This is a genomic window from Microbacterium sp. str. 'China' (genome assembly GCF_002993305.1).
In the GTDB taxonomy this organism is placed as follows: Bacteria; Actinomycetota; Actinomycetes; order Actinomycetales; family Microbacteriaceae; genus Microbacterium; species Microbacterium paraoxydans.
Window position 1 is genome coordinate 2806677 of the sequence record NZ_CP027434.1, and the last position, 54469, is coordinate 2861145.

The window sequence follows — 54469 nt, forward strand, 5'->3', positions numbered from 1 at the left end:
CAGCTCCCGCGGCTGCCGGTAGGTCCAGACGATCGCGATCGCGGGAAGACCGGCCAGGAGCGCGAGCAGCGAGATCCAGGCGATCGGGAACAGCAACGCGAGGAACACGGCGATGCCGAACGGCACGAGCACGAAGAGCGTGAAGAGGACCTGCGTGGCGCGGCGGCCGATGAGGACCGTCAGCGTGCGCTTGCCGACCTCGCGGTCCTGATCGATGTCGCGGAGGTTGTTGGCCAGCAGCACCGCGCACGCGAACAGTCCGGCGGCGATCGCCCCCAGCCAGGCCTGCTGCGGGAGCATGAAGACCTGCACCCAGGTGGTGCCGAGAGTCGCGACGAGCCCGAAGAACACGAAGACGAAGACCTCACCGAGGCCGTAGTACCCGTAGGGCCGCTTCCCGCCGGTGTAGAACCACGCGGCGACGATGCAGGCCGCACCCACGGCGAGCATCCACCACTGCCCGGTCCGCACGACGATCGCGATACCGACCACCGCGGCGAGCGCGAAGAAGACCAGGCCGATGACGAGCACCGTGCGCGGCTTCACCCGTCCGGAGGCCGTGAGCCGCGCCGGGCCGACCCGATGGGCGTCGGTGCCGCGGATCCCGTCGCTGTAGTCGTTGGTGAAGTTCACGCCGATCTGCAGCAGGACCGCGACGGCGAGGCACGCGAGCGCGATCACCCAGTGGAACTCCGGCCCGGTGCTGCGCGCGGCTCCCGTACCGATGATGACGGGGGCGATCGCGAGGGGCAGCGTGCGCACACGCGCCGCACCGATCCAGTCGCCGATCGTCACGGGACCCGCCTCGACGACCGGCCGCTTGGCCGGGTTGCCGCTGGTGCGCGGCGGGGTGCGCCGACCGGATTTCTTCTTGCGCTGGGAGGATGCTGCCACCCACGGAATCCTAGTCGTCGCGGCGAGGCGGCGAACTCAGCGGTGCGGGTTGCTGTCCTTGCCGTCGAGCCAGAGCTCGTCGGTCTTGTCGGCGTGCGTCCCGGTCGTGCCGACGTGCTTGTCGCTGATCTTCGGCCCCTTGAGGATGACGTGGACCATCGCCTGCGCGTGGCCGTGGCCGAGGCCGTACTCCTGCTTGAGCCAGTTCAGGACGACGGTGGACTTCGTGCTCTCGTCGAACCCCTGCTCGTGCGCGAGGGCGATGAACTGCCGTGGCGTGAGGCCGGTCTGGGTCTCGACCTTGTCGAGGTATGCCTGGAAGGACATGGTGGTCTCCGCTCTCAGTCCTCGTCGAGGAACGTCTGGATGATCGTGTCGGACGCGTGGATGCAGAGGATCCGGAGGAGCCCGGTCCCCGCGTTGGTGAAGCCGTGTGGCGTGAAGGCGGGCGCGGTGGCGGTGTCTCCGGCTCTCGCGACGAGGACGTCGTCGCCGATCCGGATCCGCACCATGCCCTCGAGCACGATCCAGGTCTCAGGGTAGGGGTGCCAGTGCAGCCCCGGCCCCTCTCCTGGCTGGTTCTCGACGAAGAAGTAGGAGACGGCGGCTCCGTGGTCGGCGCCGACGAATCGGCGGCTGCTCCCTGTGCCGATGCGGATCGCACCACTGGGGACGAGGGTGGGAAGGTGGATCTCGGTCATGACCCCAGTGTCGACAGCACACGTCGCACCTCCTAGAGTTTCGATGTGGATCGAAACTCTGCGCCGGTCGAGGGCGTCGACCACCCGGATCACCGGGTCGAGTTCCACCTGAGTCCCGGCGACATCCAGGCGGTGCGGTTCGGCATCTCCCCCGGGCACGAACTGGCGCATGCGGTGCGCGTGCTCCTCCGCCCGGCGGCGCACCCCCTGCAGTGGGGGTGGCTCCGCACCGCGAGGGAGGGGCTGCCGCGCGACGCCTTCGCGCTCCTGGCGACGGTGATCGGCGACGACGGCTACCTCCCGGACTTCCTCACCAGCACGCCGCGCGGCGATCTGACCCCCGAGGACGAACTCGCCGCCCTGCGGGAGGCGGCGCTCGACCCGCTGCGCGTCGACCTCGGCAAGCGGATCCAGCGCTCGACGGGTGCACAGCGTCAGGCCCTGCGCGATCTGTCCGCCCGGCCGCAGCGCGCCCGTGCGATGATCGCGGATGCCTGGGAGGAGGTCTGGGAGGCCGCGTTGGCACCGACCTGGCCTCAGCTGGAGCGCCTCCTCCGGGCCGACATCGCCGTTCGTGCCCGAGTGATCGCGACGACCGGCATCGCCGGGATGGCCGGCGCCCTCCATCCCCAGGTCTCGTGGGGTGCGGGTGCGGTGCGGGTCTCGCTCCGCCGGCACAGCGAGGAGGTGGATTGTCGCGGCAGCGGCCTCGTGCTGGTGCCCTCCGTCCTCTCGTCCTGGGGCTGCCTGGTGCTCACCGAGCCGCCCGCACAGCCGACGCTGTTCTATCCCGCCCGTGGCGTGACCGCGGGGTGGGCACGGGACACCACCGAGACCGTGGCCGCCCTGGGCGCCCTGCTCGGACCGGCGCGCGCCGGCATCCTCCTCACCGCCGGGACACCGCGCACGACATCGGAGGTGGCCGCTGATGCGGGGCTCGCGCTGTCGACCGCATCACACCATCTCACCGTGCTGCGGGACGCCGGGCTCGTGGTGAGCGAACGGGACGGCTCCCGCATGCAGCACGTGCGCACGCCCTTGGGCGAGGCGCTCGTCGGCGCGCTGCTCTGACGCCGCCCTACCCGGCGGTCGAGACCGGGATGATCGGCCGGTGCTCGTAATAGGTCTGCAGGACCACGGTCGTGCGCGTGCTCACGTTCGCCGCGAGCCGGACGTCGCGGACGAGCTGCTCCAGGTCGCGCGGCGTCGGCACGCGGACGAAGAGCATGTAGCTCGCGTCGCCGGCGATGGAGTGGCAGGCCTCGATCGCATCGAGGTGCTCCAGGAGCTCGGGGGCGTTGTCCGGCTGGGCCGGATCGAGCGGGGTGATCTCGATGAAGGCGGACAACGGAGTGCCCGCCTGCTCCGGGTCCAGGATCGCCCGGTAGCCGGTGATGACGCCGCGGGTCTCGAGCCGCCGCAGCCGGGACTGCACCGCCGACACCGAGAGCCCGACGGCGTCGGAGAGCTGTGACAGCGTCGCCCGCCCGTCGCGGGAGATGGTCGCCAGGATCGCACGGTCGACAGAATCATCCATGGCTGTAAGATTATCGTCAGGATTCCGTTATCACCGGAATCTTTCCGTTTTTCACTGCGATCGGAGGTTCCGATGTCCCTCGTTTCCGCCAACAGTTCCGCTGTTCAGGCCGTCGTCGGCGAACCCGAGGTCGTCGAGGATGCGTCGATCGCGGAGAACTCCGCCGCCTGGGCGCAGCTCAAGCAGGCCGCGATCGCCCTCCGTGAGCTCCAGATCAAGGACGGCTCGATCCCTGGCGCTTCGACGAGTTCAGTGACCCAGGACCAGGCGACCGCGCTCGTCGGGCAGATCACCGCCGCGATCCGGGCACTCGCCCCCGCCTTCCCGCACGACGCGGACTACCTCGCGGCCTCCGTCGCCGACTTCGAGCGCTGGGCGTCCGAGGGCTTCGGCGTGCCCGACTTCCTCGACTCGCTCGTGGCGTTCCAGCCGCAGCAGCACCGCATCGACGGGATCCGCCACCTCGTGGTCTTCCCGATGTACACGCAGAACGGCTCCAGCGACCGCCTGGTCGAGGCGCTCATCGTCGAGACCATCTGGCCGGAGTTCATCGCCGCGCTCGAGGCCGGCGACTATGGCAACAAGCTCTTCGTCTCGCTGCGACTCGTCGACTTCACGCCCGGTTACGACACGAACTCCGCGGTGCTCTTCCCGGAGACCGTCGCCATGCGCGAGATCCCGACCTTCACGTGGGGCGCGATCTTCCAGGACCGTGAGGCCGCCCGTTACCGCCGCGTGGTCCGTGCAGCCTCGGAGATCACCAACCTCGACCTTCCCGAGCGCGCGGCGGCGATGCTGGAGGATCAGGAGGTCGCCGAGAAGACCTTCGTGATGTGGGACATCATCCACGACCGCACCCACATGCGCGGAGACCTGCCCTTCGACCCGTTCATGATCAAGCAGCGGATGCCGTTCTTCCTGTACTCGCTGGAGGAGATGCGCTGCGACATGACGGCGTTCCGCGAGTCGGTGAAGATCGAGCGGGCGCTGGATGCCCGGGTCGCCGCGGGTGAGGAGCTCACGGAGACCGAGCGGGAGATGCACGAGTACGCGCACCTCGTGCAGTACGCCGTGATCTTCGACCGCATCTTCCGCTTCGCCATCACCGGCACGCGCGTCCGCAACTATGACGCGGTGGGTGGCCAGCTCCTGTTCGCGTGGCTGCACCAGCGCGGCGTGCTGCACTGGACCGACACGGCGCTCGCGTTCGACTGGGAGAACGTGCCGGACGCCGTCGTGGCCCTCGGTGACGCGATCGACGACCTGTACTGGCACTCGATCGACCGCCCCAAGGTCGCGCACTGGCTCGCCGCGTACGAGCTGGTCCGCGGCACGCTGACCCCGCACCCCGCATCGCAGTGGGCGCGCGGGCTGTCCGACGAGATCCTCGCCGGAGCACCGAAGGGCTACACCGACGCGGTCCTGGACGACGAGTTCCCGCTGTCGATGTTCTTCGAGACGCTCGACAAGAAGATGAAGCCGGTCATCGAGTCGACGGTCGGCATCCGCGGTACGGACGACTGATCCGCATCGCTCCGTTGTGACGCTGGGGCGCACCCCCTCTGCGGCCGGAGACCCGGATCCCGGGTCCGGCCGCAGAGGCATCTCCGACCGAGAGGACACCGCATGACGACGCCGACGAGCCGGGAAGCGCAGGGCCGGGTGGTCGTGCTGGCGGGCGCGACGAGTGCAGCGGGCCTCGCGGCGACGCGGGCCTTGCGCGATGCCGGAGCCCGGGTGATCGCCACCGGACGCACGTCCGAGCGACTACGCGCCCTGGCCGAGGCGGGCGCCGAGACGGCGGTCGCCGACGCGACCTCCCTCGCCGACATGACGGCGCTCGCCGGGCGGCTCGAGACGGTCGATGCGGTCGTGCCCCTCGTGGGCGGCTGGCGGGGCGGCGGCGGACTCGCCGGGCAGACCGACGACGACTTCGCGGCGCTGCTGCCGGCGCTGGAGGCGGTGCGCGCGACGAGCCGCGCGTTCGATGGCCCCCTCCGCGCCTCCGCCGCCGGACGATTCGCGATCGTGTCGTCGACCTCCGTCGCACGCCCCCTCGCCGGCGGAGCGAACTACGCGGCGGTCAAGGCAGCGAGCGAGGCCTGGACCCGTGCCGTCGCCCAGGGGTACGCCAAGGCGGCGCGCGAGGCCGACGAACCGCTGCGCGCCGCTGCCGTCGTGTTCCGCGCCAAGGCGCTCGATCCCGATGCCCTCGCCGCGCGTCTCGTCGGACTCTGGGACACCGACGCCGCCGACCTCAACGACCGGGTGCTCGACCTGGGCTGAATCCCGCCCCTCGGGCGGTCACCGGGGCTCGGGCGGTATGCCGGGGACGATCGGTGGGGCGTCACGGATCGCGTGCGGGCCGTCGCCCGCTTCATCCACGGCGTCGACTGCCGGTTCGGGAGCCTCTTCCGGAGCCGAATCCGGGGCGGTCGCATAGAGCTCGGTGAGGGTGCGATACGACCGGGTGAAGAAGGCCAGCGTCGCGGCGACCACCATGATGAGACCCGCGAAGAGGCAGATCAGCGCGATACCGCGCGCCTCACCGTCGCCGAGGAGCCACCCCCACTGCCGCTGCCCCTGCGCGCTGTCCATGTACGGGATCACGAGGAACTCGGCGATCGGGGCGATGAGGAACGCGGTGATCGGGGCTGCCGCCGCCTCCATCGCGGCCGCGGTGCCGAACACCCGTCCCTGGCGCGCGAACGGGACGACCTTCTGGATGACGGTCTGCTCCGCGGCCTCGACGGGCGGCACGAGCGCCATGTACACCCACATGCCGAGGACGTACAGCGGCCACCATTCGCGCAGCATGAAGATCGCCCCGAGGAGTCCCATCGCGATCACGATGAGCAGCATCGTGCGCACGGGCTTCCTGCCGAGGCCGAACTTGGCCACCAGTCCCCCGCCGATCAGGAATCCGGTCGACGCGAAGGCCAGGGCGAACCCCCACATCTGCGCGTCGAAGAGCGTGAGCCCGTACGGATCCATGAGCGCCATGTAGACGCCGCCGATGAGGTTGTTGAAGGTCGAGAAGACGATGAGCGCGAACAGTCCGGGCGCCTGGCGGATGGCCTGGACGCTGCCGCGGAAGTCGACGGCGCTCTTCGCCTCCGGGTCGACCTCTGGCGCGGACTCCGGGATCCGGATGAACAGCAGGTGCGCGAAGGTGAGGGCCATCGCCACGATCGCGATCCCCAGGGTCCACCCCATGCCGAGGAAGCCGATGGAGAGGCCGGAGAAGACGCTCGTGACGAGGAAGGCGAGCCCCTGCACCGTGCCGACGAGACCGTTGGCGTTGGCGCGCTTCTCCTCCGGCACCAGCAGCGTCACCGTGGTGGACAGCGCGATGTTGCGGAGCTGCTCGATCACCCCGCCGAACAGGATGACGCCGGAGAACAGCCAGAACCACGGTCCGCCGAGGTCGAGCAGGGAGGCCTCGGGCTGCCAGAGGTAGAGAACGCCCGCGACGAGGAACGCCGCCGCCGAGATGACGCTCGACAGGAGCATGACGCGGTGCTTGCGATGACGGTCGACGATGGTGCCGAACACCATCGCGAAGAACGCGACGAACAGCATGTAGGCACCGCCGATGATGCCCGTGGCCAGCACCGACCGGGTCTCGATGTAGACCCAGAAGGTGAGGGCGAACCACAGGAAGCTCGTCGTGACGTTGGCGATCAACGTGTTGACGAGGACGTTCGCGAAAGCGGTCTTCGCCGCGCTGCGTTCCATGGGTTCGAGGGTAGAGCGGGCCTCGGACATCCGGTAGGGCAAGGCGATTAGGCTTGTCCGGTGAGCATCCCGCACGACCCCGCCATCCGGGGCTTCGCCAGTGACAACTACTCCGGCATCCACCCCGAGGTCCTGGCGGCCCTCGCGGCCGCGAACGGGGGCCATCAGGTGGCCTACGGCGAGGATGCCTACACCGCGCGCCTGCAGGAGGTGTTCCAGGCACACTTCGGTGACACCGCCGCCGCGTACCCGGTGTTCAACGGCACCGGGGCGAACGTCACCGGCCTGCAGTCGATGCTGCCGCGCTGGGGTGCCGTGATCGCGGCCTCGACCGCGCACATCAACGTCGACGAGGGCGGAGCACCGGAGAAGATCGGGGGCTTCAAGCTCCTCACCGTCCCCACCGACGACGGCAAGCTCACCCCCGAGCTCATCGACCGCGAGGCCTGGGGCTGGGGCGACGAGCACCGCGCGCAGCCGCTCGTGGTCTCGATCACGCAGTCGACCGAGCTCGGCACGCTGTACACGGCGGAGGAGATCCGCACGATCGCGGATCACGTCCACGCGCGCGGCATGAAGCTGCACGTCGACGGCGCGCGCCTGTCGAACGCGGCTGCCGCCCTCGATCTGCCGCTGCGGGCATTCACGACCGACGCCGGGGTGGACGTACTCACCTTCGGCGGCACGAAGAACGGCGCCATGCTCGGCGAGGCCATCGTCGTGCTGAACCCGGACGCCGCCGTGGGCCTCAACTACGCACGCAAGTTCAACATGCAGCTCTCGTCGAAGATGCGCTTCGTCTCGGCGCAGCTCATCGCACTGCTCGACGGCGACCTCTGGCTGCGCAACGCCCGGCACGCCAACGCCATGGCGGCCCGGCTCCGCGCGCGGATCGAGGACGGTCTCGCCGACGGATCGATCGTCGGGGTGGAGTTCACGCAGCCGACGCAGGCGAACGGCGTGTTCGCGACCCTGCCCGAGGGCGTCGCCGATCAGCTCCGCGACGTGTTCCGCTTCTACGACTGGGACGCCGCCCGCCGCGAGGTGCGCTGGATGTGCGGCTTCGACACCGAGGAGTCCGACGTCGACGCCTTCGTCGACGCGCTCGCCCGCCTCACCCGCCCCTGACGCGCCGAGACCCCGGGTTCGCGCCGAGACCCCGGGGCGCTCGCGGGTGTACGCCGGGGTATGGGCGGGAACCCGGGGTCTCGGCTGACAGAGGCCTACCGCTTCGACTTGCGGTAGCCCGCCTTGACGGCGGCGCTCTCGGTGGAGAAGCACGCCTCGGGCTTCGTCTTCGCGTAGTACGCCCCGCTCCGCACGTGATAGATCATCGACTGCGCGTTGCCCTTGATGGGAGCCCACGCGGGGCAGTTCCAGGTCGAGATCGGCTTGGTGCGCCCCGGATAGACGACGGCGGCCGTCCGAGCCGATGTGCGCGCGGCGGAGATGTAGCCGCTCTTCGTGCCGGTGACGCGAACCGTGATCCTCGCCTTCACCATCGCCGGGGTGACGACGAGCGTCGAGCCGGTCGCACGGGAGATGGCCCGGCCATTGAGGTACCACTGGTAGGTCAGCCGGGTGCCGCTGGTCCAGGTGTACGGCACGGCGGTGAGGCGAGAGCCAACGATCGCTGATCCGGTGACCCGAGGCGTCGGTGCGGACAGGATCCCCTTCACCGCGGCTGTCGGCTTCGAGCGCCGCGATGCGGCGGCGTACCCGGCTTTGGTCCCGGAGACGACGACGGTCACCGTCTTCACGGCGGCCGACGACGGGAGCGTGAACGAGGCTGCGGTGGCACGTGCGACAGGGGCGCCGTTGATGTACCACTGATACGTCAGCCGTGTTCCCGCCGTCCAGGTTCCGGTCCGGACCTTGAGGGTCTGCCCGACGGTCGGCGTACCGGTGATCGACGGCGTCGGCGCGACGAGCGGGCGGAGCACGGCGACCGTTGCCGCTGAGGCGACCGTCGCCGACGCGAAGGTCGCCTTCTTCCCGGTGACCTGAACGGTGATGCGCGTCCCCGCGTGCGCTGTCGTCAGCGCGAGGGAGGAGGCTGTCGCCTTGGCGATCGCCTTTCCGTTCGCGTACCACTGGTAGCTGAGCGCGGCCCCCGCGGTCCAGGCCCCCGGGAGCGCTCGAAGGGTCTGCCCGACGACAGGCGTACCGCTGATCGTGGGCACCGAGGTCTCCATGCGGTGCAACGCCTCGAGTGCGGCATCGATCCCCGGCCGCGCCTCCCCTGCAGCCAGCACGAGCGGTCGAGCCTTCTCGAATCGAGGCGCGTCCTGCCACCACTCCGAGACCGCGCCCGCGACCGAGGAAACGAAGGCGACGCGATACTCGCCCGCCGGCAGCCCGCCGACCGCGAAGGTACCGGCGTCCGTCACGACGTTGGCAGCGGAGACCGCGGCCCCGGCTCCGGCCACCGGGTAGACGGCGACGACGACCCGCTGCCCGGTGATGTCCACGCCCGTCGGCGCGGTGACGCGCCCGGAGACGAGGGCGGAGCGCTCGAGCACCACGTCACGCACGACCCCGTCGGGTCCCACGGACACGATCTCGCCGCTCTGCGGACCACCCTGATCGAAGACGGCGCGCCCTTCCGACACCACGCCGAGGACGACGTCGCCCTGCGGGACGCGCAGGGAGTAAGACCCGTCGGTCACGGCGGCGGCCGCGAGCGGGGAACCGACGTCCGCCCCCGGCGCATAGGCCGCGACGAAAGTCCGCCCCATACTCAGATCGGTGCCGTCCGGGAACGTGACCCGTCCGGTGACGGTGGCGATGCCCGCCGGATCCGCCTCACCGGGATCGGCGGCAGCGACCCCCGCGGCCGCTTCCACCGCAGCGGGAAGCGCTTCAGCGACCCCGGGGAAGGCGGGGTCGGCCGCAGCCGTCGCAGTGGCGGGCGCCGCGACGAAGACGAGCCCGGAGGCGAGGAGCGCAACGGCGACCGTGACGGCCAGAGCGCGGAGGGTGCGGAGAGGAGCGGCGAACGCCATGGGCATCCTTCGGGACGGACGCGGTCGACGACCGCGAGGATCAGGGCGTTCTGAGCAGATCACCTTCGTCATGAATACAGGGTCCCTGGCTCGGAAGACAAGCCTTGACCGCGCGCCGAGACCCCGGGTTCTCGCCCAGACCCCGCACTATGCGCGCGCCGTAGCCGGGGTCTCGACTCGAACCCGGGGTCTCAGGGAGAAGTAGGAGGGAGAAGGACGAGCTTCAGCGAAGGAGGCCGAGGCTGGCGAGCGCGTGGCGGATGAGGGTGCCGCGGCCGCCCTCCATCTCGGCGGCGACGGCGTCGGAGGCGGCGGCCTCGGGCGAGAACCACGTCACCTCGAGGGCGTCCTGGCGCGGCTCGCACGTCCCGGTCACGGGCACCACGAAGGCGAGGGAGACGGCGTGCTGACGGTCGTCGTGATACGCGCTCACCCCCGGGATGGGGAAGTACTCGGCCACCGTGAACGGCAGCGGCTGCGGCGGCAGGAGCGGGAAGGCCATCGGCCCGAGGTCGTTCTCGACGTGGCGGAACAGCGCGTCGCGGATCGTCTCGCCGAAGCGCACGCGGCCCGACACGATGGTGCGTGTGATCTCGCCGAGCGGCGTGGACCGCAGCAGCACGCCGATCTCGGTGACCTGACCGGAGCCGTCCGTGCGCACGGGGATCGCCTCGACGTAGAGCATCGGAAGGTGGCGCCGCGCCTCTTCCAGCTCGACGTCGCTCAGCCAGCCGGGGTTCGCATCCGGCACCGGCGGGTTCGCATCGCGGAACGAACCGAGGCCCTCGTCTTCGGGCTCCGGCTCCGGATCGGGTGTGCGCACCGCCATGCCTCCTTTCTACCAGCCGTCCTCGTCGATGGCAGCACCGGCGCGAGCCCTGGCAGGATGACGGTGTGACCGAGAACCTGACGATCGACGATGCGGCGACGCGCTGGTCGCGCACCGACCGCGCCGGGCTCCCGCTGCTCGTGCTGCTGCACGGGTACGGCGCCGACGAGCACGACCTCTTCGGCCTCGTCCCGTATCTCCCCGCCGACGTCGCGGTGGCCTCCGTCGCCGCACCGCTGACTCCGCCGTGGCCGGCCCCCGGTCGCTCCTGGTACCCGATCGAGGGGCTCGACGGACGCAGCTCCGCCGCCGTCACCCTCGCGGCGGAGGCGTTCCTGCGCTGGCTCGACGATGCCGCGGCGGACGCGCCGTCGGTGGCGCTGCTCGGGTTCTCCCAGGGCGCCGCGGTGTCGCTGCAGGCCCTGCGGCTGGCCCCCGAACGGTTCGGCGCGGTCGTCGCGCTGAGCGGCTACGCCGCCCCGGACGCCCTTCCCGGCGATGCGCACCTCGCGGAGGTCAGCCCCCCGGTGTTCTGGGGCCGCGGTTCCCACGACGACGTCATCCCCGCGCCGCTGATCGCCCACACGGCGCAATGGCTCCCCGCGCACACGTCCCTCTCCGGTCGCGTCTACAGCGGACTGACCCACAGCATCTCGGAGGAGGAGCTCCGCGACGTGCACCGGTTCCTCACGACCTGGGTCGAGGGGATCGGCGCGGATCAGGCGGAGGGGTCCCGGCCGTCCTGAGCGCCGTCGGCGGTGTCCGATCCGGCGTCGTCGTCCTCCGGCCCTTTCTCGGCGCTGCCTCCCGATCCGCGGAAGGCCACGGACAGCGCGATGCCGATCGAGACGCCGAAGACCAGGCCGAGCGCCCAGTTCTGCAACGCGACGCCCATGGAGACACCGATGGCCACGCCGAGCGCGAGACCGATGCCGAGGCCGGTCCTGGCGCGCATCTCCTCGGGACTGGGGTTCCGATCGTCTGCCATGCCTCCACGGTACGAGCCGTCGCGCGGGCCCCGCATCCCCCGCGCGACGGAGCGGCGACACGCCCGGGAGTTGCGCGGCGCGACACGCCCGGGTATCGTCGTGGCGTCCTGTCCGCCGTGTCTGGAAGTCCTTTGATCTGAATCGTCGCCTCCGCGCCCCTCTTCTCGCGCGCTGACCCGACGATCGCCGACTCCCCGGCAGACGCCCTCCTCCGCTTCCGTGACTCCACGGTCCGAAGGGCTCGGTGTCAGTGCACCCTCGCACTCGACAGGAGACACCCCATGTCACAGCCCTCTTCCTCGCACGCCGCCGTCGTCCTCGACCGCCTCTCCCTCACCTGGCCCGACGGCACGGTCGCCCTCGACGGCGTGTCCGGAGCCTTCGGCGCCGGGCGCACGGGACTGGTCGGCCGCAACGGCGCCGGCAAGTCCACGCTGCTCCGGCTGATCGCCGGGGAACTCTCCCCCACCTCCGGAACGCTCAGCACCTCGGGCGAGGTCGCCTTCCTCCCCCAGCAGCTCACGCTCGACGTGGACCGCCGGGTATCCGACCTCCTCGGGGTGACGGCCGCCCTCGATGCCGTGCGGGCCATCACCGCCGGTGACGTCGACCCCGCGCACTTCGACGCGGTCGGCGACGACTGGGACATCGAGGCGCGGGCGGAGGCCTCCCTCGCGGAGGCCGGGCTCGCCCCCGCTTTCCTCGACCGCACGGTCGGCGAGCTGTCCGGAGGGGAGGCCGTGCTCGTCGCGATCGCCGGCATCCGGCTGCGGCGGGCTCCCCTCACCCTCCTCGACGAGCCGACGAACAATCTCGACCGTGACGCCAGGGCGGCCCTCGCCGCGATGGTGCAGTCGTGGAAGGGCACGCTCATCGTCGTGAGCCATGACCTCGCTCTGCTCGAGCTCATGGACGACACCGCCGAGCTGTACGGACGGAACCTCTCCGTGTTCGGCGGCCCCTACTCCGAGTGGCGCGCCTGGCTGGACGCGGAGCAGGACGCGGCGAAGCAGGCCGAGGTCGCCGCCGCCCAGGTGCTCCGCAAGGAGAAGCGCCAGCGGATCGAGGCCGAGGTCAAGCTCGCTCACCGGGCCCGGACCGCCAAGAAGGCCGAGGTCGAGAAGCGCGTCCCGAAGATCATCGCGCACGGTCGAAAGATGGCCGCCGAGGTGTCCGCGGGGAGGCTGCGCACCGAGGTGGGCGCGAAGGAGGACGCGGCCCGCGCGGCACACGATGCCGCGGGACGACGGGTGCGGTCCGACGCCTCGATGAAGATCGAGCTGCCGGACCCCGACGTGTCGCGGAGCCGCCGGATCGCCGAGCTCGGCGGACCGGAGCGGTCATGGGTGATCCAGGGCCCGGAGCGCGTGGCCCTCGTCGGACGCAACGGCGCCGGCAAGACGACCCTGCTGGAGCGGCTGGTCGACGGGGCCGTTCACAACTCAGGACAAGAGGCGCCGGAACGTCCGAATCCGACGCTGGAGGCGGAGATCGGGCGCGATCTCCTGAGTTATGAACGGCCGGAGCTCCGGGCGGAGGCGCTCACTGACCGGATCGGCTACCTCCCGCAGCGCGTCGACGGTCTCGACGAGAGCCTGTCCGTCTTCGCGAACGTGGCCGTCGCGGCACCGCAGGTCCCGGAGAAGGAGCTCCGCAACCGGCTCGCGCGGTTCCTCATCCGGGGCGGGACGGCCGACCGTCCGGTGTCCGCGCTGTCCGGCGGGGAGAGGTTCCGGGTCGCTCTGGCCCGGCTGCTCCTCACGGATCCGGCTCCGCACCTCGTCGTCCTCGACGAGCCGACGAACAACCTCGATCTCGACACGGTCGACCAGCTCGTCGAGGCGCTGCGGGCCTACCGCGGGGCGGTGCTCGTGGTGAGTCACGACGACGCCTTCCTCTCCCGACTCGACCTCGACCTCACGCTCGAGATCGACGCGGACGGCGTGCTGCGGGAGGTCGTGTGACCTCGTCACCCATTCCGCCTGCACGAACCTTGTCCGCCCGCACGACCGGAACCTCGGTTCGGTCGTGCGGACGGGACCGGGTCGTGCGGGCGGGAGAGGGGGCTGTCAAGGTCCGGGCCGGATGTCGGTGGGGTCGGGAATGATGGAGGCATGAGCGACGTGCTCGACCGCTTCACCCCGGCCACACAGGACTGGTTCCGGGGTGCCTTCACCGCACCCACGCCGGCGCAGGCGGGCGCGTGGGAGGCGATCTCCGCCGGCAAGCACGCCCTCGTCGTCGCTCCGACCGGTTCCGGCAAGACGCTGTCGGCGTTCCTCTGGGCCATCGACAGCGTGTTCCGCGAGCGCGCCGCCCTCCCGGAGGAGCCGAAGAAGGACGGGTCCCGCACGCGGATCCTCTACATCTCCCCGCTCAAGGCCCTCGGCGTGGACGTGGAGCGCAACCTGCGCTCGCCCCTCATCGGCATCGGGCAGTCCGCGCGGCGGCTCGGTCTCACCGCCCCCGGCATCACCGTGGGCGTCCGCTCGGGAGACACCACGTCGAGCGATCGCCGCAAACTCGTATCCGATCCGCCCGACATCCTCATCACGACCCCCGAGTCGCTGTACCTCATGCTCACGAGCCGGGCCGGCGACACCCTGCGCGACGTGCACACGGTCATCATCGACGAGGTGCACGCGGTCGCCGCCACCAAGCGCGGCGCGCACCTCGCGGTGAGCCTGGAGCGCCTCGACGCCCTCCGCCGCTCCCACGGCGCGGAGACCGCAGCGCAGCGCATCGGCCTCTCGGCCACCGTCCGCCCGATCGACGAGGTCGCGCGGTTCCTCGGCGGCGCCGACCCGGTCGAGATCGTCGCTCCCCCGGCATCGAAGACCTTCGAGCTCGGCGTCGTCGTGCCGATGGACGACATGACCAACCCGCCACCCCCGCCCGGGGCGCCGCCGGAGGCCCCGGGGATCGATGCGGAGTACACCGAGGTCACCGGCTCGGTGTGGCCGCACGTCGAGGAGGCGATCGTCGACCGCATCCTCCAGAACAACTCCACCATCGTCTTCGCGAACTCCCGCCGCCTCGCCGAACGGCTGACCGGACGGCTGAACGAGATCTATGCGGAGCGGATCGGGGTCGCGCTTCCGGAGCCGGCCGTGCCCGCCGCGATGATGGCGCAGGCGGGAACCACCGCGGGCGCCGATCCGGTGCTCGCCAAGGCCCACCACGGCTCGGTGTCGAAAGAACAGCGCGCGCAGGTCGAGGAGGAGCTGAAGTCGGGGGTGCTCCGGTGCGTCGTCGCCACGAGCAGCCTGGAGCTCGGCATCGACATGGGTGCCGTCGACCTCGTGATCCAGGTCGAGGCGCCGCCGTCCGCGGCCTCCGGGCTCCAGCGCGTGGGTCGCGCCGGACATCAGGTCGGCGAGATCAGCCGCGCGGCCCTGTTCCCCAAGCACCGCGGCGACGTGCTGCACACCGCGATCGTGACCGAGCGGATGCTGGCGGGGAAGATCGAGGCCATCCAGGTGCCGCGGAACCCGCTCGACATCCTCGCCCAGCAGACCGTCGCGGCCAGCGCCCTCGGCGCCATCAGCGTCGAGGAGTGGTTCGAGACCGTCCGCCGGTCCGCCCCGTTCCAGTCCCTCCCCCGCTCCGCGTATGAGGCCACCCTCGACCTGCTGGCCGGCCGCTTCCCCTCCGACGAGTTCGCCGAGCTGCGGCCGCGCCTCGTCTGGGATCGCGATGCCGGCACGCTCACGGGCCGCCCGGGGGCACAGCGGATCGCGGTCACGAGCGGCGGCACCATCCCCGACCGCGGTCTCTTCGGCGTCTTCGTGGCGGGCGAGTCCACGGGTGCCCGCGTGGGCGAGCTCGACGAGGAGATGGTCTACGAGTCCCGCGTCGGCGACGTGTTCACCCTGGGCACCACGAGCTGGCGCATCGCCGAGATCACCCACGACCGCGTCAACGTCATCCCCGCCTACGGCCAGCCAGGCAAGGTGCCGTTCTGGCACGGCGACGGCATCGGCCGCCCGTTCGAGCTGGGCGAGGCGCTCGGGGCGTTCTCCCGCGAGGTGTCCGCCGCGAAGCCGGAGAAGGCGGAGCAGCGTCTCATCGCAGCCGGGCTCGACGAGCAGGCGCGCGCCAACCTCCTCGCGCATCTCTCCGAGCAGCGGGAGGCCACGGGCACGCTGCCGACGGACCGCACGCTCACCGTGGAGCGCGGACACGACGAGGTCGGCGACTGGCGGGTCATCCTGCATTCCCCGTACGGCATGAAGGTGCATGCGCCCTGGGCGCTCGCGATCAATGCGCGCGTGCGGGAGCGTCTCGGCGTCGAGGGCTCCGCGGTGGCGAGCGACGACGGCATCATCGTGCGCATCCCCGACGCCGAGTCGGAGCCGCCCGGTGCGGAGCTCTTCGTGTTCGATCCGGACGAGCTGGAGCAGCTCGTCACGCAGGAGGTCGGCGGCTCGGCGCTGTTCGCCTCGCGGTTCCGCGAGTGCGCCGCGCGGGCGCTGCTCATGCCCCGCACGAACCCCAACCGCCGCACGCCGCTCTGGCAGCAGCGCCAGCGCTCGGCCCAGCTCCTCGAGGTCGCCCGCCGGCATCCCACCTTCCCCGTGATCCTGGAGACCCTGCGCGAGGTGCTTCAGGACGTCTACGACCTGCCGTCGCTCCGGAAGCTCGCGACCAGCATCGCCGACCGCCGCATCCGCCTCGTCGAGACCCAGCCGGGGCAGCCGTCGCCGTTCGCGCGCGACCTCCTCTTCGGCTACGTCGGCGCGTTCATGTACGAGGGCGACTCGCCGCTGGCCGAGCGCCGAGCGGCCGCCCTGTCCGTCGATCCCGCACTGCTGGGCGAGCTGCTGGGCACGGTCGAGCTGCGCGAGCTCCTCGACCCCGACGTCATCGCGCAGTTCGAGCGCGAGGCCCAGCGCCTCGACCCGGAGCGTCGGGCGCGCGGCCTGGAGGGCGTCGCCGACCTGCTCCGGCTGCTCGGCCCGCTCGACGCCGACGAGGTGGCGAGACGCCTCGATCCGGAGTCCACCGGCGGAGCGACCGCGGCGACGCTGCTCGACGACCTCGTGACCGCGCGGCGGGCCATCCCCGTCACGATCGCCGGGGTGGCCAGGGTCGCCGCGATCGAGGACGCCGGACGCCTGCGCGACGCTCTCGGCGCAGCCCTGCCGACCGGCATCCCCGTGGCCTTCCTCGAGCCGCTGGCGGATCCCCTCGGCGACCTCGTGGCCCGTCACGCCCGCACCCACGGCCCCTTCACCACCGCGTCCGTCGCTGAGCGCTTCGGTCTCGGCACCGCGGTCGCCCGGCACACCCTGCAACGCCTGGAGACGAACGGCCGCCTCACGAGCGGGTACTTCCTCCCCACCGCGGCCGGCAGCGGCGACGACATCGAGTGGTGCGACACCGAGGTGCTGCGGCGGCTGCGCATGCGGTCGCTCGCGGCGATCCGCGGGTCCGTCGAGCCGGTCTCCCCGGAGGCCTACGCCCGGTTCCTGCCGGACTGGCAGCATCTCGGTCGACCCCTGGAGGGCATCGACGGCGTGCTCACCGTGATCGAGCAGTTCGCCGGCGTCCCCATCCCCGCCAGCGCCTGGGAGTCGCTCGTCCTGCCGTCGCGGGTGCGCGACTACACCCCGGCGATGCTCGACGAACTCACGGCCGCGGGCGAGGTGATCTGGTCGGGACACGGCACGCTCCCCGGCCGCGACGGGTGGGTCTCGCTGCACCCGGCCGATCTCGCCCCGTTCACCCTGCCCGATCCGGACGCGGAGATCGCCGCGGAGTCTCTGGAGGCGCGCCTCCTCGCGGCCCTCGCGGCGGGCGGCGCCTACTTCGCCGCGCAGCTCAAGGAGATGACCGGCGCCGAGAACGAACAGTCCGTGCTGGAGGCGCTGTGGTCTCTGACCTGGTCGGGGCATGTGACCAACGACACGTTCGCGCCGATCCGCTCGCTGCTGACCGGGGGCTCCCAGGCCCACAAGGTCAAGCGCCGCGCTCCGCGTGCGCGCACCTATCGCGGCATGTCGCTCACGCGCACGGCTCCGCGCCCGACCTCCATCGGCGGTCGCTGGTCGCTGCTCCCCGAGGTCGAGACCGATCCGGCGAGGCGCGCGACCGTCACCGCCGGACTGCTCCTCGACCGCTACGGGGTGGTCACCCGCGGGGCCGTGCAGTCCGAGGGCGTCCCCGGAGGTTTCGCGCAGGCGTACCGCGTGCTGGCCGGATTCGAGGAGGCGGGGCACTGCCGTCGCGGCTACGTGATCGAGAAGCTCGGCGCCGCGCAATTCGCCGCCTCCGCCACGGTCGACCGTCTCCGCACGTACGCCGGCCTCGCCGATCCGCCGCCGCGGAGGGCCGTCACCCTGGCGGCCACCGACCCCGCGAACCCCTACGGTGCGGCGCTCGGGTGGCCGAAGCTCGAGGGCGTCTCGCATCGCCCGGGGCGCAAGGCCGGCGGGCTCGTGGTGCTCGTCGACGGCGCCCTCGTCCTGTCGCTCGAGCGCGGCGGACGGACCGTGCTGTGCTTCACGGACGACGAGGAGGTGCTGCAGGCCGCCGCCGCCGACCTCGCGACGACGGCCAGGGACCGCCGCCTCGACACCCTCACCGTCGAGAAGGTGAACGGAGAGGGCGTGTACGGCACGATCCTCGGGCGGGCCCTGCAGGAGGCGGGCTTCGTCCAGACGCCGCGCGGCTTCACGCTTCGCAAGGCCGTCTGACTCGGTCTCACGAGTGGTACCATATTCCGTACCAGAAGGGGGACGACATGGCCATCACGACGAGTGAAGCGCGGCGCGATCTGTTCGGCCTGATCGAGCGCGTGAACCTCGATCACAGCGAAGTGGAGATCACCTCGCGCCGAGGAAGTGCCGTCCTCATGTCCAAGGCGGAGTACGACTCCCTGGTGGAGACGAGCTACCTGCTGCGCTCGCCCGCGAACGCTCAGCGACTCCTCAGCGCCCTGGCCGCTGCCCGCGACGGCGACGTCTCGGAGCACGACCTCGACGAGGCATGACGACCCGGCTCCTCGTCTGGACACCCGAAGGGTGGGAGGACTACGTGTACTGGCAGACGGAGGACCGTCGTGCTCTCAAGCGAATCAACCTCCTGATCGCCGACACCCTCCGCGACGACCCCTTCCAGGGGATCGGCAAGCCCGAGCCCCTCAAGCACGCGCTCGCCGGCGCCTGGTCTCGGCGCATCGATGAGGCTCATCGCCTCGTCTACACGGCGACCGATCGCCACGTGACCATCCTGCAGGCCCGCTATCACTACTGACCCCCCTACCCTGGAGCCATGATCCGAGAGTTCGCCGCCGGCGTCCGCACCCTGTTCCGCGGCTTTGGCGTGTGGCGCACCCGTCCGGGCCTGATGGCGCTCGGGCTCGTCCCCGCGGTCATCGCGCTCGTGCTCCTCGTGGCCGTCCTCGTGCCCCTGATCCTGTCGATGCCGTCGCTGTCCGCGTGGCTCACCCCCTTCGCCGACGGCTGGGTCGAGCCCTGGCGCCGGTTCCTGCGGACCGCGGTCAGCCTCGTGGTGGTCGCCGCCGCGCTCGCGCTGGCCAGTTCGGTGTTCAGCGCCCTCACCCTCACGATCGGCGACCCGTTCTATCAGCGCATCTGGCATGCCGTGGAGAAGGACCTCGGCGACCCGCCTCCCGCCGACGGCGGCAGTTTCTGGACCACCGTCGGTGAAGGTCTCCGACTGGTCGTGCTCGGCCTCGTGATCGCCGTCCTCGTTCTCCTCATCGGCCTCGTACCCGGTGTCGGCGGCGTCCTCGGCGCGGTGTCCGGCGTGGTCCTCACGGGCCGCCTGCTCGCGCGGGAGCTGACCGGTCGCGCCTTCGATGCGCGCGATCTCAGCCCCGCCGCCCGCGCCGCGCTGTTCTCGGGCAGTCGCGCCCGCGTGCTCGGCTTCGGCGTCGCCACCCAGCTCTGCTTCCTCATCCCGGGCGGCGCCGTCGCCGTGATGCCGGCCGCGGTCGCGGGAAGCACGATGCTGGCGCGCGACATGCAGGCCCGCACCCCGCTCGCCGTCGCCACCCCTGCACCGGCCCCGGGACGGCACGACCGCACTCCCGGGATCGCCTGATGCCCGAGGGAGATACCGTCTTCCGCACGGCCCGCCGCCTGGACGAGGCCCTCGCGGGCGGGGAGGTCACGCGCTTCGACCTCCGCGTGCCGCGCTTCGCGACCCTCGATCTGACCGGACAGCGGGTGCACGGCGCCATCCCCCGCGGCAAGCACCTCTTGCTGCGGATCGGCGAGAGCACGCTGCATTCGCATCTGCGCATGGACGGCGCCTGGTTCGTGTACCGGCCCGGCGAGAAGTGGCGGCATCCCGCGTTCAAGGTGCGGGCGATCGTCGGCACGGCGGAGCGCGAGGCGGTGGGCGTGGACATCGCCGAAGTCGAAGTCGTCCCCACCCGCGATGAAGACGACCTCGTCGGCTACCTCGGCCCCGATCCGCTCGCCGCCGACTGGGACGCGATCGAGGCCGCGCGCCGGCTCGGCGCCGACACCCGGGCCATCCACGTCGCCCTGCTCGATCAGCGCAACGTCGCGGGGTTCGGCAACGAGTACGCGGCAGAACTCCTGTTCCTCCGCGGAATCCTGCCGACCACCCCGACCCCGGAGGTCGACGTCGCCGCCCTCCTCGACCTGGGTGTGCGGACCATCCGCGCGAACCGCGACCGCCGCAACCGCACCTTCACCGGCATCGATCGTCCGGGCCAGGCCACGTGGGTCTACGGACGCGCCGGACGCCCCTGCCGACGCTGCGGAACGCTCATCCGTCGCGGGGAGCTGGGGGCCGATCCGACCCGAGAGCGGATCACGTTCTGGTGCCCCCGGTGCCAGCGCTGAGCCGTATCCATCCGCGGGAATGAATCTCCCCCTCCCGTGGTTGTTGATATATCCGGAGAACTCCGGAGCACGGGAGGAATCGTGGGCAAGAACTACGTCGACATCGAGAACGACCACGGAGCGACGCTGCGGTACCGCAAGCACGCCAACGGTCGCGGTCTCGTCGCGCATGGCGCCAAGGTGCATCCGAAGGCGCACATCGAGGCGGGAGCCTACATCGAACCGGGAGCACGCGTCGGAGCGGGGGCTATCGTCGCCCGCGGCGCGTGGGTGGACGAGGACGCCGTGATCGGCGAGGGCGCGTACATCGACGCCCACGCGCACGTCGGCCAGGGCGCGGCGGTCGGCGATCACGCGCACGTGGGGGTCCGCACCGACATCGGCGCCGGCGCCCGCATCGTGCGAGGCGCCCGCATCGGCGACGACGAGACGGTCGCGGCGGGGCTCACCGTCGCCACCGATCAGAAGGGTCTCTGGCTGGCGGCCTGACCGCTCTCAGAGCAGGCGCCGCTCCGACGCCCAGGCGGTGAGCTCGTGGCGGGAGGAGAGCTGCAGCTTGCGCAGCACCGACGACACGTGCGTCTCGACGGTCTTGATCGAGATGAACAGCGCGGCGGCGACTTCCTTGTAGGCGTAGCCGCGGGCGATCAGTCGCATCACCTCCTGCTCGCGCGAGGAGAGGCGGTCGAGCTCGTCCGTCGCGGTGGCGGTCTCGCCGGCGACGGCGCCGAACGCGTCGAGCACGAATCCCGCGAGCCGCGGCGAGAACACCGCGTCCCCCTCGGCGACGGCGCGCACGGCCTCGCTCACCTCGCGGCCCGATGACCCCTTCGTGATGTAGCCGCGCGCCCCGGCCCGGATGACCCGGACGACGTCGGCCGCCGCATCGGAGACGCTCAGCGCGAGGAACCGCGTCGTGGTCGGCCGCGTCCCTCGGATCACGGCTTCCCCACCCGTCGCGTCGTCGCCCTCACCGCCGGGGAGGTGCACATCGAGGAGCACCACGTCCGGGTCCGTCTCCACGATCACGGCGATCGCCGAGGGCACGTCCGCCGCCTCGCCCACGACCTGCACGCTCGCATCGAGATCGGCCCGCAGGCCCGAGCGGAAGATGGAGTGGTCGTCGACGATCACGACGCGAAGCGGGTCAGCCACGGGGCTCCTGTCGGATCGGTCCCCGCTCCGGGGACGAGATGGTGGGCAGGCGCAGATGCACCTCGGTACCGGCGTCGTCGCTGCGCACCGACCCCGTGCCGCCCGCGCGACGCAACCGCCCGATGATCGACTCCCGCACGCCGAGCCGATCGCCGGGCACCTCGTCGAGCCGGAATCCGGGACCGCGGTCGCGCACGAACACGTCGACCCCGTCGACACGACCCTCGATGTAGACGGAGATCTCGCCGCCCGCGTGCCGGGCGGCGTTCAGCATCGCCTCCCGGGCCGCAGCTGCCAGTTCCCCGCTCGCCCGCTCCGCCGACAGCCCCGCGGAGACCACCTCGATCCGGACCGGGTGGTCGATCTCGAGCGCTCCGGCGTAGTCGCGCAGGTCGGTCGGCAGGTCGCTGTCCGCCGGAGCATCGCCGTCGTACAGCCAGGCACGCAGCTCCCGCTCCTGCGCGCGGGCCAGCCGTGCCGCCTCGCTCGATGCCCCGGCCCGGTTCTGGATGAGGGCGAGCGTCTGCAGCACCGAGTCGTGCAGGTGGGCGGCCATGACGCTGCGCTGCTCCTCCCGGATGCGGCGCACCCGCTCCCCCGCCAGTTCCCGCCAGCGCGGGATGAGGGCCGAGGCCACCACCGTCACCAGCCCGGCCAGCGGGAGCAGAACGAGCACGACACCCGAGCGCGCGATCGGCCACGAGAGGAGCAGGAGGACCACGAGGCCGAGGACGAGCACCGCGAGGATGCGGACGGTGGTGGTGTGCCGAGGGCCGCGGGCCGTGTCGGTGCGATCGATGAGCGTCGCCCACAGCCCGGAGGCGGTCGCGCACAGCGTGGTGCCGCCGACGACCACGGCCGCCGTGCCCGGAGGGATCGATCCGTTCAGCCAGTCGCTGCCCCCGCGCCACACCACGACGACGAGGGCGCCGACGGCCGCGGGGACCAGCAGGAGCCAGGCGACCGGGAGGCGACGCGTCGGCGCGGTCGTCCCGTCCGTCCACGGCATGAAGGTCCAGCACCAGGCGTACAGGAGCACGCCCGCACCGCCGCAGAGCGTCAGAGCGACGAACAGCGCCCGCACCAGCCCGACGCGCACACCGAGGTGGCGTGCGAGTCCGGCGCTCACCCCGGTCACGAGGGCGTCGCGGTCGCGGGTCAGCGCCGGACGCACGGTCGCCGGCGCGGAGCCGGGGAGCGTGGAGACGGCGGAGGGCATACCGTCATCCAATCATCCGCCTCCCCTCTCCGGGACCTCCCCGGCGCGGAATCAGGGTGCGCTCAGGGGATCCCCCCATGGCCCCGCGGCGCTGCGGACCGCGAGGATCGACTCATGACGATTCCGACCGCTCCGCCACCGCCCGCCGACCACGAGGCATCGGCACCGGAAGCCCCCCGCCGGCCGCGCGGTGCCGACCGGTTCCTGCTGTGGGTCGCCGGCCTCGGCGTGGTGCGCACCGACGGCTGGCTCGGCGGTGTCGCGGCGGGCATCGCGATCCGCCTCCGCATCGATCCGCTGATCGTGCGCGGGGTCCTCGTCGTCGCGGCCCTCTTCGGCCTTCCGGCCCTGTTCCTGTACGCCCTCGCCTGGGCGGTGCTGCCGGACGTCGACGGCCGCGTGCATCTGCGTGATCTGCTGCAGCGCCGGTACGACCCCGTGCAACTCGGCATCCTCGCCCTCGCCGTGATCGGGCTCTTCCCGACTGCACCGCTCGCCGGGCGCCTGTTCGGCCTCGGCTACGACGGCTGGTCGGCACTGTCGACCCTCACCTGGGTGGTCGGGCTCGTGCTCGCCGCCGCCTTGCTCTTCCTCATCGTGCGTGCCGCGCGCCGCACTCCGGGCGCTTCCGCGCCGGATCCGGCGGAGGCTTCCGCCGATCCGGCGGCCCCGGCTGCGTCCGCCCCCGACGCGGGTTCGGGTCCCGCCACGGGGGCGGACGCCACTCCCTCCACGGCGACGGACGCTGCGGTCTCGGTACCGCTCGCCGACACCATCGGGCACGACGTCCTCGCCATCCCCGCACCTCCGGCACCCCTGCCTCCGGGCACCCAGGACCCCGCCGCGCTGGAGACCTGGCGCGCCCAGCACGCCGCCTGGAAGGAGCAGGATCAGGCCTGGCGCCGGCAGCAGCAGGATGCCGAGCGCGCCGCACGCGACCAGCTCCGCCGGGAGCGTCAGGCCGAGGCGGCCGTGTTCGCCGCCGCAGCCGCAGAGCGCCGACGCGTCCGCCGCGCGTCGAATCCGCGCGCCGGCTTCCCCTTCGTCATGACCGCCCTCGGACTCGCGATCGTCGTCGGCGCCGGCGTGGGACTCGCCGTCGGTGAAGCCCTCGGCGGCGCGCTGGGGCTGTTGTCCGGCGCGCTGGTCCTGGCCCTGGCGATGATCACGGCAGGAGCCCTCCGTCGCCGCAGTGGCGCCCTGGCCTTCCTCACCGTGCTGACGCTGGCCGCGGGTCTCCTCACGGGCTTCCTGTCCACGATGCCCGGTCTCACCCTCGGGTACGCCTCGCTCACGAACAACCAGGAGGCGCACGTCCGACAGCCGTTCGGCGACCTGTACCTGCAGCTCCACCGGCACGACGGCGGCCCCCGCCCCATCGAGATCGAGAAGGGGTCGGGGCGGACCGAGATCTTCGTCGATGCCGGCGTGCAGCTGCAGCTCTGCGGCACTGTGGGCGACGGGGTGGAGGTGAGCTGGCTCCGCGTCGATCCGGAAGACCCGATGGTCATGGACACCGGCGTCATCGCCGCCACGCCGCGGGGTGACGAGAACGTCCTCGCCGCGAACATCTCCGCCGAGGAGGGCAGTCCCTCCACGATCCAGCCCGTGACCATCGACCAGGCGAGCGGCGTCATCGTCGTGACCCTGCAAGAGCCCGAGGAGGGCCAGGAATGAGCACCGAGACCATCACCGCACCCCGGGTGCGCTGGGCATCCATCATCTGGGGCACGACCTTCGCCGCGATCGCCGCGGGGGCGCTGTGGTTCCTCACCGATGCGGAGCGCCGCGCCGCGCTGGCCGATGGCGTGGGGACGATGACTCCCGCCACCCTGCTCACGATCGTGCTCCTCACGGCCGGGGCCCTGTTCCTCGTAGGCGGTGTCGCCGGACTGGTCCGGCGGACCCAGCGGAACTCCCCCGCCGAGGTCTCGGAGGACGCCGAGTAGCCTGGATCCCATGGCGCACCAGGGACGACGACCCGCGAAGGGCTCCGGCAAGGGCTCACCCGCCCACCGGGGCCGTGCCGCGGGCGGCGGCTCACGGCAGGGGAAGCCGGCTCCGCGCCGCTCACCCCGCGCCGAGAAGGTCGTGTTCGACGCTCCGACCGCCGCACCCGAGGAGCCGCGGACGTTCCGCCTCGGTGCCGTGCCCGGAGCGACGCCGGGCAAGTGGATCGACACGTGGAAGCGGCGACTGCCCCACGTGGCCCTCGAACTCGTCCCGATCGAGGTAGCCGGGCAGCGAGAGGCGCTCGACGATCTCGACGCCGCCCTCGTGCGCCTCCCGCTGGACGATGACGCCCTGCACGTCATCCCGCTGTACGACGAGGTCCCGGTCGTCGTGGCCTCGACCGATTCGCACCTGCTCGCGGCGGACGAGCTGACGACCGCCGACCTCGACGGCGAGGTGCTGCACTCCCTGTCCGACGACGTGCTCGGGCCGGTGCAGGTGCCGGGCACCATCCCCGCACGCGTCGGACCCCTGCCGACCGCCGACGCGATCGCCACGGCGGCGACGGGTGTCGGCATCGTCCTCGTGCCGATGTCACTGGCCCGCCTGCACCACCGGAAGGACGCCGACTACCGCGTCCTCGCCGACGGCCCGGTCTCGACCGTGGCCCTCGCCTGGCCGCGCGACCGGACCACGCCCGACGTCGAGACGTTCGTCGGCATCGTCCGAGGACGCACCGCGAACTCGTCCCGCTGAGCCGTCAGGACCGGACCCTCCCCCTCGTTAGAATCGCCTGATGGCCTCGCTTCTCTACGTCTGCGTGCGACCCGAGATCGGGGCGGCGGATGCCGAGCACGCCTCGTTCCGGCGGGCGCTCGGAGTCGACGTGGTCGATCGTCTCGATCTGCTGCACGAGCCGCTGACCGAAGCCCACCTCGACCGCTACCGCGGCGTCGTCGTCGGCGGTTCGCCGTTCAATGTCACCGACGTCGAGAAGACCCCGGTGCAGCGGCGGGTGGAGGCCGATCTGGAGACGCTCGCCCACGCCGCACGGGAACAGCGGATCGCCGCCTTCTTCACGTGCTTCAGCATCGGGGTGCTCACCCGGCTCCTCGGCGGCGAGGTCGTGACGACCATGCCGGAGGCGGCGAGCGCGACGGTCATCGAGACGACACCGGAGGGCGCCGTCGATCCCGTGTTCGGCCCGTCCGGTCCGGCACTCACCGTCTTCACCGCGCACAAGGAGAGCGCCGCGACGACCCCGCCCGGGGCCGTCCTGCTCGCCACCAACGCGACCTGCCCCGTGCAGGCCTACCGGGTGGGCACCCACCTGTACGCCGCGCAGTTCCATCCCGAGCCGACGCCGCGCGACTTCGCCGATCGGATGACGTTCTACCGCACGACGGGGTACTTCGATCCGGCGCAGTTCGACGCGGTGCAGCAGGAGGTCCTCGCAGCCTCGGTCACCGAGGGCGCCGCCCTGCTCCGCCGCTTCGCCGAGCTGTTCGGCTGAGATCAGGACGGCGCGTCGCCGCGGAGCAGCGGGACGCGCTCGCGCAGGTAGGCGTCAAGCGGCATGAAACCGCCCGCCTGACTCCAGCGCACCGACGGCACGCCGTCGATGAGCGCGAGCGGACCGGAGGAGCCTCCGGCGTCCACCGCGTCGACGTCGATCACGCTCCAGCCGACGTGCACGACATCCCCTTCGCGGAAGCCGCCGCGGAGGGCGAGGGCCCGGCGCTCGGCCCGTGCGCGTGCCGACTCGGCGGTGTATCCCCGACGCCCCGGGTCCGCCGCGCGGAGCACCTCCGCCGTCGCCAAGGTATGCGTGTCGGTGAGCAGGATGACGCCGAGGTGCCAGGCCTCGCCGACACGGACGATCCGCCGCCCGCGCCAGCGCGAGTCCTTCTCCTCTCCGAGCCCCTCGCGGGGTGCACCGGCGAGCTCCTGCACGGCCTGGGTCAGCAGGGCGGAGGCGGTGGTCACAGCTCCCCCAGCGTTGTCTGGTCGGCGAGGCGCGGGCCGGCGACCTGAGCGCGATCGCCACGTAGCGTCATCCCGATCAGCGGGTACAGGAGCACCGACAGCATGCCCGCCCCGACGAGCGCGGCCGCGGTCCCGGAGTCGAGCATGTCCTGGTCCACGCCGATCGCGGTGACCGCGACGATGATCGGCAGCCCGGTGGCCGCGAGCAGGCCGAGCGCGGCGCGGTCACGTCCGCTCGCGCCCGCCGGGGCGGAGAGCTGGGCGGCCGACCCGCGGATCACCAGGAGCGCCAGCAGGAACACCGGCACCATGGACATCGCCGAAGGAGACGTCAGCAGCGCCTGCAGGTCGAAGGTCACCCCCGTGTAGAGGAAGAACACCGGCACGAGGAAGCCGAAAGCCAGGCCCTCGATCTTGCTCTCGACCTCTTCGGCATCCTTCTCCGGGGCCCTGGCCATGATGATGCGCCAGATCGCACCGGCGACGAACGCTCCCAGGAGCATGTCGAGGTCGAGCATGACGCTGAGGCCGACGAGGGCCGCGATGAGGAGGATCACGAAGCGCACCCCGAACTGGTCGGAGGTGTGGAGGGTCGCGCGCACGATGCCGTGCAGGCGCCCGTGCGGCACCCGGTGCGCGACGAGGACGGCGAGTCCCGCCAGCACGACGAAGGTCAGCAGCACCGCGGTGGCCAGGGGCGTCGTCCGAGTGCTGAGGAAGATCGAGATCGCGATCAGCGGCAGGAACTCCCCCACGGCGCCGATGGTGCTGATGGCGCGGCCGAACGGGGTGTCCAGCTCCTTCGCGTCGCGCAGGATCGGCATCAGCGTTCCGAGGGCGGTCGAGCTCAGCGCGATCCCGATGACGACCATGCCCTCGCCAGGGGCGAAGAAGAACCCGAGCCCGATGCCGAGCACGACGCTGAGCAGCCAGCCCAGCGACGCCCGGGCGAGGGGCTTGCCGGCCACCTGGCGGAAGTCGATCTCGGAGCCGGCGACGAAGAACAGCACAGCGAGCCCGAAGTCGCTGAGCTTCTCCAGCAGCGGACCGGGCTCGACCCAGCCGAGCACAGCCGGCCCGACGAGGATGCCGAGGACGAGCTCGAACACCACGATCGGCACCCGGACGAGCGGACGCACCCCGCGGGCGAGCAACGGCGCGGCCACCGCCAGCAGGGGGATCAGCACCAGTCCGATGTCGCTCGCATCCACGGTCTCAGGGTAGCGACGCCGCGGGCGATTCGCTCCCCACCCGCGCGGCACGGCAGAATCGATGCACACCCCGAGGAGCAGCCATGACCCAGCCCGATACCGCCCGCCTGCTGATCGCCTGCGACGACCAGCCCGGCATCGTCGCCGCGGTCGCCGGCGTGCTCGCCCAGCACGGGGCGAACATCATCTCGCTCGACCAGCACTCGACCGACTCCGAGGGTGGCCGGTTCTTCCAGCGGACCGTCATCCACCTCGACGGGCTCGCCGCCGCGCGCCCCGCGCTGGAGGCCGACATCGCGGCGGTCGCCGAGCGCTTCGGCATGGAATGGTCGCTGCACGACGTCGCGCGTCGCAAGCGCGTGGCGATCTTCGTGTCGAAGTACGACCACTGCCTGATGGAGCTGCTGTGGCGCACGCAGCGGGGTCAGCTCGACATCGACATCACCATGGTCGTCTCGAACCACCCCGACCTCGCCGAGGCCGTCCGCTCCTTCGGCGTGCCGTTCGTGCACATCCCCTCGACGGACAAGCAGGCGATGGAGGAGCGTCAGCTCAACCTTCTCCGCGGCAACGTCGATCTCGTCGTGCTCGCCCGGTACATGCAGATCCTCAGCGACGACTTCATCACGCGCCTCGAAGTTCCCGTCATCAACATCCACCACTCGTTCCTGCCCGCGTTCATCGGCGCGAATCCCTACGCCAGGGCGAAGGAGCGCGGCGTGAAGCTGATCGGGGCCACGGCGCACTACGCGACGGCCGACCTCGACGAGGGACCGATCATCGAGCAGGACGTCACGCGGGTCACACACTCCGAGTCCGCGGCCGAGCTGCAGAGCCGGGGCGCCGACGTCGAGCGTCTGGTGCTGGCCCGTGCCGTGCAGTGGCACGCCGAGGACCGGGTGATCGTGCACGGCCGCTCGACCGTCATCCTCTAGCGCCCGGCCGCTCAGCGGTCGAGGATGTCCACGGCGAGCCCATGCGACGCGGCGGCGAGGCGCTTGTCGTTCGTCCACAGCTCCGTGCACCCCGACAGCTGGGCGGCGGCGAGGTGCAGCGCGTCCGGGGTCTTCAGGCCGAAGTCGGCCCGGAGCTCGGCCGACCGGACGAACGCGGCCGTATCGAGCGCCACGATCTCCATCCGCTCGAAGAGAGCCAGGTACCGGTCACGGAGCTCCGGATTGCGCTCGCGGGCGGGGAGCACGAGGCATTCGTGCAGCGCCAGCGGACTCGACGCCACCTCGTCATCGACGTCGCGGAGTGCCCGACGCACGGCATCGCCCCTCGGACCGGGGTCCTCGATGGCGTAGATGAGGATGCACGAGTCGAGATAGATCATTCCCAGGCGTCCCGGTTCTCGGCGACCTGTGCGTCCAGCTCCTCGGCGGTCCGAGCGAGCCGGGGCGGAAGCGGATGCTGTTCGATCCACTCGACGAGGAGGCGGCCGCTCCGCACCACGTCGACCGGACCGATGGGGACCAGACGGGCGACCGGAGTGCCCCGCTTCGTGATGACCACGTCCTCACCCGCCTGAGACTCGGCGATCAGGCGCGAGAGGTTGTTTCGCGCTTCCAAGACGTTCTGCGTGGACATGACGCCATTCTAGCCAGGAACCTGGCGTTCCTCACCGGCCGGGGACTCCGGCGGCGAGCTCCGCGAAGACGTCGGCAGCGGTGGTCCCGCGCGCGAGCGGGGCGGCCTGCCCCATCCACAGCGACTGCAGCTCGCCCAGGTTCTGCTCCCCTGCCGCCGCGCGGAAGCGCCCGGTGAGCCAGTTCTGCATCGGGAACGGGGCGATCGTGCCGCTGGCCTCGATCGCCCGCACCGCGCGGTTGCGGGCTCCGCGGGCGAGGCGTCCGCTCATCGCCCTGGTCAGCACGGTCTGGTCGGCGGCGGTGGTCCGGATGGCGTCGCGGTGCGCTGCCGTCGCGGCGGACTCGGCGGTCGCGAGGAACGCCGTCCCCACCTGCACGCCGGAGGCACCGAGGGCGAAGGCCGCAGCGACCCCGCGGCGGTCCGCGATCCCGCCCGCGGCGATGACCGGCACGTCGACGGCGTCCACGACCTGCGGCACGAGCGCGACGGTGCCCACGAGCGACTCGGCCGCGGGGCGGAGGAACGACACCCGGTGCCCGGCCGCCTCGGCTCCCGAGGCGACGACCGCATCGACTCCGGCCTCGGCGAGCGCGACGGCTTCCGCGACGGTGGTGGCGGTGCCGACGATGCGGATGCCGCGGTCGCGGGCCTCGGCGACGAGAGCGGCGGACGGCACTCCGAACACCACGCTCAGCACGGCCGGGGCGACCTCCCAGATCGCGTCGAGCTGTTCGTCGAGCTCGGGGACGTAGCGCTCGGGCCGGGCCGGCACCGGAACCCCGACGGCCTCGTAGAACGGCTCCAGCGCCTGGGCGAAGACCGCGTGCTGCGGGTTCGGCGCGACCTCGTCCCCCACGGGCAGCCAGATGTTCAAGGCGAACGGACGGTCGGTGGCGCGGTGCAGTTCGGCTCCGACAGCGCGGATCCGGTCGCCGTCGTAGCCGTACAGCCCGTACGATCCCAGCCCGCCGGCCGCGCTCACCGCCGCCGTCAGCGCCACCGACGAGCTCCCCCCGAACGGTCCCAGCACGATCGGATGCTCGACTCCCAGAAGTTCTGTCGCCATACCCCGACCGTACGCCCTTCGAATCGCCTGAATGGCTCCATCGGCGGCCCGGATACAGCAATTCGGGCGATTCGAACGGGGTAAGCTCGCGGCATGAGCGAGTGGTTCGGGCAGATGCTCGGCTTCGTCGCGGCCGCGATCGGCCTCGTGACGATGCCGGATGCCGCCGCGCTCGGCCTCGCGATCGCGCTGCTCGCCGTCACGGTCCTCACGCTCTCGCTCGCGCTGAGCGTGCGCCACCAGACCTCCGCCGATGCCCCGCACCCGCTGCGGGCGATCGATGTCGGAACGCTCCTCCCGCAGAGCGATCCGGATGCCGCGGGACACCCTCGTCCGCGAGCGCCGGGAGTCGCGACCGCCGCGTAGCCCGTCCGACCGGGACCGCGCGGCCTTCGCCGACCCCTCCCGACCTCATCGAACGGACCTTCCCGTGGACATCTTCGCCTTCCCTCCCCTCGCCGCGCTCCTGGACGCCGCCTACGGTGCCCTGAACGGCCTCTCGACCCTTCTCGAACCCCTCGCCGGACCCTCCGCCGCCGCCCTCGCCGTGGTCCTCGTGACCCTCCTCGTGCGCGCCCTCCTCATCCCCGTCGGCATCTCCCAGGCCCGAGCCGAGCAGACCAGGGCCCGCCTCGCCCCGAAGCTGCGCGCGCTGCAGCAGCGCCACCGGAAGAACCCGGAGCGCCTGCAGCAGGAGATGATGGCGCTCTACCGCGCCGAGAACACCTCGCCCTTCGCCGGGATGCTGCCCGTGCTGGCACAGGCACCGGTCGTCGGCCTGCTCTACACACTGTTCCTGCGACCGGAGATCGCCGGGCACCCGAACGAGCTGCTCACCCACGACCTCTTCGGCGCCCCGCTCGGCACGAGCCTGGTGTCGGCGCTGTTCGGCGGCACCGCGACCGCGGCGACGTTCGCGGTCTTCGGCGTGCTGCTGGCCGTGATGATCGCCGTCGCCGAGGTCACCCGGCGGGTGTTCCGACCGGTCCCCGTCGAGGGCGACGACTCCCCGCTCAGCTCCCCCGGCGTGCTCCGGATGATGTCGGCGCTGCACTACCTCACCGCGGTCTTCGCGGCCTTCGTGCCCCTGGCCGCCGCGCTCTACCTCACGGTCACGGTGGTGTGGACCCTCGTGCAGCGGGTGGTCCTGCGCCGCCGGTACCCGCTGCCGGAGCCGGTGGCCGTCCGGGCGTGAGAGCCGCCCGATCGGAGGGATGTCAGTCGGGAAGCGGGATCGGCGCGGTGAACGGTCCCGCGGGGCCGTCGCCCCTCCGGTCGCGGCGCACGCCCAGCGTCGTCCCGACGCTCGCGGCGATCACGAGCGCCACCGCGAGCAGCCGCAGCGGCGTGGCGTCCTGTCCGAGGATGAGCCACCCGGCGAGGGTCGCGAACGCGGGCTCCAGGCTCAGCAGCACGCCGAACACCCGCTGCGGGAGCCGGCGGAGCGCCGCGAGCTCGAAGCTGTACGGGATGACCGACGACAGCACCGCGGTGACCGCCGCGAGGAGGAGGAGCTGCGGGTCCAGCGCCACCGTCGCCGCCGCCGGCACGCCCACGGGGATGAGGAGCACGGCCGCGACGACGAGCCCCATCGCGAGCCCGCTGCTGCCGGGGATGAGGGCGCCGACGCGCGCGCTCATCCGGATGTACATGACCCAGAAGCCGGCCGCGACGAGGATGAAGACCACGCCGAGCGGATCGAGGGGTTCGGCGCCGGCGAGGCCGTCGACCCCGAGCAGCGCCATGCCCAGCAGGGCCACGCCCACCCAGACCGCGTCGGCGAGACGACGGGTCAGCACGGCGGCGAGCACGAGCGGCCCGAGGAACTCGATGGCCACGGCCGGCCCCAGGGGGATGCGGTCGATGGCCGCATAGAAGAACCCGTTCATCGCGGCCAGCGACACCCCGAACAGCACGGCGGCGAGCCACTGCGACCGGGTCCAGGCGCGGGGCCGGGGGCGCACGATGACGACCAGCAGCAGCGCGGCGATCGCGACGCGGAGCGACGTCACGCCCCACGGCCCGAGGACGGGGAAGAGCTGTGCGGCCACGGCGGCGCCGAACGGCAGCGAGAGGCAGGATCCGATGACGAGCGCGACGCCCACGAGGGGTCCGGATGCCGCGGGTCTCTGCACCAGACAAGCTTAGGCGGCGGGGCCCTGCCTCCCCGCCGCCTGCGCCGTCCTCGCGCGGATCAGAGCGGCTTGCCACCCGTCACCGCGAGCACCGCGCCGGATACGTACGACGACTCCGCCGAGGCGAGGTACACGTACGCACCGGCGAGTTCTGCGGGCTGCCCCGCGCGTCCGAGCGGGGTGTCCTGACCGAACGTCTCCAGGCGCTCCGGCCCCCATCCGGTCGCGGGGATCAGCGGCGTCCAGATCGGCCCCGGCGCGACGGCGTTGACGCGCACGCCGCGCGGACCGGCCTCCTCCGCGAGCGCCTTGACGAACGCGACCTGGGCCGCCTTCGTCATGGCGTAGTCGATGAGTCCCGGCGACGGCTGCGCCGATTGCACCGACGAGGTCACGATGATGCTGGATCCCGGCTCGAGGTCGGGGAACGCAGCCCGGGCCGAGAAGACGAGGCCGGCGAGGTTCGTGTCGAACACGCGGCGCATCTTCTCGGTATCGAGGTTCTCGAAGCCTTCGATGTCGTGCTGATAGGCCGCGTTGAGCACGAGCACGTCGAGGCCGCCGAGCTCGCGACGCGCACGGTGCACGGCGTCGGTCGCGAAGGCCTCTTCGCGGACGTCGCCCGGGATGCTGACGCCGGTGCGACCGGCTTCGCGGACGAGCGCGAGCGTCTCCTCCGCGTCCGCCTGCTCCTCGGGCATGTGCACGATGGCCACGTCGGCACCCTCGCGGGCGAAGGCGATCGCGACCGCCCGTCCGATGCCGGAATCACCGCCGGTGATGAGAGCGCGCCGTCCCTCGAGCCGGCCGTGGCCGACGTAGGACTGCTCGCCGTGGTCCGGCTCCGGGGTCGTCTTCTCGGTCAGGCCCGGCTGGTCCTGGCTCTGCGCCGGGAATCCGTCCTCGTGGTGGGCGTGTCGGGGGTCGGTGAGGCCGCCGTCGCGGGTGGTGTCGGTCATATCCGCTCCTCCTGTCATGGGGCTGTCGATCGGGTCGTGATCGAGCCTCGCGGCTTCGGAGGGCGGACGGCAGGGGGTTGACAGCCCGGGGCGGTCTCCGCGAAAGCGGGTGTCAGCCGGCGGAGGGGACCTCGCCGTGCGGGGGCTCGGCACCCTCTGCGGGCTCGGGGACGAGGTAGAGCCCGCTCGGGGAGTTCGCGGTGAAGGCGAGCGCTTCGACCCACGCCCGGTTGACGGCGGGCTGGCGGCTGCCGAAGTACTTGAAGACGAGCGAGCTGCCCGGCTGGATCCAGACGGTGGTCCGGCCACCGCCGACGCTGGCGTCCTCGCGCCAGCTGAACGGGAACGGCTCGCCGCGACGCAGCTTGGCCGTGATGACGAGCTGCAGGTGCGTGAGCGCCCGATCCTCGATCTCGGTCTTCACGCTGCCTTCGTAGATGAACTTGCCCATCGGGTGATGCTCCTCGGTCGGGTGGTCCTCAGCCCGGCGGACACTGCCGGGATCGGCCTATGGGTAGAGGGTAAGCCCTCGGACGGGGCGCACGGCAAATCAGCCTCGGAGGGCGATGCGCGCGTGGAAGTCAAGGCCCTGCGCGCGATCCGCGCGACGATTAACCTCGAATCATCGACACCCGAGGAGGGCACCGCCATGACTGACCGCCACATCGACGACCGTCCCGAGGAGGGCTACACGCCCGGCACCACCCACGCCGAGCGCGGCGCGGGCAACCCGCGACTGCGCGTACGGCGCGACGACGAGCGCACCGAGTTCGCGCTCGACATGGAGGAGGTCCGCATCGGATCGGCCGCCGGGAACGAGCTGCGCCTCGCCGACACCGAGCCGGTGCACGCGACGGTCGTGCATGACGACCGCGACGAGTACGTCGTGACCCTGCACGCCGACGGCGAGATGAACTCCAACCCCGACGCCGACGCGACCCACCCCGGCGAGCGCACCGAGACGCTGCGCACCGGATCGCGCTTCACGGTGGGCCCGTGGGAGCTGGTCTTCGCCCGCGACGAGTTCGCCGACCACGGCCGTCCCTTCGGCGGACGCCAGGGCGGCGAGTACTCCGACCAGCCGCTGCAGGAGGCGCGTGCGGGCTACGACGCCGACGACGAGCGGCTGTCGCAGGCCGACGTCAACGACGAGCGGTCTCAGTCGGATTCCAAGGCCGACTGATGGTGCGGGGTGCCGACGGGCTTCGACTCCGCTGACCCTCGCTGACGGAGGTAGATCGCGAACGCGACCATCGTCCCCACCGCGAGGAACTCGGACTGCCAGTTCTGCAACGTGCGGTCCCAGAAGTCCGAGCTGGTGACGTAGTCGCCCCAGGTGATCGCGGCGAGGCCATGCATCGCGTTCTCCTCGTTCATCACCACTGTCCCGGCGAGCGACTGCGCGAGCCAGGACAGCACGAACACCGCCCCCATCACGAGCAGCAGCGAGTTGCCGAACACCGCCGATCGCCACCCGCCCGCCCGGGCCCACCGCGGAGAGTCCGGGTGGGCGTGCGCGCCGACGAGCTGATCCGCGTCGCTGCCCGGTCCCTCGTCGCCGGGCTTCTTCGACTCCGGCGAGCCCTTCTGCACGAACCAGATCGTCGCGGCGATGAAGAGGAAGAACTGCAGGAACTCCGACTGCCAGTTCTCGGCGACGTCGACCGCGAAGTCGGACGACCAGAGGAAGTCTCCGAAGCCGATCGTCGGCTGCCCATGATCGAGGAGCTCGTCGTTGTTGCGGAGGTAGCCGGCGACGGCCTGGCCTGCCAGAGCCAGCACGAAGAGGGCGAGGAAGAAGAGGCTGAGGGCGTGGTCCTTGATGCGCGAGCCCATCGTCATCGCCCTCCCAGCGGCAGGCCGATCATCACGGCGAGACCGACGCCGATGATCCCCGCCCAGATCCAGAAGACCGCCCGCATACCCGCGGTGTCCCGCGCATCCTCCGTCATGTCCGCCTCCTTCGTCGGTGTGACTCGCCTCGACGATGGCGCCAAGGAGGACGGCCCTCCAGGGGCTTGACGCGGACGCCGTTGTCAATCCCCTGCGACAGGGCGCCGCGGGGTTTGTAGCGTAGGGGACCCGACGAGAGGAGCGCCCCGATGACCGCACCGAACGAGACCCCTGACCTCGAACACCTGGGCGAGCTCGCCCGCAGTCGAGGTCTGCGCGTGAGCGTGGCGGAGTCGCTCACCTCCGGACGCCTCGCGAACACGATCGGTGCCGGCGAGGGCGCTTCGGGCTGGTTCGCCGGCGGCATCGTCGCGTACTTCACGGAGGTCAAGGAGAGGGTGCTGGGGCTCACCCCGGGCACCGACCCGACCTCCGCAGCCTGCGCGGAGCAGCTCGCCCGGGGCGCACGGGAGCTCTTCGACGCCGACATCTGCGTCTCGACGACCGGCGTGGGCGGGCCCGGTCCGGAGGGTGGTCATCCCGCGGGCACGGTCTACCTCGGCTGGGCGACCGCCGACGACGCCGGGCACCGGAGGCTGGCCCTGACCGGTGACCCGGACGAGATCCTGGCGGCGAGCGTCGACGCCGCGGTGCGACTGCTCGCCTTCCACGCCGAGGGGCTGCACCCCGCAGGGCCACGGCGCACCGGGTCCGACTGAGGCCTCAGCGGCCTGGCACCAGCCCCACCCGCAGCGGGGCTCCCGGCGCCGCAGCCTCCGTGAGAGCGGCGTCGATGTCGAGCAGCGGTCGCACGGCGCCCACGGCCTCGGCGAACGGATACGCGCGCCCGCGACCCGCGAGGAACGACACCGCTGCCGCGAGGTCGTCGGCGCCGTAGTTGTGGACGCCGGTCACCGTGACCAGCCGGCGGACGAGATCCTCCGCGTCCAGCGAGACGGGCGCCGCCGGGAACACGCTCCCGACGAGGACGACCGTGCCGCCGACGGCGACGCCGGCGAGGGCCTCCCCCACCGCATGCCCAGATGCCTCGATGACCACGTCCGGGTCACGGTCGAGCGCGGTGGCTCCGAAACGGGAGGCGACGGCTCGGCGGTCGTCGTCCGGGTCCCGGACCTCGACGACGGCGCCGTGCTCGGCCGCGATCGCCGCGGCGCTGATCCCCACCAATCCCGCGCCGTGGATGCGCACCGCGGCGCCGTCCAGATCGATGTCGCGGGCGGCCCTCGCCACGGCGGCCCATGCGGTCGCCGTCGCACAGCCTGCGGGAGCCAGCACCGCGGCCGGCAGCGCCTCCGGCACGCGCACGATCGCGGTACCTGCCCGCAGCTGCACGTGACTGGCGAACGCCCCGGTCAGGTCGCCGTGGGCGCCGACGCGGTCGTGGCCGTACTTGCCGAGATCCCGGCACTTCTGCGTGAGGCCCCGCCGACAGCGGTCGCAGGTGCCGCACGACACCGTGACCGACCACACCACGCGGTCGCCGATGCGCAGCGGGGTGCCGTCCACCGCCGTCGCACCGTCGTCGCCCAGCGCGATGACCCGACCGACGCTCTCATGCCCGAGGACGAGAGGCGCGGGCGCGGACCGGCGCCCCTGCACGGTGTGCACGTCCGATCCGCAGATCGTCGACATCTCCACGGCGACGAGCACGTCCCGGTCACCGAGCGCGACCCCGGGGACGGCGATGGTCTCGTGCGGGTGGCCTTCGCCGATCCAGACCATCGCGGTGGCAGCGGGGCGCAGCGCGACGTCCCTCCGGTGACCGGGTGGGCGGATCAGCACCGTTCCCATGGTTCGAACCTCAGACGGAGGCGACGGCAGGAAGGAGCTCGCGCTGCGCCAGCGCTGCTCGCAGCGCCGTGACGTCGGACAGCACGGCGTCAGCCCCCGCTCCGCTCAGCGCCGCGCGATCGTGCGCCCCGGTGAGGATCCCCGCGACGAAGCCGGCCCCCGCACGACGGCCGGACTCGACGTCGCTCACGGTGTCGCCGGCGACGGCCACCGCCTGCACCGCGGACGCTCCCGTGCGCAGAAGGGCGGTGAGGACGAGATCGGGCGCGGGGCGTCCGCGGCCGGCATCGACCGGAGACAGGGCGAGGTCCACGAGTCCTCCCCATCCGAGGCCATCGATGAGCGCCTGTCGCGTGACCGGAGCGAACCCGGTGGTGAGGACGACGGTGAGCCCCGCGTCCTTCAACCCCTGGATCGCGTCCGCCGCTCCGGGGATCTCCGCGACGCCGTCCTCGGCGACGATCTCGGCGTACGCGGTCTCGAACGCCGCGGTGGCCTGCCGCGCCGCGCTCGCATCGCCGCCCGCGAGATGGAGGAAGACGTCGAACTTGGACTGCCCCATCGTCTCCCTGACGTGCTCGAGGGCATCCTCCCAGGGCAGCCGCGCGGCGACGCCGGTGCGCTCGGCGGCGCGCTGGAACGCCTGCTCCACCACGCCGTCGTCCACGACGGTGGTGCCGGCCATGTCGAGGACGACGAGTTCGATCGGAGTGGTCATGGTGTTCCTTCCAGAGCAGGGGTGCCGCCGAGGGCGGCGGTGAGATTGAGGTCGGCGAACCCGAGGCCGCAGGTCATGCCGATGCCGGTGGTCGCAGCGAGCACGAGGGCGCCGTCGTCTCCGCGGTCGACAAGGAACTCGCCGGGGGCTTTCGCGTACACGCCCTGCCACCGCTCGATCACCCGCGGCGCCGCCCCCTCGAACAGGGCCTCGGCCTCGCTCAGGAACGCGGTGAAGGCGGCCTCCGGCTGGAACGGAGAGGGGGCGGCATCGGTGACGTGCGAGTCGCCGAGGATGAGCGTGCCGTCGGGCAGCTGCGTGTACATCTGATTGAGATCGAGGGCCGCGAGATCGGGGCGCTCGGCATGCAGGCGCTCACGGAGGACCCGGGCCTCTGGCCCTTCGGCGAACCTCCCGTATCGGATGAGGGACCAGCCGGTCAGCAGGGGCGCGGTCAGCGGACGAGGGAAGGAGACGGCCGCCCGCATCATGTCCAGCGCACAGCGCACCACCCCGTGACGCTCCGCGACCTCGGGCAGGAGCTGGTCGATGTCGTGGTTGACGGCTACGACCACCGCCCCGGTGTCGATCGCCCCGCGCGTGGTCTCCACCCGGCCGGCGCCGAGGGCCGTGACCGCGGTGCGGAAGCGGAACTCGACGCCCCGTGCGGTCAGGTAGCGCACGATCGTGGTCGCCGCGGTGCGCGGGTTCGTCTGCAGGTCGGCCTCGATGAGGGCACCGCCGACGAGCCCGTCGCGGCGCAGCGGGGCACGACGCAGGAGCTCGTCAGCCTCCAGCATCCGGATGCCCCCGTCCTGTGCCGCCGCGGAGAGCACGGCGAGCTCGTCCTCGTGGCGGGCGGCCACGAGCGTGCCCGACTCGCGGAGCCAGAACCCCGCGTCCCTGGCGAGCTGCAGCCAGAGTTCACGGGACGCATCCGCGTACCGCTGCGCCTCTCCGCCCTGCGCGCCGATGCAGAGGTGGCCGAAGTTGCGGATCGTGGCGCCGGTCGGGGCGGCGCCGCGCTCGACGACGACGACCCGGAGCCCGCGGCGCACGGCGGCGAAGGCGGCGCCGAGGCCGACGATGCCGGACCCCACCACGACGAGGTCGGGATTCTGCTTCGCCCCGGTCATCGGAACACCTTCCTCATCCACATCGCGAGACCCTCGACGGCGAGCACGGTCACGAGGATCATCAGGACGATCGCGGTCACGGTCTCGTAGCGCGAACCCTGGCTGGCGTTCAGCAGGTAGTAGCCGACACCGCCGCCGCCGACGATGCCGAGGATCGTGGCCGCGCGGATGTTGGTGTCGAGCATGTAGAAGCTGTGCCCGATGAGCGCTCGGGTGCCCTGGGTCAGCGTGGCCGCCGTGTACGTCTGCATCCGTGTGGCGCCCACCGCCCGCAGCGCGCGCTCGGGCCCGCGGTCGACCTCCTCGAAGGAGTCGGCGATGAGCTTGCCGAGCAGTCCGATCCCGCCGATCGCGAGCGCGATGACACCGGCCTGCGCGCCGAGACCCGTGATGACGACGAGGACGATGGCGAGGATCAGCTCGGGGATGCCGCGGATGCCGACGAGCAGCAGACGGGCGGTGCCGCGCCCTGCCGCGTGCGGAGCGACGTTGCGCGCGGCGAACGAGCCGAGCAGCAGCGAGGGAAGGAGGGTGAGGACGGTGGCGGCGAGTGCGATGGCGACGGTCTCCCGCATGGCCTGCAGCATCGCGACCGTGTCGTAGCTGCCGAACGACGGCGGCCAGAACCGGGCGGCGACGTCGGGCAGCTTCGCCCAGAAGGTGAACAGGTCCGACCAGGTGATCTGGCTCACGACGACGCTGCCGACCACGACGAGGACCGTGACGATCCCCGCCGCGGTGTGGCGCATGCGCTGCGCGGTCCACGGACGACGCACCGCGGCCTCCGGGCTCACCGCCCACGCCGGGCGGCCCTCGGCGGGCGCGTGCGACCGCCGACGCAGGCGCGGGTGCACGATCCGGTCCATCCACGACCGCGTGTGCTTCTGCTCGCCGAGCATCGCACCGCGCACGGTGCTCGAGACGATCTCCATCACGATGCAGAGCACGAAGATGACGAGCGCGATCCCGAGACCCTTGCCGTAGTTCAGCGCCTTGAACGCGTACGACATCTCGAGCCCGAGGCCGGCGACGCCCACGTAGCCGAGTACGACGCTCCCGCGCAGGTTGATGTCGTTGCGATGCAGCACGGTGGCCACCCAGCTCGGCAGCACTTGCAGGAGGATGCCTGCGGTGAACTCCTGGAGCTTCGAGCCACCGGCGGCACGGATCGCGAGACGGGGCCCTTCGTCGATCTGCTCGATGGCGTCCGCGAACATCTTGGAGATCATGCCGATCGAGTGGATGCCGATCGCGAGGATGCCGGGCAGCGTGCCGAGCGAGAACATGAGCACGAACGCCATGGCCAGCACGACGTCCGGCAGCGCGCGGGTGAGGACGCCGAGGAATCGGGCGGCCGCGCGCCAGCCTGCGCCCGGCGTGGTGTTGGCGGCGGCGAGGTAGGCGATGGGCACGGAGAGCACGGCCGCCAACAGCGTGCCGACGAGCACGAGGCCGACGGTCAGGGCGATGAGCCAGGCGAGGTCGGCCGGCGCGGGAAAGGAGAGTCCGCCGACCCTGGCGAGGAAGTTCTCGGCGTTGCCCCAGCTCTGCACCATCGCGGGGATCGAGATACCCACGTCGCGCACCGCCAGGATGCCGAGCACGACGAGGACGACGAGCGTGAGGCCGGCAGCGATGCGCTCGGCCGAGAGCGGCCGCTTCGGCGCCCGCTCCGCGACGCTTGCCCGTCCCTGGGGCGCTGAGCCTGTCGAAGCGCCCTGGGGCGCTGAGCCCGTCGAAGCGCCCCGTGTCGAGGCCCCCACCGCTGTCATGACGCCGCCACCGTGGTCACGGCGTCGACGAGTTCCACCTGCACGGCGCGCATCTCGGCCGTGGTCGTCGCGACGCGGCCGTAGATCTCCATCACCTCGGCCTTGGTGAGTCCGTCCGTCGGGGTGTCCAGGACGACTTCGCCGTGCCGAAGCCCGACGATCCGGTCGGCCCAGCTGATCGCGAGGTCGACCTGGTGCAGGCTGCACACGACGGTGAGGCCTTCGTCGGCGGCGATCTCGCGGATGAGCGCCATCACCTGCTCGCTCGACTCCGGGTCGAGGGAGGCGACGGGCTCGTCGGCCAGGAGGATCGCCGGCTTCTGCATGAGCGCCCTGGCGATGGCCACCCGCTGCTGCTGCCCGCCGGACAGCGTGTCACTGCGCTGGTAGGCACGGTCGAGGAGGCCGACGCGGTCGAGGTGCTCGAGGGCGGTCAGCTTGGCGGCGCGGGGGTAGCTCCACAGCCCGAGCCGCGGGCCGCGCATCCGGGAGAGCGACCCGGTCAGCACGTTCTCCAGGACGGTCAGCGAAGGCACGAGCTCGAACTGCTGGAAGATGAAGCCCACGCTGCTGCGAAGCTGTCGCAGCGCCCGGCCCTTCATCGCGGGCACGGACGCGCCGAGCACCTCGACGGACCCGGAGCTGGGCAGCTCCAGGCCGTCGAGATGCCGCAGCAGCGTGGACTTGCCGGAACCGGAGAGCCCGAGCAGCACGACGATCTCTCCCCGCGCCACCTCGAGCGTGACGTCCTTGAGGGCGGTGGTGCTGCCGAAGGTCTTCGTGACGCCGGCGAGGCGGATGAGGGTGTCGGATGCCGCGGTCATGGCTTCTCCTGTCGTCAGGCGCGGGGCGTCAGCCCTGGCACTGCTCGGCTTCGGTCTCGGCGCAGATGTCGCGGATGAGGTCGTAGTAGGCGTCGTCCACCGGCTTGGTGGCGTAGAACACGCTGCGGAACGCGTCCGAGTCCGCACTGTCGATGCCCGCCGCGATGATGTCGTCGATGGTGACCTCGCCGAGGGCGTCGACGAGCTGCTTCGCCACGTCGTCCGGCAGGGACGAGGAGTAGACGAGCGGAGCGCCCGGGACCATCGTCTCGGCGATGACCTTCACCTTGTCGGACTTCTCGACCTCGGAGTCCTCGGCGAAGCCGGCCTCGCACTCGACGCCCTCGCCGACCTTCTGCACGCTGACATCGTGCTTGCCCGCGAACACGGGCGTGATGTCGGTCTTCGGGTCGACGCCCGCCTCGAGGAGGTTGTACGACGGGAAGAGGTAGCCGGAAGTGGACGAGGGGTCCACGAAGCAGACCTTCTTGCCCGCGAAGTCCTCGAGGCTGGAGATGTCGCTGTCCGCCGGGACGATCGCCTGCGAGTAGTAGCCGGGCTCCTGGCCCTCCTCGGTGACGATGGACGAGATCGGGGTGAGCTTCGCGCCGTTGTTGGTCGCGGTGACGTAGGTGAACCCCGAGAACGAGGCGACGTCGACCTTGCCGGCGACGGCGGCCTCGATGAGCGCGGCGTAGTCGGTGGACTCGTGGTACTCGACGGTCTTGCCGGTGACCTCGGCGATGTAGTCCATGAGCGGCTGGTAGTTCGTCTCGGTGTCCACCGAGTCGGGGACGACGCCGAAGACGAGCGTGTTCTCGTCGACGGCGAAACCGCCGGCGGACTGTGCGTCGCCGGGGGCGTCGGTGGCATCGGCCGATCCGGAGCAGGCGGCGAGGCCGAACGCGAGGATCGCAGCGCCGGCGAGGGCGGGGAGAGCGCGGAGCTTCATGAGGACCTTTCAGGGTGGGAGGAGTGATCCAGGGACGACTCTCCCAGCCGTCGGGCCGACATGTATACCTATCTCGGAAGAGTTCAGGCGGCGTTCACCCGCGATTCTTCTGGATGAACGGCCCCACAACACACAGGCCCGGACACGACAGACGAAGTAATGTACCTATGTGGCCGAACCTGTGTACACCCAGATCGCCGACGACCTCCGCGCGCGGATCGTCGACGGCACGCTCCGGCCCGGGGACGATGTCCCCACGGAGGCGGAGCTCGCGGAGCGGTGGCACACGTCGCGGGGTCCGATTCGCAACGCCCTGGCGGCCCTCCGCGCCGAGGGGCTGATCGAGACCGGCCGGGGGCGCCCCGCCCGCGTGGTGGCGCGCAAGGCGAATCAGGCGGTCGACGTCTCGGTCCCGTTCACCCGCTGGGCGCGGGATCTCGGCGTCACGCCGGGCGCGCAGACGCAGGAGCTGAGTCTGCGACGCGCGGGCGATCTCGGCCCGGCACTGGGCGTCGGACCCGACGACACGATCGTGAGCGTGGTACGACTGCGGCTGCTGGACGGACGGCCGACCATGCTGGAGCGACTGGCCTACACGGAGGACGTCGGCCGTCGGCTGTTCGACGTCGACCTCGACGCGGTCTCGATCACCGAGCACCTCGCGTCGGTCGGGCATCCGATCGTCACCCTGCAGCACGTGATCGATGCCGTGGCGGCCGACGATCAGGACTCGGCGCTCCTGCGCGTGCCCCGCGGGGCGCCCATCCTGCGGTTGACCCGGACGTCCAGGGACGCGGAGGGGCGCATCTTCGAGGCGTCGGAGGACCGCTACCTCAGCGAGGTGGTGCGCTTCACGGTGGCGGCGTCCGGGATATCGACGGACGGGCACTTCATGAGAGCGGTGGGCGCCTGAGGCCCGGAGACAGATTCGCGACCGCGGGCGCGGGAGTCTAAGAAGCCAGAAAGATCGCGCCCGCGATCGCAGCGCTGGGGACGCTTTATCTGGGGAGCCTTCAGGATATGTCGGCGCCGCGAGGCCGCTGAAGTGCCGAATGTCGAGACACTCGTAGACTTTCGTCTACGGCCTCGGGGCCGGAATCACGGGCTTCATCTCAGGATACGCGGGGCTCACACCACCGGCAACACGGCGGACACGAGCCAGTGCCCGTCCACTTCACCGGCGCTGAACTCGCCGCTGGCACCCATCACGCGTTCGGCCATGCGCCCGAGCCCGGTCCGGCTGGAGGAGAGCTCACGACGCGGCGTCGTGGGCAGCGGGCTGCGCAGCGACAGATGGGCTTTGTCGTCGTCAACGGCGAGACGGATCTCGACGGTGCCGGGGCCTGCGTACTTCAGAACATTCGTGGCCGACTCGCGCACGATGCGCGCGAGCACGATCTCGACGGCACGAGGGATCCGTTCGTCGCCGGGGTTTCCGTCGAGGATGACGTCGTGCCCTGCCGCTTCGAACTCGGCCTGCGCCTCCTCGACCGCGGCGACGAGGTCGCCCGTCGGCATGCCCGCTGCACGGGGGCCGTCGTCGGCGAGGTCGATCACGAAACGGAGGTCGGTCATGGCTTTGCGGGCGGCGACACGGATCGCCTCCCGGGAGCCATCGCTGGTGTCGGGGTCTTCGAGCATCTGCACGTGCAGCGACACCACCGTGAGGTGGTGCGCGATGCTGTCGTGCAGCTCGCCGGCGATCCATCGTCGCTCGGCGAGAACGGCTTCCCGTTCCTGCTCAGCCGCAGCCTCCAGCTGACGCTCGAGTCTGCTGCCGCGGGCGAACGCCAGTCTGAGGGCGAACCCTACGGCGCCCGCCACCGCGGCGAAGACGAGATAGATGGCGACATTCACGCCTGCGTCCGCGTCACCGATGGCGACGAGAGCTGCTGCGACGAGAAATGCGCCGGCGTAGGATGAGGATCAGCGAGGTCCATCCGAGCCTCATGACGAGACCTGCCGCGACTGCGGCGGCCGTCAAGACCTGGTACTCGCTGCCTACGAGAAAGGATGTCGCGAACACCACGCCGAGGGCGCATGTCGCAAGGAGGGGATTCCAGAGATAGAGGGCGAACACAGCTGTGGACGAGACGCTCACCACCACGACTGCCGGGTTGGCGCCGGGGACGGTGATGACGCCGATGAGGTCCACAACGATGGTGATGGAGACGATCACCAGAACAACGATGCGCTCGACGGCGCTCAGCTTCTCGCCTCGAACCAGTCGGAGCGAATCCGCAGAACCGCGAATCGAATGGTCGAAGGCCATGGTTCACTATCTCCTATTCGCCAGGTACTCTAGCGGACGAGACCAAAGAACTTGCTAACCTGCTGCCAGAAAGTCATTACATTCACCTCCGTCCTAGTGCCGTTTGTCGATGTCTGTATTCATCTTCTCGGCGGCGCGCGGAGCGCACATCTGGCCTTCGTCCAGACCTCGATAGCCAAAGGTCTACATCCTCAGAGCGCCCGCTTCACGCCGTTAGGCTTCCTCCATGCAGGAAATCCGCGTCGTGATCGTCGATGACGATCCTCTGGTCCGCTCCGCGCTGTCGCACTTCGTGTCGCGCGCGCCCGAGATCACGGTCGTGGCGCAGGCAGAGGACGGCCGGGAGGCCCTCACGACGGTCGAGCGCGAGAAGCCGGACGTCGTGATGATGGACGTCCAGATGCCGGAGATGAACGGCATCGAGGCGACCGCGGCGATCGCCGAGCGGTGGCCCGACGTGCGCATCCTCGCCGTGACCACGCTCGATGGCAGCGACACCGTGCTGCCCATGCTGAGCGCCGGCGCCTCCGGCTACCTGCTTAAGGACTCCAGTGCGGAGGAGATCGTCACGGGTGTGCGCGAGGTGTTCGCGGGAGCGAGCTCGCTGTCGCCCCGCATCGCGTCGATGCTTATCCGCCACGTGCGCGACTCCACCCCCACCGCGGCCGCGGAGACCCTCGAACCGCTCACCGAGCGCGAGGAGGAGGTGCTGCAGTGCCTCGCGAAGGGCATGTCCAATGCCGAGATCGCCAAGGCGCTCATCGTCTCGGAGGGGACCGTGAAGGCCCACCTCGGTCGCATGATGTCGAAGTGGCACCTGCGCGACCGCGTGCAGATCCTCGTCACGGCCGCCCACGCCGGACTCGTCACCTTCCGCTGAGCCGGGGACTCAGAGCGCGAGCAGCACGATCCCGACGAGGACGACCAGCGAGGCGCCGATCCGCCATCCCGGCCGGGACTCCCGCAGGACGAAGGCACCGAACAGGCTCACGAGCACGACGCTGACCTCGCGGAGCGGCGCCACGAGCGCCACCGGAGCGATCTGGATGGCGGTCAGCACGAGGATGTAGGACAGCGGCGACAGGATGCCGAAGGCCAGGATGCGGCGCCATTGCGTGCGCCCCAGCGCCAGGACCGCACCCCATCGTCCGCGCACCGCCACGGAGTAGAACGGCACCTGCAGCAGCGTCGTCCCCACCATGAACGCCACCGGTGACAACTCCCACTCCCGCACCGCGTGGGCGTCCCAGATCGTGTAGACCGCGATCGCCACGCCGGTGAGGGCCCCGAACAACAGCCCGGGGTCGACGCGGCGCCCGCTCCCCGCCGGACGGCGGTCGACGAACCCGATCGCCACCACGCCGACGATCACCGCCGCGACGCCGATGAGCGCCAGGGCCGAGGGGCGTTCGCCGAGCAGGAGCACGGCGACGATCACGGAGAGGAACGGCCCGGTGCCCCGCGCCGTCGCGTAGACGGTCGACAGGCTGCCCTCCCGGTAGCCGCGCTGCAGCACGGCCATGTAGGCGACGTGCAGGACCGCGGAGACGGAGACCCCGAGCGCGAACGAGCCGAGGTCGGCCGCACCGAGTCCGCCCGTGAACGGCACGGCGCCGATCCAGACGGCGGTGCTGGCGACCGCACCCCACCACAGGAACGGCGAGCCGGCGCGGCTGATGCCGTGCGCGATGACGTTCCACGACGCGTGGGCGATCGCAGCGGCGAGGACGAGGACGAGAGCGACAGCGGACACGGCAGACCCTTCCCTCCGCCGCGGGCGCGACGAATCGGGTCCTCCGGGCTTTTGTCCTGTCAGATGACGGCCCTCCTGCGGAGGAGGACCGTGGCGCCGCTCGGACCAGACGGGTGCAGACCCCGGAACCCTAGGCGCTATCGCCACCACCCTATCCCCGACCGGGAAGGGTGCGGTGACCGGGCGCGACTACGCTCGAAGCACACCCCGCGCAGGAAGGTCATGCCATGCCCGTCACCCCGGACGCCCTCGCCCACGCCGAGGACCTCGCCGACTTCGTCGCCGCTTCCCCGTCGAGCTACCACGCAGCCGCCGAGACGGCCCGCCGCCTGGAGGAGGCCGGCTTCACGCGGCTGCAGGAGGAGGACGCCTGGCCCGCGCAGCCCGGAGGCCGGTACCTCGTGGTCCGCGACGGCGCGACGATCGCATGGGTGGTGCCCGAGGATGCGACCGCCACGACGCCCGTGCACGTGTTCGGGGCGCACACCGACTCCCCCGGCTTCAAGCTCAAGCCGCAGCCGACCACCGGAGCCCGCGGCTGGCTGCAGGCCGCCGTCGAGGTGTACGGCGGTCCGCTGCTGAACTCCTGGCTCGACCGGGAGCTGCGCCTCGCCGGCCGGCTCGCCCTCGCCGACGGCCGGGTCGTCCTCGCCGACACCGGCCCGCTGCTGCGCCTCCCCCAGCTCGCCATCCACCTCGATCGCGGCGTCAACAACGGCCTCGCGCTCGACAAGCAGACCGAGACGCAGCCGGTGTGGGGTCTGGGGGATCCGACCGAGGCCGATGTGCTGGGCGAGCTCGCCGCTTCCGCCGGAGTGGCCGTCGCGGAGATCCGCGGCTACGACGTCGTCGTCGCCGACGCCGCACGGGGCGCCGTGTTCGGCAAGGACGACGCGTTCTTCGCCTCCGGCCGGCTCGACGACCTCGCCTCGGTGCACGCGGGCGTCGTGGCCCTTGCGGCACACGAACCCGCCGCGGGCGCGCCCGTCGCGATCCTCGCCGCGTTCGACCACGAAGAGCTCGGTTCCGAGTCGCGCTCCGGCGCCGCAGGCCCCTTCCTCGAGGACGTGCTGGAGCGGCTCTACGCGGGGCTCGGCGCCGACGGCTCCGCCCGCCGCCAGGCGTACGCGTCGTCGTGGTGCCTGTCCAGCGACGTGGGGCACTCCGTCCACCCGAACTACATCGGCCGGCATGACCCCGTCGTGCAGCCCGTGCTCGGCTCCGGACCCATCCTCAAGCTCAACGCCAACCAGCGCTACGCGACCGATGCGGTCGGCGCCGCGTCCTGGCGGAACTGGTGCGATCGGGCCGAGGTAGTGACGCAGGAGTTCGTCTCGAACAACAGCGTGCCGTGCGGGTCGACGATCGGCCCGATCACCGCGACCCGGCTCGGCATCCGCACGGTCGACGTCGGCATCCCGATCCTCTCGATGCACTCCGCGCGTGAGCTCGCCGGGGTCTCGGACCTGCACGACCTGACGCGCGTGGCCGGGGCCTTCTTCGCCGGCTGAATCGGGCCGCGCGGAGTGCGCCCCCGGAGTGCCAGGATGTGAGGATGACCGACATCAGGCCGGCTCTCATCGAGCGTGCAGGCATCGAGATCATCCCCGAGTCCGAGCGGACCGCCCAGCCCCGCGACCTGTTCTGGCCGTGGTTCGCGGCGAACGTCTCGGTGTTCGGGATGTCGTACGGCTCGTTCGTGCTCGGCTTCGGCATCTCGTTCTGGCAGGCGACCCTGGTCTCGGTCGTCGGCATCGTCGTGTCGTTCCTGCTGTGCGGCCTCATCGCGATCGCGGGCAAGCGGGGGTCGGCGCCGACTATGGTGCTCTCCCGGGCCGCGTTCGGCGTGCAGGGGCAGAAGGTGCCAGGGATCGTGTCCTGGCTCACGTCGATCGGCTGGGAGACCTTCCTCGCGATCATGGCGGTACTGGCGACGGCGACGGTCATCACGCAGCTCGGCGGCGACGGGGACAGCCTCTGGCTGAAGATCCTCGCCACCGTGATCGTCGCGGCACTCATCGTCGCCGCCTCGGTGCTCGGCTACCACACGATCATGCGGCTCCAGTCGGTGCTGACCTGGATCACGGGCGTCGTGACGGTGGTGTACATCATCCTCGCGGCGCCGAGCATCGACCTCGCCGCGGTGCTGGCCCGGCCTGACGGCGGCATCGGCCAGGTCGTCGGCGCGCTCGTCATGGTGATGACCGGGTTCGGGCTGGGCTGGATCAACATCGCCGCGGACTGGTCGCGCTACCAGAAGCGCACCGCGTCCGACGGGGCGATCGTCGCCTGGAACACCATCGGCGGCTCGGTGGCGCCGGTCATCCTCGTCGTCTTCGGTCTGCTCCTCGCGGGATCGGACGCCGAGCTCATGGACGCGATCGCCGCGGACCCGATCGGCGCGCTCGCGAGCATCCTGCCGGTGTGGGTCCTCGTGCCGTTCCTGTTCACGGCCGTGCTCGCGCTCGTCTCCGGCGCGGTGCTCGGCATCTACTCCTCCGGCCTGACGCTGCTCAGCCTCGGCATCCGCATCCCGCGGCCGTCGGCGGCGGCGATCGACGGCGCGATCCTCACGGCGGGCACCATCTTCGTGGTGTTCTTCGCGACCGACTTCCTCGGCCCGTTCCAGAGCTTCCTCATCACCCTCGGCGTACCGCTGGCCTCCTGGGCCGGCATCCTCATCGCCGACATCCTGCGCCGTCGCAAGGACTACGACGAGGCGGCCCTGTTCGACAGCCGCGGACGCTACGGCGCCTGGGACTGGACGTCGATCGGCACCATGGTCGTCGCGAGCGTGATCGGCTGGGGTCTCGTCCTCAACGGCTTCGCGGACGCCGCGCCGTGGAACAACTGGCAGGGATACCTCCTGTTCCTCGTCGGCGGGACGGACGGGGACTGGGCGTATGCGAACCTCGGGGTGTTCGTGGCGCTGGTGCTGTCGTTCCTCGTGACCTGGTTCGCCCGGGCGGGGAAGATCCGGCGGCAGGAGTCGTGAGCCCTTCGACAGGCTCAGGGACCCAGGAGGCGGCAGGCTCACGGACCCAGGAGGCGGCAGGCTCAGGGGCCGAGGGGGCGGCAGGCTCCGCGGACGAGAGCTGGCTCGTGGTGGTCGATCCGCAGGTGATCTTCGCGTCCCCCGACTCCGCCTGGGGCTCGCCGTTCTTCGCCGCCGCGATGACGAACATCCGGCGCCTCGCGGAGGCCTTCGGCGAGCGCGTGCTCGTGACCCGGTGGCTGCCGACGGCTGACCGCTCGACCTCCTGGGGCGAGTACTTCGCCGCGTGGCCGTTCGCCGACCGCCCCGCCGACGACCCGTTGTACGCGCTCGTCCCCGAGGCGGAAGGCCTGTCTCCTCATCCCACCGTGGACCTCCCGACGTTCGGCAAGTGGGGCCAGGAACTGGAGGCGATCGTGGGGCACGGTGGTCGGATCGTGCTCGCAGGGGTGTCGACCGACTGCTGCGTCGTGTCCACCGCGCTCGCCGCCGCGGACGCCGGGGCACGCGTGACGCTCGTGGCGGATGCCTGCGCCGGCTCCACGGCCGAGAACCACGCCGCCGCCGTGCAGGTCATGTCCCTGTATCCCCCGCAGATCACCGTGACCGACACCGCCACCCTCCTCTCCCCCTGACCCCTCCCCCCGCCCCGCGCCCGCGCCCGCGCCCGTGCGGGACGGAAATCGCACCTCCGCACGCCGTCTCCCGCCCGTTTTCGATCCCGCACGCCGGCGAGCCCTGCCAGCGGGACGCATTCCGCACCTCGCGAGGGTCCGCCGGGCACGGTTTCGATCCCGCACGGAGTCCCCGTCGCGGGACGCGAAACGCACCTCTACCGCGCGACTGGGGTGCGTTATCGATCCGGCACCGTGCTGTGGCGTTCGGGCGGGACGGAAAGTGCACCTCGGCATACGCGGCGAGGAGCGTTACTGGACCCGACAGGGGCGAGCGTCAGGCGTGCGCGCGGACCGCGGCGGCGATGTCGGCGGGAGTTCCGCGCCACGGAGCACCATGGCCGGGAAGGACCCACTCGGCGTCGAGCGCCGCGAGGCGGTCGAGCGAGGCCAGGGCTTCCGTGGGCTCGTCGGTGAACGGGGCGGGTTGCGCGCCCTCCTCCCCCGTGAGCACATGCCGCGTGGTCAGGGCGTCGCCGACGAACACCGCGCCGACCGCCGGGACGTGCACCGCGATGCTCCCCGGCGAGTGCCCCGGAAGACCCACGACGACCGGGGCCCCTGGGAGGTCGAGCACGTCACCGTCCGCGACCTCGGACACCTCGGCGACATGGCGTGTGCGGAGCGCACTCTTGCGGAGGCCGTAGGCGAGGAAGCCGAGCATCGGACCGAGCCGGGCAGGGCCCATCGGGGTCTTCGGCTTCTCCCCGGTACGCACGCGGTGGGCATCGGCGCCGTGGATGAACACCGGAACCCCGGACTCGCGACGCAGTCGTTCCGCGAATCCGATGTGGTCGCTGTCGCCGTGGGTCAGCACGAGTCCGCGGATGTCGGACAGCGGGCGGCCGATCACGGCGAGCTCCCGCTGAAGGTCATGCCAGTGCCCGGGCAACCCGGCGTCGACGAGGGTGATGCCCTCGGGCAGGTCGATGAGGTACGAGGCGACGATGTCGTTGCCGAGGCGGTGGAGGTGGGGGGCGAGCTTCATGATGATCCTCTCGGACGATTGCGATGGCTACGTTACGTAGCTATCATGGCTACTGTCAATAGCCATCGAGGAGGATCCATGCCTACTCCCGAACGCACGTCGATCGATGCCATCGTCGCGGCCGGCCAGGAGATCATCGAGGTCGACGGCCCTGCGGGACTCACGATGCAGGCGGTCGCGGAGCGCGTGGGCGTGCGCGCCCCCTCCCTCTACAAGCGCGTGCGCGATCGGGAGGCCTTGCGAGTCGCGGTCGCCACGGCATCCGTCGATGCCCTCGCGACCGAGCTCGAGGCGGCCGGCGACGACCTCTCCACTCTCGCCCGGACCTATCGCACCTTCGCTCACGCGCACCCGGAGGGCTTCCGCCTCATGTTCAACGCCGCAGTCCCGCATGAGGCGCTGGAACGCTCCGCCGCCCCCGTCATCCGCGCCTGCGCCACCGCGGTCGGCGAGGCGGACGCTCTCGACGCCGCGCGTCTCTTCACCGCCTGGGCCACCGGGTTCCTGCAGATGGAGCTGTCCGGGGCGTTCCGACTCGGGGGTGACGTCGACCGCGCCTTCGAGTACGGCCTCCGGCGTCTCCTCGCGAGCCTCGCCGGGTGAGGACGCCCGTCATTCCCGGTCCGCGACGGCGGATGCTGCCACACTGAGGCCGTGGAAGACTCCCGCAGCACCGCCGCAACCGTGGCCGCGAAGACCGCCCAGAGGCCCTGGCGTCGCACGAAGATCGCCGTGGGCACCCTCGCCGCGGTCGCCGCCGTCGTCGCGATCGTCGGCGCGCTCACCCCATGGCCATCCGCGATGATCATCCGCTCCGTGTTCACGAAGGGCGGTGACGAGACCGCGGCGGAGATGACGAAGCACGTCCCTGACGCCGCGCTCGACGAACGGAAGGACATCGCCTACGGAGATGCCGGAACGGACACGACGATGGACGTCTTCCGCCCGGCCTCCGCCGACGGCGCACTGCCGACCGTGGTGTGGATCCACGGAGGCGCCTGGATCTCGGGCTCGAAGGAGGACGTCGACCCGTACCTCCGCATCCTCGCCGCGGAGGGCTACACGACCATCGGCGTGAACTACACCCGCGGACCCGAGGGCGTGTACCCGCTGGCCGTCCACCAGCTCGACGAGGCCCTCGCCTACATCGACGCGCACGCGGCGGAGCTGGGCGTCGATTCGCGACGCATCGTGCTGGCAGGAGACTCCGCCGGGGCGCAGCTCGCCAGCCAGATGGCGACGCTCATCACGAATCCGGACTACGCCGAGATCCTCGGCATCCGCCCGTCGATCCGCGCCGATCAGCTCGTCGCGACCGTGCTGAACTGCGGCGTCTACGACCTCGCCGCGCTGGCCGAGCTCGACGGGGTCCCGGGGTGGGGCTTCAAGTCGGCGATGTGGGCGTACTCCGGCACGAAGACCTGGGCGGAGGACTCGACAGGCGCCACGATGTCGACCGTCGACTGGGTCACGGCCGACTTCCCCGCGACCTACATCTCCGGCGGCAACGGCGACGGGCTCACCTGGCTCCAGTCGATCCCGATGGCGAAGCGGCTTCAGGAGCTCGGGGTCGACGTGACGCCGGTGTTCTGGCCCGCGCCGCACGAGCCGGAGCTCCCGCACGAATACCAGTTCCACCTCGATCTCCCCGAGGCCCGGAAGGCGCTCGCGGACACCATCGCCTTCCTCGACGCGCACACCCGCTGACCCGGCCCCTTTCGTCCGAGCCCGGCGCTCCGGCCCGGACATAACATGTCTGTGACGACCGGCACGGAAGTGATATGTTCACGGGATGCACACCGAGAACGAACGCGCGCTCGAGTCCGGCATCGTCACGGACCTCTCCGGCCGCATGACCTACGGCTCGTACCTCGCGCTCGACCAGCTCCTCACGGCACAGCATCCGGTGAGCGACCCGCAGCATCACGACGAGATGCTGTTCATCATCCAGCACCAGACGACGGAACTCTGGCTGAAGCAGCTGCTGCATGAGCTCAGCTCGGCGCGGGAGCTGCTCGCAGCCGACGACCTGCGCGACGCCCTCAAGCGCATCGCCAGGGTCAAGCGCATCCAGGATGTGATGACGCAGCAGTGGTCGGTCCTGGCGACGCTGACCCCGACGGAGTACGCCCAGTTCCGCGGCGCCCTCGGCAACTCGTCCGGCTTCCAGTCGGTGCAGTACAGGGCCGTCGAGTTCGCGCTGGGCAACAAGAACGAGAAGATGCTGAGCGTCTTCCGCGACCACCCGGCGAACCTCGCGCTCCTCACGGCCGAGTGGGAGAAGCCCACGCTGTACGACGAGTTCCTCCGCTACGCCTCTCGCCGCGGCCTCCCGATCCCCCGCGAGATCCTCGACCGGGACGTGCGGGAGCCGTACCGCGAGACCCCGGCCCTCGTGCCCGCCATCCGTGCGATCTACCAGGACCCGCGCACCCACTGGGATCTCTACGAGGCCTGCGAGGACCTCGTCGACCTCGAGGACAACTTCCAGTTCTGGCGCTTCCGTCACCTCAAGACCGTGTCCCGGACCATCGGGATGAAGGTCGGCACCGGTGGATCGAGCGGCGTCGGCTTCCTGCAGCGCGCCCTCGACCTGACCTTCTTCCCCGAGCTCTACACCGTCCGCACCGAGATCGGTTCCTGATGCTCACGGCGACGTTCTTCGACGGCGAGCGCTGGCGGGACGGCGTCGTAGGACTCGGCGAGGACGGGCTCCCCCGGCTCCGTGCGGAGACATCCGCGCCGGGGGCCCCGGTCCTCTCCGGCCGCATCGTCGGGGGCTTCACGGACCACCACGTGCACCTGCAGCTCGTCGACCACACGCTCCTGGCCTCATCGCGCCTCGGACGAGTGGTCGACCTCGGCGG

At 71.4% G+C, this 54469-nt stretch carries 59 protein-coding genes (2 of these 59 only partly in view); 30 read left to right on the forward strand and 29 right to left on the reverse strand.

Translation table 11 applies throughout. The features are described 5' to 3' along the window. The 3 genes in view from C6C15_RS13655 to C6C15_RS13665 are tightly spaced (at most 36 nt apart) and all read right to left on the reverse strand, a layout consistent with a single transcriptional unit that may run on beyond the window. A protein-coding gene (locus C6C15_RS13655; protein ID WP_105950344.1) for a 1,4-dihydroxy-2-naphthoate polyprenyltransferase crosses the window boundary here: on the reverse strand, positions 1–894 show its 5' portion. The gene continues 75 nt to the left of window position 1, outside the view; the window shows 894 of its 969 coding nt (coding positions 1–894); it begins with the start codon at positions 892–894; the stop codon falls past the left edge of the window. Positions 895–930: 36 nt separating this feature from the next. Continuing rightward, a complete protein-coding gene (locus C6C15_RS13660) occupies positions 931–1221 on the reverse strand; it encodes a DUF4287 domain-containing protein (RefSeq protein WP_105950345.1) in 291 nt (96 codons plus the stop codon). Positions 1222–1235: 14 nt separating this feature from the next. Beyond that, the gene (locus tag C6C15_RS13665) at positions 1236–1595 is read right to left on the reverse strand and encodes a cupin domain-containing protein (RefSeq protein ID WP_025102454.1); all 360 of its coding nucleotides are present in this window, start codon (positions 1593–1595) and stop codon (positions 1236–1238) included. 45 nt (positions 1596–1640) lie between these two features. Here C6C15_RS13665 and C6C15_RS13670 point away from each other — a divergent pair, with 45 nt between their 5' ends. Continuing rightward, on the forward strand, positions 1641–2666 hold the full coding sequence (locus tag C6C15_RS13670; RefSeq protein ID WP_105950346.1) for an ArsR/SmtB family transcription factor: 1026 nt from the start codon (positions 1641–1643) through the stop codon (positions 2664–2666). A gap of 7 nt (positions 2667–2673) precedes the next feature. Here the strand turns inward: C6C15_RS13670 and C6C15_RS13675 are convergent, their stop codons facing one another. Continuing rightward, positions 2674–3132 (reverse strand): Lrp/AsnC family transcriptional regulator, encoded by a 459-nt coding sequence (locus C6C15_RS13675; protein WP_025102456.1) that lies wholly within the window; start codon positions 3130–3132, stop codon positions 2674–2676. A 72-nt stretch (positions 3133–3204) separates the two neighbouring features. Here C6C15_RS13675 and C6C15_RS13680 point away from each other — a divergent pair, with 72 nt between their 5' ends. Both C6C15_RS13680 and C6C15_RS13685 read left to right on the forward strand, forming a co-directional pair. Further along, the gene (locus tag C6C15_RS13680; protein WP_025102457.1) at positions 3205–4656 is read left to right on the forward strand and encodes a DUF6421 family protein; all 1452 of its coding nucleotides are present in this window, start codon (positions 3205–3207) and stop codon (positions 4654–4656) included. 102 nt (positions 4657–4758) lie between these two features. After that, complete coding sequence (locus C6C15_RS13685; protein ID WP_083370914.1) at positions 4759–5418, forward strand: SDR family oxidoreductase; 660 nt, start codon at positions 4759–4761, stop codon at positions 5416–5418. An 18-nt stretch (positions 5419–5436) separates the two neighbouring features. Here the strand turns inward: C6C15_RS13685 and C6C15_RS13690 are convergent, their stop codons facing one another. Beyond that, entirely contained in the window at positions 5437–6870 is a 1434-nt protein-coding gene (locus tag C6C15_RS13690) for an MFS transporter (protein WP_105950347.1), read from the reverse strand. Between the two features lie 60 nt (positions 6871–6930). On the opposite strand from C6C15_RS13690, the gene C6C15_RS13695 reads away from it, so the two are divergent. After that, positions 6931–7998, forward strand: a complete 1068-nt coding sequence (locus tag C6C15_RS13695; RefSeq protein WP_025102460.1) for a threonine aldolase family protein — start codon at positions 6931–6933, stop codon at positions 7996–7998. A 95-nt stretch (positions 7999–8093) separates the two neighbouring features. On the opposite strand, the gene C6C15_RS13700 is transcribed toward C6C15_RS13695, so the two are convergent. Together C6C15_RS13700 and C6C15_RS13705 are read right to left on the reverse strand one after the other, a co-directional pair. Further along, a complete protein-coding gene (locus C6C15_RS13700; RefSeq protein ID WP_105950348.1) occupies positions 8094–9875 on the reverse strand; it encodes a sunset domain-containing protein in 1782 nt (593 codons plus the stop codon). A gap of 223 nt (positions 9876–10098) precedes the next feature. After that, on the reverse strand, positions 10099–10704 hold the full coding sequence (locus tag C6C15_RS13705) for a DUF4916 domain-containing protein (protein ID WP_025102462.1): 606 nt from the start codon (positions 10702–10704) through the stop codon (positions 10099–10101). Between the two features lie 65 nt (positions 10705–10769). On the opposite strand from C6C15_RS13705, the gene C6C15_RS13710 reads away from it, so the two are divergent. Next, on the forward strand, positions 10770–11450 hold the full coding sequence (locus C6C15_RS13710) for an alpha/beta hydrolase (RefSeq protein ID WP_025102463.1): 681 nt from the start codon (positions 10770–10772) through the stop codon (positions 11448–11450). Here the strand turns inward: C6C15_RS13710 and C6C15_RS13715 are convergent. Further along, complete coding sequence (locus C6C15_RS13715; RefSeq protein ID WP_025102464.1) at positions 11423–11692, reverse strand: magnesium transporter; 270 nt, start codon at positions 11690–11692, stop codon at positions 11423–11425. The two genes, C6C15_RS13710 and C6C15_RS13715, sit on opposite strands and share 28 nt — an antisense overlap. Positions 11693–11974: 282 nt before the next feature. Between C6C15_RS13715 and C6C15_RS13720 the strand changes: the two genes are divergently transcribed. The 7 genes from C6C15_RS13720 (at position 11975) to C6C15_RS13750 (ending at position 21025) form a co-directional block, all read left to right on the forward strand. Beyond that, complete coding sequence (locus tag C6C15_RS13720) at positions 11975–13657, forward strand: ABC-F family ATP-binding cassette domain-containing protein (RefSeq protein ID WP_025102465.1); 1683 nt, start codon at positions 11975–11977, stop codon at positions 13655–13657. Positions 13658–13807: 150 nt separating this feature from the next. Then, positions 13808–18391 carry an ATP-dependent helicase gene (locus C6C15_RS13725; protein ID WP_105950349.1) on the forward strand — a complete coding sequence of 1528 codons (4584 nt, stop codon included), beginning with the start codon at positions 13808–13810 and terminating at the stop codon, positions 18389–18391. Between the two features lie 47 nt (positions 18392–18438). Next, entirely contained in the window at positions 18439–18687 is a 249-nt protein-coding gene (locus C6C15_RS13730) for a type II toxin-antitoxin system Phd/YefM family antitoxin (protein ID WP_025102467.1), read from the forward strand. Further along, the gene (locus C6C15_RS13735; RefSeq protein WP_025102468.1) at positions 18684–18950 is read left to right on the forward strand and encodes a Txe/YoeB family addiction module toxin; all 267 of its coding nucleotides are present in this window, start codon (positions 18684–18686) and stop codon (positions 18948–18950) included. The genes C6C15_RS13730 and C6C15_RS13735 overlap by 4 nt, the downstream gene beginning before the upstream one ends. An 18-nt stretch (positions 18951–18968) precedes the next feature. After that, positions 18969–19763, forward strand: a complete 795-nt coding sequence (locus tag C6C15_RS13740; RefSeq protein WP_025102469.1) for an EI24 domain-containing protein — start codon at positions 18969–18971, stop codon at positions 19761–19763. Further along, on the forward strand, positions 19763–20536 hold the full coding sequence (locus tag C6C15_RS13745; protein ID WP_060922617.1) for a DNA-formamidopyrimidine glycosylase family protein: 774 nt from the start codon (positions 19763–19765) through the stop codon (positions 20534–20536). The genes C6C15_RS13740 and C6C15_RS13745 overlap by 1 nt, the downstream gene beginning before the upstream one ends. An 81-nt stretch (positions 20537–20617) precedes the next feature. Continuing rightward, on the forward strand, positions 20618–21025 hold the full coding sequence (locus C6C15_RS13750) for a DapH/DapD/GlmU-related protein (protein WP_025102471.1): 408 nt from the start codon (positions 20618–20620) through the stop codon (positions 21023–21025). 6 nt (positions 21026–21031) lie between these two features. Here C6C15_RS13750 and C6C15_RS13755 read toward each other — a convergent pair whose 3' ends face one another. Both C6C15_RS13755 and C6C15_RS13760 read right to left on the reverse strand, forming a co-directional pair. Beyond that, positions 21032–21691: a LuxR C-terminal-related transcriptional regulator gene (locus C6C15_RS13755; RefSeq protein WP_025102472.1), complete on the reverse strand. Its 660-nt coding sequence runs from the start codon at positions 21689–21691 to the stop codon at positions 21032–21034. Continuing rightward, a complete protein-coding gene (locus tag C6C15_RS13760) occupies positions 21684–22910 on the reverse strand; it encodes an ATP-binding protein (protein ID WP_060922615.1) in 1227 nt (408 codons plus the stop codon). The genes C6C15_RS13755 and C6C15_RS13760 overlap by 8 nt, the downstream gene beginning before the upstream one ends. A gap of 114 nt (positions 22911–23024) precedes the next feature. On the opposite strand from C6C15_RS13760, the gene C6C15_RS13765 reads away from it, so the two are divergent. The 4 genes from C6C15_RS13765 to C6C15_RS13780 are packed head-to-tail and all read left to right on the forward strand — an operon-like array spanning position 23025 to position 26376. Continuing rightward, on the forward strand, positions 23025–24587 hold the full coding sequence (locus tag C6C15_RS13765) for a PspC domain-containing protein (protein ID WP_105950350.1): 1563 nt from the start codon (positions 23025–23027) through the stop codon (positions 24585–24587). Next, positions 24584–24859: a hypothetical protein gene (locus C6C15_RS13770; RefSeq protein ID WP_105950351.1), complete on the forward strand. Its 276-nt coding sequence runs from the start codon at positions 24584–24586 to the stop codon at positions 24857–24859. Before C6C15_RS13765 ends, C6C15_RS13770 begins: the two co-directional genes overlap by 4 nt. Positions 24860–24869: 10 nt before the next feature. Next, entirely contained in the window at positions 24870–25619 is a 750-nt protein-coding gene (locus C6C15_RS13775; RefSeq protein WP_025102476.1) for a LysR substrate-binding domain-containing protein, read from the forward strand. A gap of 40 nt (positions 25620–25659) precedes the next feature. Continuing rightward, on the forward strand, positions 25660–26376 hold the full coding sequence (locus C6C15_RS13780; RefSeq protein WP_105950352.1) for a glutamine amidotransferase-related protein: 717 nt from the start codon (positions 25660–25662) through the stop codon (positions 26374–26376). A gap of 2 nt (positions 26377–26378) precedes the next feature. On the opposite strand, the gene C6C15_RS13785 is transcribed toward C6C15_RS13780, so the two are convergent. Next, positions 26379–26849: a glutaminase gene (locus C6C15_RS13785; RefSeq protein WP_105950353.1), complete on the reverse strand. Its 471-nt coding sequence runs from the start codon at positions 26847–26849 to the stop codon at positions 26379–26381. Beyond that, positions 26846–28060 (reverse strand): cation:proton antiporter, encoded by a 1215-nt coding sequence (locus C6C15_RS13790; RefSeq protein ID WP_060922825.1) that lies wholly within the window; start codon positions 28058–28060, stop codon positions 26846–26848. The genes C6C15_RS13785 and C6C15_RS13790 overlap by 4 nt, the downstream gene beginning before the upstream one ends. 83 nt (positions 28061–28143) lie before the next feature. On the opposite strand from C6C15_RS13790, the gene purU reads away from it, so the two are divergent. Further along, positions 28144–28995 (forward strand): formyltetrahydrofolate deformylase, encoded by an 852-nt coding sequence (gene purU, locus C6C15_RS13795; protein WP_105950354.1) that lies wholly within the window; start codon positions 28144–28146, stop codon positions 28993–28995. Positions 28996–29006: 11 nt separating this feature from the next. Here the strand turns inward: purU and C6C15_RS13800 are convergent, their stop codons facing one another. Genes C6C15_RS13800 through C6C15_RS13810 form a run of 3 tightly spaced genes read right to left on the reverse strand, consistent with a single transcriptional unit; the run spans position 29007 to position 30719 of the window. Continuing rightward, positions 29007–29396, reverse strand: a complete 390-nt coding sequence (locus C6C15_RS13800) for a type II toxin-antitoxin system VapC family toxin (RefSeq protein ID WP_105950355.1) — start codon at positions 29394–29396, stop codon at positions 29007–29009. Further along, complete coding sequence (locus tag C6C15_RS13805) at positions 29393–29650, reverse strand: type II toxin-antitoxin system Phd/YefM family antitoxin (RefSeq protein WP_025102482.1); 258 nt, start codon at positions 29648–29650, stop codon at positions 29393–29395. The genes C6C15_RS13800 and C6C15_RS13805 overlap by 4 nt, the downstream gene beginning before the upstream one ends. A 31-nt stretch (positions 29651–29681) precedes the next feature. Beyond that, a complete protein-coding gene (locus C6C15_RS13810; RefSeq protein WP_105950356.1) occupies positions 29682–30719 on the reverse strand; it encodes an NAD(P)H-dependent flavin oxidoreductase in 1038 nt (345 codons plus the stop codon). Positions 30720–30812: 93 nt separating this feature from the next. Here C6C15_RS13810 and C6C15_RS13815 point away from each other — a divergent pair, with 93 nt between their 5' ends. Both C6C15_RS13815 and C6C15_RS13820 read left to right on the forward strand, forming a co-directional pair. Next, entirely contained in the window at positions 30813–31085 is a 273-nt protein-coding gene (locus C6C15_RS13815; RefSeq protein WP_105950357.1) for a DUF6412 domain-containing protein, read from the forward strand. Positions 31086–31149: 64 nt separating this feature from the next. After that, a complete protein-coding gene (locus C6C15_RS13820; protein WP_105950358.1) occupies positions 31150–31914 on the forward strand; it encodes a YidC/Oxa1 family membrane protein insertase in 765 nt (254 codons plus the stop codon). A 22-nt stretch (positions 31915–31936) separates the two neighbouring features. On the opposite strand, the gene C6C15_RS13825 is transcribed toward C6C15_RS13820, so the two are convergent. The 3 genes from C6C15_RS13825 to C6C15_RS13835 all read right to left on the reverse strand — a co-directional run bounded on the left by C6C15_RS13825 (position 31937) and on the right by C6C15_RS13835 (position 34264). Then, positions 31937–32854 carry an EamA family transporter gene (locus tag C6C15_RS13825; RefSeq protein WP_105950359.1) on the reverse strand — a complete coding sequence of 306 codons (918 nt, stop codon included), beginning with the start codon at positions 32852–32854 and terminating at the stop codon, positions 31937–31939. A 59-nt stretch (positions 32855–32913) separates the two neighbouring features. Beyond that, positions 32914–33813: an SDR family oxidoreductase gene (locus C6C15_RS13830; protein ID WP_060922820.1), complete on the reverse strand. Its 900-nt coding sequence runs from the start codon at positions 33811–33813 to the stop codon at positions 32914–32916. 112 nt (positions 33814–33925) lie between these two features. Continuing rightward, the gene (locus C6C15_RS13835; protein ID WP_025102488.1) at positions 33926–34264 is read right to left on the reverse strand and encodes a DUF7882 family protein; all 339 of its coding nucleotides are present in this window, start codon (positions 34262–34264) and stop codon (positions 33926–33928) included. 198 nt (positions 34265–34462) lie between these two features. Between C6C15_RS13835 and C6C15_RS13840 the strand changes: the two genes are divergently transcribed. Next, complete coding sequence (locus C6C15_RS13840; RefSeq protein WP_025102489.1) at positions 34463–34996, forward strand: FHA domain-containing protein; 534 nt, start codon at positions 34463–34465, stop codon at positions 34994–34996. Here C6C15_RS13840 and C6C15_RS13845 read toward each other — a convergent pair. Beyond that, complete coding sequence (locus C6C15_RS13845) at positions 34972–35649, reverse strand: DUF6766 family protein (protein ID WP_105950360.1); 678 nt, start codon at positions 35647–35649, stop codon at positions 34972–34974. The two genes, C6C15_RS13840 and C6C15_RS13845, sit on opposite strands and share 25 nt — an antisense overlap. A gap of 266 nt (positions 35650–35915) precedes the next feature. On the opposite strand from C6C15_RS13845, the gene C6C15_RS13850 reads away from it, so the two are divergent. Further along, positions 35916–36425 carry a CinA family protein gene (locus C6C15_RS13850; protein WP_025102491.1) on the forward strand — a complete coding sequence of 170 codons (510 nt, stop codon included), beginning with the start codon at positions 35916–35918 and terminating at the stop codon, positions 36423–36425. Between the two features lie 4 nt (positions 36426–36429). Here C6C15_RS13850 and C6C15_RS13855 read toward each other — a convergent pair whose 3' ends face one another. The 6 genes from C6C15_RS13855 to phnD are packed head-to-tail and all read right to left on the reverse strand — an operon-like array spanning position 36430 to position 42920. Next, positions 36430–37518 (reverse strand): alcohol dehydrogenase catalytic domain-containing protein, encoded by a 1089-nt coding sequence (locus C6C15_RS13855; protein ID WP_105950361.1) that lies wholly within the window; start codon positions 37516–37518, stop codon positions 36430–36432. A 10-nt stretch (positions 37519–37528) separates the two neighbouring features. Further along, positions 37529–38236, reverse strand: a complete 708-nt coding sequence (locus C6C15_RS13860; RefSeq protein WP_105950362.1) for an HAD family hydrolase — start codon at positions 38234–38236, stop codon at positions 37529–37531. Next, positions 38233–39372 (reverse strand): TIGR03364 family FAD-dependent oxidoreductase, encoded by a 1140-nt coding sequence (locus C6C15_RS13865; protein WP_105950363.1) that lies wholly within the window; start codon positions 39370–39372, stop codon positions 38233–38235. The genes C6C15_RS13860 and C6C15_RS13865 overlap by 4 nt, the downstream gene beginning before the upstream one ends. Then, the gene (phnE, locus tag C6C15_RS13870) at positions 39369–41144 is read right to left on the reverse strand and encodes a phosphonate ABC transporter, permease protein PhnE (protein WP_105950364.1); all 1776 of its coding nucleotides are present in this window, start codon (positions 41142–41144) and stop codon (positions 39369–39371) included. Before phnE ends, C6C15_RS13865 begins: the two co-directional genes overlap by 4 nt. Beyond that, complete coding sequence (phnC, locus tag C6C15_RS13875; protein WP_105950365.1) at positions 41141–41968, reverse strand: phosphonate ABC transporter ATP-binding protein; 828 nt, start codon at positions 41966–41968, stop codon at positions 41141–41143. The genes phnE and phnC overlap by 4 nt, the downstream gene beginning before the upstream one ends. Before the next feature lie 28 nt (positions 41969–41996). Then, positions 41997–42920: a phosphate/phosphite/phosphonate ABC transporter substrate-binding protein gene (gene phnD, locus C6C15_RS13880; RefSeq protein ID WP_105950366.1), complete on the reverse strand. Its 924-nt coding sequence runs from the start codon at positions 42918–42920 to the stop codon at positions 41997–41999. Between the two features lie 169 nt (positions 42921–43089). Here phnD and C6C15_RS13885 point away from each other — a divergent pair, with 169 nt between their 5' ends. Further along, on the forward strand, positions 43090–43833 hold the full coding sequence (locus tag C6C15_RS13885) for a GntR family transcriptional regulator (RefSeq protein WP_234024154.1): 744 nt from the start codon (positions 43090–43092) through the stop codon (positions 43831–43833). A 215-nt stretch (positions 43834–44048) separates the two neighbouring features. On the opposite strand, the gene C6C15_RS17375 is transcribed toward C6C15_RS13885, so the two are convergent. Then, on the reverse strand, positions 44049–44777 hold the full coding sequence (locus C6C15_RS17375) for a sensor histidine kinase (protein WP_234024155.1): 729 nt from the start codon (positions 44775–44777) through the stop codon (positions 44049–44051). A gap of 13 nt (positions 44778–44790) precedes the next feature. Then, on the reverse strand, positions 44791–45192 hold the full coding sequence (locus C6C15_RS17380; RefSeq protein WP_234024156.1) for a hypothetical protein: 402 nt from the start codon (positions 45190–45192) through the stop codon (positions 44791–44793). A gap of 226 nt (positions 45193–45418) precedes the next feature. Between C6C15_RS17380 and C6C15_RS13895 the strand changes: the two genes are divergently transcribed. After that, the gene (locus C6C15_RS13895; RefSeq protein ID WP_029989098.1) at positions 45419–46072 is read left to right on the forward strand and encodes a response regulator; all 654 of its coding nucleotides are present in this window, start codon (positions 45419–45421) and stop codon (positions 46070–46072) included. 9 nt (positions 46073–46081) lie between these two features. Here the strand turns inward: C6C15_RS13895 and C6C15_RS13900 are convergent, their stop codons facing one another. Then, positions 46082–46945 carry an EamA family transporter gene (locus tag C6C15_RS13900; protein ID WP_060922417.1) on the reverse strand — a complete coding sequence of 288 codons (864 nt, stop codon included), beginning with the start codon at positions 46943–46945 and terminating at the stop codon, positions 46082–46084. Positions 46946–47172: 227 nt separating this feature from the next. On the opposite strand from C6C15_RS13900, the gene C6C15_RS13905 reads away from it, so the two are divergent. From C6C15_RS13905 to C6C15_RS13915, 3 genes are all read left to right on the forward strand, one after another. Then, positions 47173–48456: a M18 family aminopeptidase gene (locus C6C15_RS13905; protein ID WP_060922418.1), complete on the forward strand. Its 1284-nt coding sequence runs from the start codon at positions 47173–47175 to the stop codon at positions 48454–48456. Positions 48457–48500: 44 nt separating this feature from the next. Then, positions 48501–49940, forward strand: coding sequence for a purine-cytosine permease family protein (locus C6C15_RS13910; protein ID WP_105950368.1), 1440 nt, complete (start codon positions 48501–48503; stop codon positions 49938–49940). A gap of 107 nt (positions 49941–50047) precedes the next feature. After that, entirely contained in the window at positions 50048–50575 is a 528-nt protein-coding gene (locus tag C6C15_RS13915; protein WP_060922420.1) for a cysteine hydrolase family protein, read from the forward strand. A gap of 316 nt (positions 50576–50891) precedes the next feature. Here C6C15_RS13915 and C6C15_RS13920 read toward each other — a convergent pair whose 3' ends face one another. Beyond that, positions 50892–51602: an MBL fold metallo-hydrolase gene (locus C6C15_RS13920; protein ID WP_060922421.1), complete on the reverse strand. Its 711-nt coding sequence runs from the start codon at positions 51600–51602 to the stop codon at positions 50892–50894. A gap of 78 nt (positions 51603–51680) precedes the next feature. Between C6C15_RS13920 and C6C15_RS13925 the strand changes: the two genes are divergently transcribed. The 4 genes from C6C15_RS13925 to C6C15_RS13940 all read left to right on the forward strand — a co-directional run. Then, positions 51681–52205: a TetR/AcrR family transcriptional regulator gene (locus C6C15_RS13925; RefSeq protein WP_105950369.1), complete on the forward strand. Its 525-nt coding sequence runs from the start codon at positions 51681–51683 to the stop codon at positions 52203–52205. Positions 52206–52256: 51 nt separating this feature from the next. After that, positions 52257–53309 (forward strand): alpha/beta hydrolase, encoded by a 1053-nt coding sequence (locus C6C15_RS13930; RefSeq protein ID WP_234024157.1) that lies wholly within the window; start codon positions 52257–52259, stop codon positions 53307–53309. Positions 53310–53394: 85 nt separating this feature from the next. Beyond that, entirely contained in the window at positions 53395–54246 is an 852-nt protein-coding gene (locus C6C15_RS13935) for a tryptophan 2,3-dioxygenase (RefSeq protein ID WP_060922424.1), read from the forward strand. Then, positions 54246–54469: the 5' portion of an amidohydrolase family protein gene (locus C6C15_RS13940; protein ID WP_105950370.1), read on the forward strand. It continues 796 nt past the right edge of the window; 224 of the gene's 1020 nt are visible here — the first part of the coding sequence; it begins with the start codon at positions 54246–54248; its stop codon lies beyond the right edge, outside the window. The genes C6C15_RS13935 and C6C15_RS13940 overlap by 1 nt, the downstream gene beginning before the upstream one ends.

Bases quoted from the DNA above. Each gene is read 5' to 3' on its own strand.
- phnC (WP_105950365.1), bottom strand. From the start codon at position 41,968: ATGACCGCGGCATCCGACACCCTCATCCGCCTCGCCGGCGTCACGAAG.
- C6C15_RS13775 (WP_025102476.1), top strand. From the start codon at position 24,870: ATGGCGCACCAGGGACGACGACCCGCGAAGGGCTCCGGCAAGGGCTCA.
- C6C15_RS13690 (WP_105950347.1), bottom strand. From the start codon at position 6,870: ATGGAACGCAGCGCGGCGAAGACCGCTTTCGCGAACGTCCTCGTCAAC.
- C6C15_RS13680 (WP_025102457.1), top strand. From the start codon at position 3,205: ATGTCCCTCGTTTCCGCCAACAGTTCCGCTGTTCAGGCCGTCGTCGGC.
- C6C15_RS13910 (WP_105950368.1), top strand. From the start codon at position 48,501: ATGACCGACATCAGGCCGGCTCTCATCGAGCGTGCAGGCATCGAGATC.
- C6C15_RS13770 (WP_105950351.1), top strand. From the start codon at position 24,584: ATGAGCACCGAGACCATCACCGCACCCCGGGTGCGCTGGGCATCCATC.
- C6C15_RS13810 (WP_105950356.1), bottom strand. From the start codon at position 30,719: ATGGCGACAGAACTTCTGGGAGTCGAGCATCCGATCGTGCTGGGACCG.
- C6C15_RS13715 (WP_025102464.1), bottom strand. From the start codon at position 11,692: ATGGCAGACGATCGGAACCCCAGTCCCGAGGAGATGCGCGCCAGGACC.
- C6C15_RS13895 (WP_029989098.1), top strand. From the start codon at position 45,419: ATGCAGGAAATCCGCGTCGTGATCGTCGATGACGATCCTCTGGTCCGC.
- C6C15_RS13760 (WP_060922615.1), bottom strand. From the start codon at position 22,910: ATGCCCTCCGCCGTCTCCACGCTCCCCGGCTCCGCGCCGGCGACCGTG.
- C6C15_RS13855 (WP_105950361.1), bottom strand. From the start codon at position 37,518: ATGGGAACGGTGCTGATCCGCCCACCCGGTCACCGGAGGGACGTCGCG.
- C6C15_RS13815 (WP_105950357.1), top strand. From the start codon at position 30,813: ATGAGCGAGTGGTTCGGGCAGATGCTCGGCTTCGTCGCGGCCGCGATC.
- purU (WP_105950354.1), top strand. From the start codon at position 28,144: ATGACCCAGCCCGATACCGCCCGCCTGCTGATCGCCTGCGACGACCAG.
- C6C15_RS13860 (WP_105950362.1), bottom strand. From the start codon at position 38,236: ATGACCACTCCGATCGAACTCGTCGTCCTCGACATGGCCGGCACCACC.
- C6C15_RS13935 (WP_060922424.1), top strand. From the start codon at position 53,395: ATGCACACCGAGAACGAACGCGCGCTCGAGTCCGGCATCGTCACGGAC.
- C6C15_RS13830 (WP_060922820.1), bottom strand. From the start codon at position 33,813: ATGACCGACACCACCCGCGACGGCGGCCTCACCGACCCCCGACACGCC.
- phnE (WP_105950364.1), bottom strand. From the start codon at position 41,144: ATGACAGCGGTGGGGGCCTCGACACGGGGCGCTTCGACGGGCTCAGCG.
- C6C15_RS13780 (WP_105950352.1), top strand. From the start codon at position 25,660: ATGGCCTCGCTTCTCTACGTCTGCGTGCGACCCGAGATCGGGGCGGCG.
- C6C15_RS13685 (WP_083370914.1), top strand. From the start codon at position 4,759: ATGACGACGCCGACGAGCCGGGAAGCGCAGGGCCGGGTGGTCGTGCTG.
- C6C15_RS13675 (WP_025102456.1), bottom strand. From the start codon at position 3,132: ATGGATGATTCTGTCGACCGTGCGATCCTGGCGACCATCTCCCGCGAC.
- C6C15_RS13845 (WP_105950360.1), bottom strand. From the start codon at position 35,649: ATGGGCTCGCGCATCAAGGACCACGCCCTCAGCCTCTTCTTCCTCGCC.
- C6C15_RS13865 (WP_105950363.1), bottom strand. From the start codon at position 39,372: ATGACCGGGGCGAAGCAGAATCCCGACCTCGTCGTGGTGGGGTCCGGC.
- C6C15_RS13905 (WP_060922418.1), top strand. From the start codon at position 47,173: ATGCCCGTCACCCCGGACGCCCTCGCCCACGCCGAGGACCTCGCCGAC.
- C6C15_RS13730 (WP_025102467.1), top strand. From the start codon at position 18,439: ATGGCCATCACGACGAGTGAAGCGCGGCGCGATCTGTTCGGCCTGATC.
- C6C15_RS17380 (WP_234024156.1), bottom strand. From the start codon at position 45,192: ATGGCCTTCGACCATTCGATTCGCGGTTCTGCGGATTCGCTCCGACTG.
- C6C15_RS13705 (WP_025102462.1), bottom strand. From the start codon at position 10,704: ATGGCGGTGCGCACACCCGATCCGGAGCCGGAGCCCGAAGACGAGGGC.
- C6C15_RS13925 (WP_105950369.1), top strand. From the start codon at position 51,681: ATGCCTACTCCCGAACGCACGTCGATCGATGCCATCGTCGCGGCCGGC.
- C6C15_RS13735 (WP_025102468.1), top strand. From the start codon at position 18,684: ATGACGACCCGGCTCCTCGTCTGGACACCCGAAGGGTGGGAGGACTAC.
- C6C15_RS13920 (WP_060922421.1), bottom strand. From the start codon at position 51,602: ATGAAGCTCGCCCCCCACCTCCACCGCCTCGGCAACGACATCGTCGCC.
- C6C15_RS13840 (WP_025102489.1), top strand. From the start codon at position 34,463: ATGACTGACCGCCACATCGACGACCGTCCCGAGGAGGGCTACACGCCC.
- C6C15_RS13660 (WP_105950345.1), bottom strand. From the start codon at position 1,221: ATGTCCTTCCAGGCATACCTCGACAAGGTCGAGACCCAGACCGGCCTC.
- C6C15_RS13765 (WP_105950350.1), top strand. From the start codon at position 23,025: ATGACGATTCCGACCGCTCCGCCACCGCCCGCCGACCACGAGGCATCG.
- phnD (WP_105950366.1), bottom strand. From the start codon at position 42,920: ATGAAGCTCCGCGCTCTCCCCGCCCTCGCCGGCGCTGCGATCCTCGCG.
- C6C15_RS13740 (WP_025102469.1), top strand. From the start codon at position 18,969: ATGATCCGAGAGTTCGCCGCCGGCGTCCGCACCCTGTTCCGCGGCTTT.
- C6C15_RS13725 (WP_105950349.1), top strand. From the start codon at position 13,808: ATGAGCGACGTGCTCGACCGCTTCACCCCGGCCACACAGGACTGGTTC.
- C6C15_RS13720 (WP_025102465.1), top strand. From the start codon at position 11,975: ATGTCACAGCCCTCTTCCTCGCACGCCGCCGTCGTCCTCGACCGCCTC.
- C6C15_RS13835 (WP_025102488.1), bottom strand. From the start codon at position 34,264: ATGGGCAAGTTCATCTACGAAGGCAGCGTGAAGACCGAGATCGAGGAT.
- C6C15_RS13850 (WP_025102491.1), top strand. From the start codon at position 35,916: ATGACCGCACCGAACGAGACCCCTGACCTCGAACACCTGGGCGAGCTC.
- C6C15_RS13665 (WP_025102454.1), bottom strand. From the start codon at position 1,595: ATGACCGAGATCCACCTTCCCACCCTCGTCCCCAGTGGTGCGATCCGC.
- C6C15_RS13745 (WP_060922617.1), top strand. From the start codon at position 19,763: ATGCCCGAGGGAGATACCGTCTTCCGCACGGCCCGCCGCCTGGACGAG.
- C6C15_RS13800 (WP_105950355.1), bottom strand. From the start codon at position 29,396: ATGATCTATCTCGACTCGTGCATCCTCATCTACGCCATCGAGGACCCC.
- C6C15_RS13805 (WP_025102482.1), bottom strand. From the start codon at position 29,650: ATGTCCACGCAGAACGTCTTGGAAGCGCGAAACAACCTCTCGCGCCTG.
- C6C15_RS13700 (WP_105950348.1), bottom strand. From the start codon at position 9,875: ATGGCGTTCGCCGCTCCTCTCCGCACCCTCCGCGCTCTGGCCGTCACG.